The sequence below is a fragment of the Ruegeria sp. BH8 genome, assembly GCF_056538065.1.
The window spans coordinates 1-56,330 of the sequence record NZ_JBQFSP010000007.1 but is presented as its reverse complement, the minus strand read 5'-3'; the positions used below and the strand labels follow the sequence as shown (position 1 = coordinate 56,330).

Sequence of the window (56,330 nt, the reverse complement as noted above, 5' to 3'; positions counted from 1 at the left end):
GGGAATCCATGAGCCCCGGCGAATATGCCCGCAGAGGCGCGGGTCTGACGATCTATTGGGGCTGGTTCGAATGCCCCTTTGGCCCCGCGCTGGTCATGGGCACCGACAAGGGCATCTGCGGCATCGCCTTCGGGGCCGAAACCGGAGAGAAGGCGGCGATGGAGGATATGGTCTCGCGCTGGCCTAACGCGGATTATGTCGAAGATCCGATGCGCCTGCGCCCCTGGGTTCTCAGCGCATTCGGCACGGCCAGCGACCGGTCAGAGCCGACACCGCTCTACCTGATCGGCTCACCCTTGCAGATCAAGGTATGGGAAGCACTGATGCACATCCCGTCGGGGCAGGTGACGACCTATTCCGAAATCGCGCAGCGCGTGGGTTCGCCACAGGCCGTGCGCGCCGTGGGCACGGCGGTCGGGCGCAACCCGGTCAGCTGGCTGATCCCGTGTCACCGTGCCCTGCGCAAATCCGGGGGGTTGGGCGGCTATCACTGGGGTCTGCCGGTCAAACGGGCCATGCTGGCCTATGAGGCGGCACAGGCCGACGCCTGATTGACAGCAGACCCGACCGCTGCCAAAAAGCACCGCAGGTTCGGGTCCCCTGCCGTTCGCGGCCATAGGCTTTGGTGAAACCCGGTTGAACAAACATCTGTTGCCCTTTCCCGGCGCGCGGATGGTAATGCGAACCCCGTCCTAAACTCGCGCCCGTTCAAGGAAACGAGGCAAAACATGACACTGTCACAACACATCGCTCCGCTGGAGGAGCTGAAAGAGCAGGCCAAACGCCTGCGACGGAAACTGCGCGACACCGGCGTTCAGCTGTCGCACGGTCAGGCCCTGGAACTGGTGGCGCATCAACATGGGGTGCGCGACTGGAACACATTGCACGCGATGGCGGGCAACCGGATGCGTTTGCGTGTGGGGGACCGGGTCGAAGGTCACTACCTGGGCCAGCCGTTCACGGCGGAAATTCGTGGTCTGAACATGCTGGCGGACGGTGCGCACCGTCGGGTGACCCTGCAGTTCGACACGCCTGTCGATGTGGTCCGGTTCGACAGTTTCTCGGCCTATCGCCAACGCGTGACCGGCGAGATTGGTTGGGACGGTCGTTCCCGTCGCCATACGTCCGACGGGGAACCCCAGCTAGTGGTGCGGCCTGTCTGACATAACACGGGCGAGGCAACCGCGTTGCCTCGCCCTCTCATCTCGCATTGCGCTGGGTGTATTATTCAGCCGCCCAGCCGCCGACGGATTTGACTTCCAGAAAGTCCTCCAGCCCCCAAACGCCACCTTCGCGCCCGTTGCCGGATTGCTTCATCCCACCAAACGGAGAGCCCGCGCTGCGCGACTGGCCGTTCATCTCGACCATGCCCGACCGCAGAACCCGCGCCATGCGGTTGGCGCGCGCCTTGTCCTGCGTCTGCACATAATTGGTCAGGCCATAAGGTGTGTCATTGGCGATCTCGACAGCCTCTTCCTCGGTGTCGAAGGGGATCATGGTCAGAACCGGGCCAAAGATTTCCTCGCGCGCGATGGTCATCTGGTTGTTGGCATCGGCAAAGACCGTCGGGCGGACATAATAGCCCTTGTTCAGCCCCTCGGGGCGTCCGGTGCCGCCCGCGACCAGCCGCGCCCCTTCGTCGATACCTTTCTGGATCAGGTCCTGAATCTTGGTCCACTGAACCTCATTCACGACGGGTCCGATATGGCGGCCCTCTTCTGCGGCGCTGCCCACGGTGACCTTGCTGGCGACCTCGGCGGCGATCTCAACAGCCTGATCATAGATCGGTCGCTGCACCAGCATCCGGCTGGGGGCGTTACAGCTTTGGCCGGTGTTGTTCATCATATGCAGCACGCCGCGTTTGACAGCCTTTTCATCGGCATCGGCAAAGACCACATTGGCGCCTTTGCCGCCCAGTTCCAGATGCACTTTCTTGAGCGTTTCCGCCGCGTTCTTCGAAATCGCCGTACCCGCACGGGTCGAGCCGGTAAAGCTGACCATATCCACGTCGGGATGACCCGACAGCTGCGAGCCAACGCCCGCGCCATCGCCGTTTACCAGATTGAAGACACCGGGCGGGAACCCTGCCTCGTCCATCATCTCGGCAAAGATCATCGCGTTCAGCGGGCTTTGCTCGGAGGGTTTCAGAACCATCGTGCAGCCCGCAATCGCCGCTGCACCGACCTTGAGCGTGACCTGGTTCATCGGCCAGTTCCAGGGCGTGATCAATGCGGCCACGCCAACCGCCTCATAGATGATCCGGTCATTCGGGGCGTGATCCCCCAGAGGGCGTTCAAACTGAAACGCCTTGGCCGCGCGGATGAAGTTTTGCAAATGCCATGTGCCTGCACCAACCTGCTGGCTGCGCGACATGTCAATCGGCGCGCCCATTTCCAGCGACATGGCCTGCGCCAGATCTTCCGCGCGGGTCTGGTAGATGTCGATCAGCTTCTCGACCAGCGCGATGCGGGCCTCTACCGGCGTTGCCATCCAGCCCGGCAGGGCGGCCTTGGCGGCGGCAACTGCCGCATCCGTGTCGGCCTGCCCACCCAGTGAGATCACCGCGCACGGCTCCTCGGTCGAGGGGTTGATGACCTCGAAATCATTGGGTTGCGACGGCGCGACCCATTGACCATTGATATAGAAATTCCGCTTTTCGATCATCCTGAGCCCTCCTGTCGGTCCAGCTAGAATCCGGCTGTTCGCCGACACTCTGTCACCCAAGCGAACAGGGGGCAATAGATAATTTGATCAAATTATTTTTCCAGTGAAACCGGTGAATTTCCGGGCCGCGACCACGATGCAAGTTTTAACCCGTGGGCAAAGTGATTAGGTTGCGGGCAATCGACTCAGGTTAATACTGGAAAGGAGATACCCCATGGGTTTGCGCATCAACGATACGGTCCCGAACTTCACCGCAGAAACAGATCAGGGCACCATTCAGTTTCACGACTGGATTGGCGACAGCTGGGCCATTCTGTTCTCGCACCCCAAGGATTTCACACCTGTCTGCACCACCGAATTCTCGGCCGTCGCGCAGCTGAGTGACGAATGGGCCGCGCGCAACACCAAGGTGATCGGCGTTTCGGTTGACGGTGTCGAAGACCACAAGAAGTGGAAGAAGGATATCGAGGAATACGGTAAGGCCAATCCCGGGTTCCCGATCATCGCTGATGAGGGTCTGGCGGTGTCGAAAGCCTTCGACATGCTGCCTGCCGAAGCCTACCTGCCCGATGGCCGCACCCCGGCTGACAGCGCCACCGTGCGGTCGGTCTTTATCATCGGCCCGGACAAGCAGCTGAAACTGTCGATGACCTATCCGATGACCGTGGGCCGCAACTTTGCCGAAATCCTGCGCGCGCTGGACGGGTTGCAGATGTCGTCTAAAGGTGTCGCAACGCCTGCCAACTGGATGCCGGGTGAAGACGTGATCATCCCGCCCTCAGTGTCGAACGAAGACGCCAAGGCCAAATTCGGCGCGTTCGAGACGATCTTTCCCTATCTGCGCAAGACCAAAGCGCCGTCCTAAGGCGGGTGCCGGGTCAGGGGGGCTGTCTGCTCCCCATCGTGCCTGCCGGCACGATTTCCCCCCGAGGATATTTGGGGCCAGATGAAGCAGGCGGGGGCAGGGTAACCGAAGGGAGACCTGCCCCTGGACCTCAGAACTTGTACCGAAGCCCGAAATTGACACTGAACGTATCCAGATCGTCTTCGACGGTGCCGGTCAACGCGCCGTTCGGGGCCAGCCGCCGCGACGAGACGTCAAAGGCGCGGGCATAGCGGGCATCGACGGTAAAGGCGGTTGACGGGTTGATCTCGTAAGCCACACCGACGATCAGCTGCGCGGCAAAGGCGGTGTCGCTGTCATCCAGCGCCACACCCGGCCCATAGGCAAAATCCAGATCCGAATAGGTGGCCCCCAGACCAAACCCGGCATAGGGCGTCAGCGCACCCGCCTGTTTGAAATCGAACAGCACATTGGCAAACAATGAGGTCTGCGTGACATCGCCCGAGATATTGCCCTCGGCCCCCGGCCCGTTGCCCGAGAAGTTCACACCATCCACGTCGCTGTCGCGGTAAGACAGCTCCAGCTCAACCCGTGTTCCGAACCTGTCATTGGACCATTGCGGGATCTCCTTGCCGATGGCCACGCCCAGACCGAACCCTGCGTCGAACTCCGTGTCGACCGACTGCGGCGCGCCGCCGATCGTGCCTGCGAAATCGCTGTCCTGCAACTGGCTGTACCCGACAAAGCCCTGAACATAGGTGCCGTCGCCCAGGCTTTGCGCGGCAAGCGCCGTCGCGCTGGCGGCGAGGGCCGTTGAGGTAAGAAAAATACGCTTGAACATGATTGTCTCCGTAGCTCCAAAACTCTGCTTGGCCTCGATGTGGGCGGGCTTGACGGAAAGGAAAGGCGCGGGGCTATCACTTCGTTTCACAGGTTTTTGGACGCGCGTGAATGAATAGATCCGGGGCTGGGCAGGACCGTTCATCTGCCGTCTCATGGCCCTCAGGTTCTGGTTCCGGGCAATTTGTGATAGGGTGCGCGGGGGGCAAAACTCAGGCATACGACCAATCACCTCGGGCTTTCGGACTGTACCTAGCGGGAGAAGACCATGGCTTTTACAGATTGGTATGTTGAAGGAGAGAGTTTCGGGAACTGCAACTGCGGCTATGCCTGCCCCTGCCAGTTCGAAGAGTTGCCGACCCATGGCGATTGCCGGGGGTTCGAAGTGCTGGAGGTGACCAAAGGGCATTTCGGTGACACCGACCTCAGCGGGACCAAAGCCGCGCTGATCTATGCCTGGCCGGGGCCGATCTTTGAGGGCGGCGGCGAGATGCAGGTGATCGTTGATCCCGCAGCAACCCCGGCACAGCGCGACGCGCTGGAAAAGGTCTTTCACGGTGAAGAAACCGAAGAGATGGCGACGCATTGGTATGTGTTCAGGGCAATGTGCGAGACGGTTCATGACACGCTTTACCTGCCGATCGAATTCGAGATGGACCTCGAAGAACGCACGGCCAGCGTTACCGTTGGTGATGTTCTGAAATCCACCGGACAGCCGATTCAGGCCCCGCATGGCGGCGGCGCGCATCGGGTGCGCATCGATATCCCCGGCGGGATCGAGTTTTCCATTGCCGAGATTGGCAGCGCCTCGACCCGCTCTGATGCCGCGATAAAGCTGGACCTGAAGGACAGCTATGGCCAGTGGCATCTTCTGAAACATGGGCCCGGCGGGGTTGCTCACTGATCGGCACCCCTGTCAGGCGGCGTGCGCAGATGTGTTCGGGACCGATGACCAGCAGGGCAGCGTCAGATCCGCCTTCAGCACCCGAACCTCAAAGGGTTTCAGCACCGGCAACGCGGTTGACCCATAGCCACCGGCACCGCAGGCCAGATCCGGGAACAGGGTGAACAGCTCGCGCCTTGTGGCGGGAGCCATCGCGCCCAGTGTCGTGTCGCCGGGATAGAAGGATTCGGACCAGACCCCTTCGACATTCACCAACTCATGCCGGTCAAAAAGGATATGGACATACTCGACCCCTTGCGCGGGCAGCTCCTGAACGATTGTCCGCCCGTTGATCAGCCCCTTGGCCGGGGCCAGCATCGCGGTCTCGCAATGCATCAGCTCCATCATCGCCGAGGTGACGGCGATCCGGTGCTGTGGTGAGACGACCAGATCACGGTTTGGGCTGTTCGGCCCGAAACATCCCGCCATGATCCGAACCGGACAGAGATGAGGGTCCTGTTGGAACTCCTGCGCTGACAAGCGACGCCTGCCGACCCAGCGCACCGGGCGGATATGGCCCTTGGCAGTGACAACCGGGTCGCCGGGGTTCAGGGTTTCGACCCGGCGCAGCCCGGCGGGTGTCCGGATCAGGGACCCGGCGGTAAAGCACACGAAAGACGGCAGGGTCTGATAAGTAGTTGGCGCTGCCGTCCCGCCAAAGCTGGTCCCCGTGATCGTATCGTTCAGCTGCGCCTGACCCGAGGTAACGATGATGTAGCGCGGGTTCGAGAACTGAACCAGAATGAAGGTGACAGGCGCCCCGTTCACCGTCCCCGAATAGCTTTCGAAAGTGCTGAAATTCTGGCTTGTCCCGGAAAAACCGGGCAGGGCCGACAGATCAAGCTGCGCGCTGTCAGGGTCGGGATCCTGCAACAGGGCGTCATTGTCGGTGATATCAACGGAATAAGCGGCAGTAATATCGACGCTTTTATTGCTGTAGGGGTCTGCGCTGATTTCGAAAACGGTTATCGAGGCCACGGTCGAAAAGCATCCCTGAATGCAACATGATCATCCTTATGGTTGAGTAAATACACGCATGAAGTGTTAATAATTGATTTACCAAGCCACGGGACGCCCGACACTCCTGACCGCGCGGACAAAAATAGCCCCGGTCGAAACCGGGGCCTTTCGCATTCAATCAGAGGGTGGGCAGATTACTCTGCGCTTTCCTCTTTAAGAAAAACCAACCTAGCCCCGGCATTTCACATATGCGGATATGTGGGTGGTAGAAGCGGAGGTTAGTGGAAGGTAGCGGAGGTTAGCGGAAGGTAGCGGAGGTTAGTGGAAGGTAGCGGAGGTTAGTGGAAGGTAGCGGAGGTTAGCGGAAGGTAGCGGAGGTTAGCGGAAGGTAGCGGAGGTTAGTGGAAGGTAGCGGAGGTTAGTGGACGGTAGTGAAACATTATTGCAAAACATTTTCAGAATGAGTGCTGGAAACGACAGTTATCCAAGTTGCAAAAGACCTTGTAGGTAACCGATAAAACCCTTTGCGCGCTTCATCAGCTAAGATAATCTCGCGCTTTTTTAAAGCCGCAAGAGCATTATCCACATTAGAAGCGGATACTTCACAGCCTTCAATAATTGACTTGCGTGCAACCCAACCGTCGCCGTGTTCAGCCATAAAATCCAAAACTCGTCTATAATCGTCAGACCAAATCTTTGAATAGTACATCTCGCTGAAGTACTTCGCACCGAGTTGATCTATCGCGCCGTTCTCTGCCGAAGCACCATGAAGTACATCTTTCAAATCAATCGCGTCATCCGTGTCGGTGTCAAAAGCACAGTAACAAAACTGCTGAAGGAAGTGTGGGTATCCTTCAGAAAGATCGCTCAACAGGTCAGTTGCTTCTTCATCAATTTTTGTTTTGCGTTCGTTTTCTTCATTTGCTCTAGCGATGCCTACACGGACTACATTCTTTCTCTCTTTCGGTTCAAGTGGTTGCATGGTCAAAACCTGAAAAACTCTAAGAGATGACTCGTGAGAATCCCGAAGCTTTTGAACAAGAATCGACTGACCAGCGAGCAAGAACAATACGTCGTTGCAACCTCGCTTCGCCAAGCGTTCCGTTACAATTTTTAAAAATTCTCCCAGGCCAGCTTCCACCGGAGGTGTGTCTGCCTCGTCCAGAAGCACTGCGATTCCGTCAAAGTTGCGTGTCTCCGAGATGTCGACGAAGAGGGAAACCAGATCATCAAGTGCTTCGTCGGGGTCGATCTCTTCCTCTTTTCCTCTATAGGCGACGCCCAATATTTCCCAATTGGAAAGAAACTCCCAAACCAGCTTTGCTTTTTCTTTAAGGTTCTCGTGCGAACGGAGCTTGGATTTTAGTTCACGTCCAATTTGCTTAACGATTCCACCCTGCGTTTGAACGCCTGCTAAGTCGGTAGAAACAGTCAAGAAATTGAATTCTAAAGCTTCGACGTTGATCTCTCCGCGGGCTATTAGATCTGCATAATTCAATAATGATTATTTTCCTATGCCACGCTCGCCGGAAATGAGGAGGTGCTGAGGGTTGTTATTCTTTGTCTGAAAAAGAGCCTGTTCAATCGCCTCAATCTCATCGAACCGTCCAATGAACATTCCAGGAAAAGCGATCCCGAACGGTACAAACGGATTAAACTTCATGTTCACCTCAGAATTTGCTCTCAGAATACACAAAGGCTCCGGTAATTCCACCGGAGCCCCATAAAAATATCAAGTAAGAAGCAGATTACTCTGCGCTTTCCTCTTTCTTTTCTTTCTTCTCGGGAACGATCTCTTCCCCGGTTTCCTGATCGACCACTTTCATCGACAGGCGAACCTTGCCGCGATCGTCAAAGCCCAGCAGCTTGACCTTCACTTCCTGACCTTCCTTCAGAACATCCGACGGATGGTTCAGGCGGCGGTTTTCGATTTGGGACACGTGGACCAGACCGTCGCGCTTGCCAAAGAAGTTCACGAAGGCACCGAAATCGACGATCTTGACCACCTTGCCGGTATAGACCTGACCTTCTTCCGGCTCGGCCACGATCGACCAGATCATGTCATAGGCCTTCTTGATCGATTCCCCATCGGGCGATGCGATCTTGATGACGCCATCGTCGTTGATGTCGACCTTGGCACCCGAAACCTCGACGATCTCGCGGATGACCTTGCCGCCCGAACCGATCACTTCACGGATCTTGTCGGTCGGGATGTTCATGGTCTCGATGCGCGGCGCGTGGACCGAGAACTCGTTGGTCTCGGACAGGGCTTTGCCCATCTCGCCCAGGATGTGCATCCGGCCGTCCTTGGCCTGTGCCAGGGCGGTTTCCATGATCTGAGGCGTGATGCCCGCGACCTTGATGTCCATCTGAAGCGAGGTGATGCCGTTTGCAGTACCCGCAACCTTGAAGTCCATATCGCCCAGATGGTCTTCGTCACCCAGAATGTCGGTCAGAACTGCGTAAGACCCGTCATCTTCCAGGATCAGGCCCATGGCCACACCGGCAACCGGGGCTTTCAGCGGAACACCCGCATCCATCATCGACAGCGACCCGCCGCAGACAGACGCCATCGAGCTGGAGCCGTTGGATTCGGTGATCTCGGACACCACGCGGATGGTATAGGGGAAGTCGGTTGGCGCAGGCAGAACCGCCTGAAGCGCGCGCCATGCCAGCTTGCCGTGACCGATTTCGCGACGGCCGGGCGAACCCACGCGGCCCACTTCACCAACCGAATAGGGGGGGAAGTTGTAATGCAGCAGGAAGTTCGATTTGAAGTTGCCGTGCAGCGCATCGATGAACTGCTCATCGTCGCCGGTGCCCAGCGTGGTCACGGCCAGCGCCTGGGTTTCACCGCGGGTGAACAGGGCAGAGCCGTGTGTGCGCGGCAGCAACGAGGTTTCGGCTTCGATGGCACGCACATCGGTGGTCGAACGACCGTCGATGCGCTTGCCGCCCTTGACGACGTCACCGCGCAGAATACCGGCTTCCAGCTTTTTCATCGCCGAGCCAAGGTTGGCGTCTTCCAGCTGTTCCTCGCTCAGCGCTTCCTTGATCGCTTCACGGGCAGCGGCAACAGCGGCGGTGCGCTCCTGCTTGTCGGTGATCGCGAACGCGGCGCGCATCTGCTCTTCACCGGCAGCCGAAACAGCGGCATAAAGCTCCGAGTAATCGGGTGCGACGAATTCAAACGGCTCTTTCGCGGCGTCTTCGGCCAGCGAAATGATCAGGTCGATGACCGGCTGGATCTGTGCATGCGCAAAGGTCACGGCACCCAGCATTTCGGCCTCGGACAGCTCATAGGCTTCCGATTCCACCATCATCACGGCGTCTTTGGTGCCGGCAACAACCAGATCCAGACGCTGTTCAGGGTTCAGGCGCAGGTCCTGCATGTCATCCACGGTCGGGTTCAGGACGTATTCGCCATCCACGAATCCAACGCGGGCACCGGCGATCGGGCCCATGAACGGCGCGCCGGAAATGGTCAGCGCAGCCGACGCGGCGATCATTGCAACGATGTCGGGATCATTGACCAGATCGTGGCTCAGCACGGTGCACATCACCAGCACTTCGTTTTTGAAACCGTCAACGAACAGCGGGCGGATCGGACGGTCGATCAGACGCGCGGTCAGCGTCTCTTTCTCGGTCGGGCGCGCTTCGCGCTTGAAGAAGCCACCCGGAACCTTACCGGCGGCGTAATATTTCTCTTGGTAATGTACGGTCAGCGGGAAAAAGTCCTGACCAGGTTTTTGGCTCTTGGCAAAGGTCACGTTGGCCATGACGCTGGTTTCGCCCAGCGTGGCAATCACGGTGCCGTCGGCCTGACGGGCAACCTTGCCGGTTTCCAGTGTCAGCGTTTCCTCGCCCCACTGCATCGATTTCTTCGTTACATCAAACATATGCGTATCCTAGAACGGAGCACTCCCGCCCCTGCGGGTCTCCGGTTTTGCATGGCGGCCCCATTGCCGCCGACCCCATTTATCTTCCGTTCGAGTGCCGGGGTCAGGGCACAACGTCTCAGATACCGCGCGCATACATGAGAATGCGTTGGAAGGAAAGCGAAACCGAAAAAGCTGGCCGGATCATGCTGAGGCAGGTCCTGACCCCTCGCAGCGCGACACAAGGCACAGGGGCCGCATGATGGCGCGCTGCGTGCCTTTGCCCCCGTCCGGGAAATGGCCTGACAGAACCGGATCACTGCGCTAACCTCACTTTCATCGGGGGTGCGAATGAAAAGACGGCTTACGACAGTGCTGGCGGCTGACGTTGTCGGGTACTCGGCGCTTATGGATCAGGACCGGCAGGGTACACTTGCAGCGCTGAAATCGTTCCGTGACGACACGCTCACCGCCCTGCTGAAATCCCACAACGGCACATTGATCAAAAGCATGGGGGATGGCTGGATCGCTGAATTCCAGTCAACGTCCGACGCGTCGGATTTTGCGATTGCCCTGCAATCCTGCGACAAGCCCGAAGGGCTGCGGCTGCGCATCGGTATTCACACGGGCGAGGTCATTGCGGAAGGCGAAGACATCTTCGGTGATGGCATCAATGTCGCTGCCCGGCTCGAGGCTCTGGCCAAACCCGACCAGATCCTGATCTCGGACACGGCGCATCACAGCCTTGACCGGGGTGATGCGGGTCTGTTCGGCGGCGGCGGGCAGGCCGAGCTAAAGAACATCACGCGCCGCGTTGGTGTCTGGTGCTGGCCAAAGGGCTCAACCGCCAATCTTGCAACACCCGCCGACACCCGCCCGGGGATCGCCGTCCTGCCCTTCGACAACATGTCCGGCGACCCCGAGCAAGAGTTCTTTGCCGACGGTATAACCGAGGACATCATCACGGAACTGTCGCGCTTTCGCTGGCTGATGGTCGTGGCCCGCAACTCGTCCTTCATCTTCAAGGGAAAAACGACGGATATCCGCCAGGTCGGCCTGACGCTCGGGGTTCGGTATGTGCTGGAAGGATCCGTCCGCCGCGCGGGACAGCGTGTCCGGATCACCGGGCAGTTGATTGATGCGGAAAATGGCAGCCACCTGTGGGCCGATCGCTTTGACGGAGTGCTGGACGATATCTTCGACCTTCAGGACAAGGTCACGCAAGAGGTCGTCACAGCGATCGAGCCATCGCTGCGCCACGCCGAAACGAACCGGTCCCGCGCCAAGCCGACAGAAAATCTCGAAGCCTATGAACTCTACCTTCAGGCGCTGTCGCATTTTCATCTGCTGACAGATGACGCCAATCGCGAAGCCATCCGGCTGACAACGCTGGCGCTGGACCGCGACCCGGATTACGCCGCTGCCGCAGGGCTGCTGGCCTGGCTGCATATTCAGCGGCTTGTGCAGGGGCTTGATCCCATCGGCGAAGGGCCCAAGGCCGCCATCAGCGCGGCTGAACGCGTTCTCATGAGCGACCGCTCCGACGGCATTGCCATGGCTTATGCGGCGCATTCAATCTCGATGCTGGCCCGCGACCTGCCGCGTGCGCGTGCGGCGTTCAAACAGGCGCTGGCCGAAAACCCCAATGCTGCAAGTGTTCACATGCTCGCCTCCATCAACCTGTGCATGTTGAACCGACCGGATGAGGCTTTGGACCACGCAACACATGCCATTGAACTCAGCCCGAAAGACCCGATGCGTCATGCGGCACATATCGCCCGGGCAAGTGCACTGTTTCAGCTGTGCCGGTATGACGAGGCCGCCGCCGCAGCGCGTGACGCTCTGGCCGTTCGGTCCGGATTTGTCATGAGCCACCTGATGCTTATTGCCGCCTTGGGTCAAATGTCGGATGCCGCAGCGGCGCAGGCGGCGATAAGCGACCTGCAAGCATTGCGCCCCGATATCACCGCTTCCTCGGATCAGACCAGCCTGCCGGTCTTTACCGTTCCGGCCTGTGCGGAATGCTGGCGCGAAGGGTGGAAAAAGGCCGGTCTTCCCGAATAACGGCTGATCTACAGATACGCGTTCAGCTGCTGTCACGAAACTCCGCGCGCGCGCCGGCTGGCGGCGTCCGGATGTTCAAGTGTGATGTTCACCACAGAGAGAATTCAAAACTCGTCTATTGTGCAGGCTTATTGTGTCAAAGTTAATGAAAGTAGGTTTACCCATGAAGCTCCATTCCGCCTCTGGCATTTCATTTAACCCTGATGTGTTCGACGAGTCATTCATCGAAATGCTCGACAAGCTCCCCGAGGACGCGGTCGAGGACATCGACCTTGATGCAGGCCCGAAGATGCCGCTGATGACAACCCCCGCCGCCGAACCAAGTGCGGCGGACGTGGCCGCGATCATGGAAAGCGCATGGCAAGAGCTTTATGCCTCAGACGAAGGGGCCGATATCCGGGCGCTACCGGCCGACCAGCAGGCGCAGATCAAGGCACGGTTCCTGTCCCCCGACCCGATACCCGAGGCCGAAGCCGCCACGGTTCCCGTCGATGCCGCGCCATTTTCGGTGCAGGAAACCGCGGACAGCCTGATCCTGATGCAGGGGGACACGCCGCTTTTGGGGGCACCGCTGGGCACCAGCAGGAAAAAGCGCAAGAAGGCCGCGCTGAACACCTTTATCGGGGCCGCCGCCAAGGCCTTTGCCGATATCATCACGATGGCCATGGCGGCACTGGGGGTTTATCAGGCGCTCGGAACCAAGACGGTCACGCGGGCCGGAGCCGGGATTGCCGTCAAATGCAGCGGACCGATCAGCCGCCACGCCGGCGCAATCGCTAAGGCCGGAACGGCGGGCAGCGATCTGGCCATGATGAAGGCCATGCTGGGCGTCGCCAAGGCGTCTGTCGGGTTCACCAAACTTGCCGGCATCGTTCTGACCGACATGAGCGGCCTGGAAAAAGCCGCCGCGATTGCCACCTGCGTCGGCGGCATGACGCTGGCCGTCGCCTCGGCAAGCGGGTCGTTCTGGGTGTCGATGCTGGCGATGGTAACCGCAGTTGCGATGTTCGTGATCGACACCGCCTTGGCGGTCGACACCTACAAAAAGTGGCAGGCGATCTGACCCGGAATCAAAGACGCCCGCCATTTGGGCGGGCGTACAAATCTTACAGACCGGGGTTCAGAACCGGTACAAAACGTAACAAATACGTTTAGCGGCGGATGCCCAGCTTTTTAATCAGGTCCTGGTAACGCGCCTCTTCCTTGCCCTTCAGGTAGTCCAGCAGCTTACGGCGCTGAGCAACCATTTTCAGCAGACCACGACGACCGTGGTTGTCTTTCTTGTGGGTCTTGAAGTGCTCGGTCAGGGTGTTGATACGCGAGGTCAGAATAGCAACCTGTACTTCAGGCGAACCGGTGTCGCCTTCTTTGGTTGCGAATTCTTGCATGACGCGTGCTTTTTCAGCGGCAGTGATCGACATCGGGGTCTCCTTTAAAAGGTTAGAGTTGATGGCGCAGGCCGGGATGTCGTCCAGCACAGGCCCATGGAGAAAACCGCACCGATTCCGATGCGGATGGGCGCGTATAAGCGCGTTTGACCCAAATGGCAAAGGGTTTCTGCGGGCTCAGACCATCTGGCCGTATTGTGCCAGCTGGGCTTCGGTGATCAGCTGAATATCGGCCGCAGTCATCCCTTCGGCACCATATACCTGCGCAACCTCCTGACCATCGATGAAAACCCTTGTCAGGTTGGCGTTTTCGGCGTCGGCCTCAACCTCGATTGCCGGGTCGGTTTCATCCTCCCACGTCACCAGCAGCTTATCTTCGCCGGGTTGAAACCCCATCACGGTCACCTGATCGTCGCCGGGGTTCAGCACGATATCATCGGCCCCGGCTCCGCCCGTCACCACGTCTTTGCCGCCTGCCAGAATGGTATCGTCACCCGCACCGCCGTTCAGGAAATCCCTTTCGGCGGCACCTTCTTCGATCCCGAAAACAAAGTCGTTTCCGTCCCCGCCAAAGACAGTATCCTCACCTTCGCCACCGTTCAGAACATCATCCCCGAACCCGCCCTGCAACGCATCATCCCCTGCGCCGCCGTCCAGCCTGTCGTCGCCCTGACCGCCAAACAGTTCGTCCTCACCCGCACCGCCATCCAGAGTGTCGTCACCAAAGTGACCGTAAAGGGCGTCATCCCCGTCCTCACCGAACAAAAGGTCGTCATCCGCCTCACCGTGCAGGACGTCATTTCCCTGCCCGCCCGATATCTCATCCGCGCCGTCGCCCCCGTGCAGAACGTCGTTGCCCTTGGCACCGTTTATCGTGTCGTCCCCGCCGTAGCCGTTGATCTGATCGACACCGTCCTGCCCGGTAATCACGTCCGAACCATCGCCGCCAGCAATCACGAGATCGCCTTCAAATTCCGAGATCACAGTTCCGGTGAAGGGCGCCTCGCTACTGTCCGGCGAGGGTTCGGTGTTAGCGTTTTCCGGGTCTTCGACACCCTCGCCGATGACCAGAAATTCACCGGTACCAACCTCGGCCGAAGGTTCACCTTCCGGGTTTTCATCCGGCGTGTCGTCCTCTTCGATCAGAAAATCGCTCATCGCGTAAGCAGCGCCGCCGATGGCGGCCAGTCCAAGCAATCCGGCCAGAAACATTGAACCCCTCCGAAAGCATGATGTTCCGAGGGTGGAATATCCCATGTCGGCCGTCACCGGGTCAAAGGTAAACCTTTGAAATGGTTAATCCTTTGTCACCAGAGTTCTGGCTGCTGAGTATAGGCGATATAAAGCGGATGTTTGGGGTGGCCGTCCTTGGTCAGGCCCAGATGGAACAGCGATTGGCCGGTGCCGCGCAACAGGGTTTCCACCGCAGGGCCACGCTCCAGATGCGCGCCATGCGTGCCCCAGGCCGCGATGACCTGATCGGCCCATTGCACGCCGTCCAGAATGGCCGCGTCATTCTCGGGCCCGACCGGATCGGCGGCAGCCCGCATCTTGCGCGGGTCGGTATCGCGCCACGCAAAGATGTTCGTGACCTGAAACGCGCCGAACCCAAGCGCGCGTGCGCGCCGTTCACAGCGTTCCACCGTCGGGTCGTTCTGCACCTCGGTCGCGGTTGACGGGTTCAGCATCACAAACAGCGCCTTGCGACCTTCAGGGTCCCAGATGCGGGTCAGGCTATAGCGGTATTTCTCGCAATCGGAATAGATGGCGGTCGAGGGCGCGTCGCCCTTGGTATGGGAACGGGTGATCATGCCCTTCGCCTAACACGGCTCTCAGTCGACGAACACCCGGCTGGGGTGCAATTCACCGGATTTATAGATGCCAACGGCCACGGCCTTGCCGTCGAATGATGCCCAGGCCTCGTCGCCGTATTCAATGTCTGAGGCCAGCACCATGCCCGGATTGCCATTGCGCAGACGGGTTGCCCCCTCGGCGGTGCATTTCAGCTCGGGCAGGTCGGACAGGCCGGTTTCCAGCGGGTGCAGATATTCGTCCAACGCGGTTGTTTTCGCCATCTCGTCAATCTGCTCGATGCTCAACCCGTCCTCGGCCTCGAACGGGCCGGACCAGATGCGGCGCAGTTCCTTGACGTGGCCGTGGCACCCCAGCGCCTCGCCCAGATCGCGGGCGATAGACCGCACATAGCCGCCTTTGCCGCAGGTCATCTCCAGCACCACGTGATCTTCGTCGGGGCGGTCGACAAGGATCAGTTCCTCGACCCAGAGGGGGCGAGCGTTCAGCTCCACATCCTCCCCATCACGGGCCAGTTTATAGGCGCGCTGGCCGTCGATCTTAACCGCCGAGAATTTGGGCGGTACCTGCATGATATCGCCCAGAAACGGGGTCAGCGCCTGTTTGATATCGTCATCCGAGGGGCGCGCGTCGCTTTGCGCGATCACTTCGCCCTCGGCATCGTCCGTGTTGGTGGCCTGCCCCAGTCGCACGGTAAAGGTATAGGCTTTTAAGGCATCGGTGATATAGGGAACGGTCTTGGTCGCCTCGCCCAAGGCAATTGCCAGAACGCCGGTCGCCTCGGGATCCAGCGTGCCCGCATGGCCCGCCTTTTTGGCATCCATCGCCCAACGCACCTTGTTGACCACGGCGGTCGAGGTCATGCCCGCAGGCTTGTCCACCACCAGCCAACCGGAAATGTCGCGGCCCTTGCGTTTGCGTCCCATCATGCACCTTGAATCTTGCTGAGGCGCGCGAGTTAGCGGATCACTCTGCCGCTGTCAATTTGCGGGCGTTTCTTCGACCACACCGACAATCGGCCCCAGCGAGAATCCCAAATCCGAGCGGTTGCTGGCACGCTCATACATCCGCGAGATATTGCCGTCGAAAAACAGCGCGTTTGGCGTGCCAAGCACATCGCGGAACAAACGTCCGAACTCGTGGAAGGTGACGTAATCTTCCGAGATCGCAAACACCGCCCGTGTACCATCGGAACTGGTGCCGACCCCATTTCGAACATAAAGCGAGGTCGAATCAGGCAGGAAGCGCGGGTGCAGTTCTCCGTCGATCACCAGCATGGGACCGGATTGGGTGGCAAAGCGGCAGGTGGGCGCCTGATCCACGTATTCAAGCGTTTCAAACACATCCGCCCGGCCTTCGCGGATGCAGAACACGCCATTGGGCAGCAAACCGAAGTTGCCGGGGCCGGGGTTGGTGATCACACGCATCTGCTCCTGGCCGTCCTCGACATAATGGCCAACGGGTGAACGGTCGTCGTGGTACATGCCCGCGTTCATCGCAAAGGTCAGCCGTTCGCCTTCCGGGGCCAGCACTTCGTTGACCGCCGAAAAATGCCCCAATACCTGACCGTCTTCACCGTTCAGAAACAGCCGCAGATCTTCATTGGCGGCATCGACGTTGCAAACCGTATAACGTTTGTCCTCATGGGTCAGCTTTTCACAAGTGACCGCGCCTGCCTGCGCGGCCCAAAGAAGCGTCGCCAATGTGACAAACGTGCGGATCACTCGTCCAGATCGCGGCGCACCGCGTCCTGTTCGAACATGCGGCGGGTGTCGTCCAGACGGTCAAACGTGTCATCCAGCCGAAAGCGCAGATCGGGCGCGAATTTCAGGCCGACTTTCTTGCCGACCATGCGCCGCAGCTCACCCTTGTTGCGGGCCAGAAGTTCGATCACGTCCTCCTGCCCTCTGCCGCCAAGGGGCAGCACATAGGCGGTGGCGATCTTCAGATCGGGCGAGGTACGCACCTCACCCACGGTGATCGACATGCGATTCAGGTCGGGGTCGTGGACATCTCCGCGCGCCAGAACTTCGGACAGGGTGCGGCGGATCAGTTCGCCGACACGCAGCTGCCGTTGGGACGGGCCGGGGCCATCGTGGAATTTGTTCTTTGCCATAATCCCCGATCTAAGCGCAAAGCGGGGCTTTGCCAAGCGGGCGCGAACCGGGTAGGAGGCTTTGAGCCGACTTAACGAAAAGGACCAGCGCAATGACCCATATTCCGGGGATCGTCATCACAGGGGCTTCGGGCCGTATGGGGCAGATGCTGATCAAGACCGTGACGGACAGCGATCAGGCGCGTCTGGTCGGCGTGGTCGAACGCAAGGGCCATGACTGGATCGGTCAGGATGTGGGCACGGTCATGGGCGGGCAGGCGCTGGGCGTTACCGTCACCGACGACCCGCTGGAGGCCTTTGCGCAGGCGCAGGCAGTGATCGACTTCACCGCGCCCGAAGCGACACTGGAATTCGCTGCGCTGGCGGCGCAGGCGCGCTGTGTGCATGTGATCGGCACCACCGGCATGTCCGACGAACAGATCGCAGCACTGGAACCCGCGTCGCGCCATGCGGTGATCGTACGAGCCGGAAACATGAGCCTTGGCGTCAACCTTCTGGTGCAATTGACCAAAAAGGTCGCAGCTGCGCTGGATGAGGATTTCGATATCGAGATCATCGAAGGTCACCACCATCACAAGGTAGATGCACCTTCGGGCACCGCCTTGATGCTGGGAGAGGCCGCAGCCGAGGGGCGCGGCGTTGCGTTGTCGGACGTGTCCGACCGGGGCCGGGACGGCATCACCGGTGCGCGCAAGCGTGGAGATATCGGTTTTCACGCTATTCGCGGCGGCGACATCGTGGGGGAACATGATGTCCTGTTCGCCGCCCCCGGAGAACGCATCGTCCTGCGCCATCTGGCCACCGACCGCGCCATCTTTGCCCGCGGCGCGTTGAAAGCGGCGCTGTGGGGGCAGGGCAAATCCCCCGGTCAATATGACATGGTGGATGTGCTTGGGCTGTAAGCCATAGACGGGCCGCTCGACGGCGTTACACTCGGGCGTATGCGGAACCTGACATCACGTGTGATGACCGGATTGGTGCTGGTCCTGTTCTATCTGACCCTGCTGCCCTTCGTCGCGCAGGGGTTTGACATGATCGGCGTCGGGCTGTCTGAGAGCGCGGCACAAAAAAGCTACTTGTTTGCCTATGACCAGAGTGTCGCTAATGCGGCGATGATGTTGCATATCCTTGCCGGAACGGTGTTGGTGGCTCTTGTGCCGCTGCAGCTGCTGAAAGGGCTTCGGCTGAAATACAATCGGTTTCACCGCGGCTTGGGTGTGGCTCTGATTGCGTCGGCTTTGATCACCGGGCTGGCAGGAATGACCTATATCCCCCTGCGGGGAACGATCGGTGGACCGATGATGTCTGCAGCGTTTTTCTTGTATGGGCTCTGCCTGTTCACTGCAGCTCTGATGGTGGCGCGCATGGCTGTAATCCCGGATCGTGCTGGCCATTGGGCATGGGGTCTGCGGCTGTTCTGGCTGGCGCTGGGGTCGTGGCTCTACCGTGTGCATTATACGGTTTGGTATCTGTTGACCGGCGGGTTGGGGTCAGAGCCTGATTTCTCGGGCCCTTTCGATCAGGTTCAGAACTTCGCGTTCTTCGTACCATACCTGCTGGCTACGCAGATTTGGATCGCGCGTTGCCGATCTGCTCATCGGGGGGCTCTGATCACAAATCCCTGATCTTGTCGGCGCGCAGCGGGCAGGCGAGGTAGACGCCAAATTCCTGACCGATATCAGCGCTGACGCGGGCGTGCACCGCACCCTGCCGATCGAGGAACCGCTGGTTGTCTTCAACCGGGAATATCCCCTCGTGCCAGATACCGGGATGGATATACAGCCCGCGCGAACCGTCGCACCAGAACGCCACCACCTTTTCTGGTGTCAGGTTGTCGCCGGGCAATGCAGCAGGAATGATGAAGGGCTTGTTGTCGAGCGGCCAGAACATCTGCCCGCCATCCGGGTGGTAGTTCATGTGCCACAGCAGCACCTGATCGCGGGGCGCTGTTTGGCGGCTTGTCTGTGCCTGCTGCGGATCGGTGGACCAGCCGAGGACATAGTGGCCATTGACCGCTTCGTTCTCGCCATAAAGTACGTCGCCCTTCCACTCACCACGAAAGGTGCCTTCGACCCAGCCGCCTTCGTCGCCGGTGCCTTCATCGATCGGCCGCCACCCCTGTTGTGGCCAGCGGGTGATCTCGATCTCGAACCCTTCGGGATCATCGACCAGACACCCATAGCCTTTGACCGAGGCGTCCGTCGCGCGGATCAGGGGAACCTCGTGCCAGGGCAACGACGGTTTGGTGCTGGCTTCAAAGATATATTCCGGGGCGTTCATGCGGCCTCCATGTGCTTGTCGACCATACGCTGCACCATCGGCGCAAAATGTGCAAAGTCAGGGGTTTCCATATCCGCGCGTTTTCCGGCCTCATCCAGATAGCGGACCTGAATGATCTCTTTCAGGTTCGGGTTGGCTTCGAATGCGGCAACTTCTTCGGCGCTCATCGGACCACCTTGCAGTTCCAACGTGTGAACCGATGCGGCGGACAGGCGATTGAAATACTCGGGTTTGGTGGCACAAAGATACCGCTTGGCCGCCACGTGATAGCGGCAGCAATCGGTGATGACCGAAGGGAAGAACTGCTCCAGTACCTCGGCGCCCGCGTCCTCATGATGACGGTCTTCGGTGTCATCCGGGTGGTAGGTGCCGAACTCGGATGTGAAATGGCCGATGTCGTGCAGCAAGGCGCCCACGATAATTTCCTCGGGCATCCCGTTCTGCTCGGCAATGGTGGCGCCTTGCAGCATGTGCTGGGCCATGGTGACAGGCTCGCCCAGATATTCTTCACCGCCGCGGCGCGCAAAGATGTCACCGATGAAGGCAACGATATTGTCCCGGTTCAGTGTCGAGAAATCGGGTTTCATTCCGCCGCCTCCGGATGCGCCATCTCCATCGCCGCCAGTGTGGACAGCAACCCGTCCTTGTCGGCGTAACATCCCTGCAACCAGCGCGATCCGGCCCCGGAATAGCCAAGCCGCGCGTGCAGGACGCGGGTGTTGTCGACGATAAAGCTTTCCCCCGGTTCCAGTTTGAACGACACGCCCATCGCCGGATCGTCGATGATATCTCCCAGTTGGCGATAGGCGGCGTAATAAGCCTCCATCTTGTCAAACGGCACATCCACAAAGGGGGCGGAAGAGCGGTTGTTGAAGCGGATGCCGATCAACTCACCATCCGGCGACAACTCGATCATCGGGCGGCGCGACCGCAGGCAGACCCCGTCCGAGCCCTTGTATTCGAACCGCGCCGGATATCCGGTCAGCAGGGCAAAGCCTTCGGGGTTTGCGTCACGCAGTTTTTCGATGGCGCGGAAGCCATCAACAACAATGGACTCCCCGCCTTCAGCCGAGTTTTCCAGACAATAGAGGATTTGCAAGGTCGGCACCGGGTCGCGATAGGGGTTGTCGGTATGCGCCTGAAGGCCAAGCCCGGTATAGGCAAGGTTGGTCGGGTTCACCTCGGTCCGCACCTCGAAATAGGGGCCATAATTGGTTTCGCGGACATAGCCGAACAGGTCAGCGACCTTCAGCAACGATTCAGGCTCGGTCGGGCCGCCGGTCAGCTTGGCAAAGCCGAACTCGGCCACAGCGGCCAGCCAATTGCGCTTGGCCGCCGGGCTGGCATGGACCTCGTTCCAATCGCCGCTGGGCGCGGCGATGCCACTTTCCCAGGTCGTGATGCCGGGGGCGATGCGACCCAGCGCAATGTCATGATCGCGGTCGTAGCTGTTTTCGGCCAACCAGTCCGCCGGGAAGGTAACGATTTTGCCCTCAGGCTGGAACGTGACTTGCAGGTCGCCCGCGACCACCTCGGCTGAACTGACCGAGATGTCGGCAGGAATATCGCCGATGGTTATCAGGCGCTGACCGTTGCCCGGCGCGCGGGTATCAGCGTCCAGCGCGTTGTCGCGCAGCCAGATGGCGTGGAAACGGGCCTTGGCCCCGGTGTCGAACGCGACTGTAACAATCGAGGTGTCGTGGGTGGCGGTGCGCAGCATTGGGGGTCTCCTGTTCGGCGCGAGCTTTGGTTGAGCAGATACGCCGTTCGTGGCATTACGACAATTAATCCTTATTTCGGCTGAGGCTTGGAAAAACTAATGGCTAAAAATAAGACCGGATTACCGCCGCTGGATTGGTTGCGTGTGTTCGAAGCCGCTGGGCGGCTTGGCGGGTTTTCGGCGGCTGCGAAAGAGTTCGGGTTGACGCAGGCCGCCGTCAGCCAAAGGATCGGCAATCTTGAGGCTTGGCTGGGCCGGTCCCTGTTTGTGCGCGAGGCGCGCGGCGTGTCACTGACGGTCGAAGGCGAAAGCTATCTGCCGCTGGTGCAGGACAGCCTGCTGGCGTTGGAACGCAACACTGAGGATCTGTTTGGAAAATCGCCACGCGAACTCAGGGTCGCCGGGTTGTCATCAAACATCCACGCCCTTGTTGTACCAGCCCTGCCTGTGTTCCGAAATCTGCGCCCCGAGGTGCGGGTGATGACCGACTCGGTTGCGCGCCGGTCGTCGCTGGATGAGGAACGCACCTGGCTGCAAATCCGCTATGGTCGCGGCGTGTGGACCGGGCGCGACGCGGCATTGATCGCGCGCGAGGTGCTGGTGCCGATGGCCGCACCGGGCGTTGAATGGGGTGCCCCCCTGATCGATCTGCGCGGCGAGCGTCCGGGCTGGCGCGAGTGGGTCCGGAAATGCGGGCATGGCGACGTCGCGCTATCACATGTCAGTTTCGATTCGATGGAACATGCCGTTTCGGCGGCAAGGCGCGGGATGGGGGTTGTGCTGGGCTCGGTTCCGCTGGCGTCCGGTGATCTAAGGGATGGCCGGTTGCGCAGGTTAGAGCTGCCAGAGCTGCAAACCAAGGACGGGTATTGGCTGACATGGCCCGAAGATCGGGTGCAGTCCAGAAAACAGCGCGCCCTGATCGATGATTTTCTGAAGGCCCTGCGCGGCTGAGGGCCTAGAAATCGATGGCGATGCCTTTCTTTTCCCAATCGCCGTAACGGGCGGGGTCCAGCCCATCGCGCCCTCCCAGTTCCTTGGGCATTTCCCTGGCCTCGGCCTGGGCTTTTTGGCGGCGTTCTTCCGCTTCGGCCAGCGCGCGTTGGGCGGCGGGGGGCAGGTCTTTGCGGTCGTCACTCATGACATCGGGTTCCTTTCCGTGCATAGCCTTGATATACGCCCGCGTCCGCCAATGGCAATGCGGGCACAGGTCACATGAAGGCAGTACCATGACAAACAGCGCGACAGCAGCACGGCGCAGCGCAATCTATCTATTGGATCAGGTTCTGGGTGAAGGCCGCCTGTTGTCTGAATGCCTGGCCGCGGGTGCTTTGGATCGGTTGGGGCCAGAGGATCGCGCGCGTGCCCAGCGGCTGGCATCCGAAACCCTGCGTGGGCTGGAACGGGCCGACCGTCTGCTGGACAACCACCTGAACCGAACGCCCGCCCTGACCGTACACAACGCGCTGAGGCTGGGCGCGGTCGAACTGTGCAACGGGGAAGCCGCGCATGGGGTGGTGAACTCCATGGTTGAAATCATCAGCCGCTCGCGCAAGCACGGGCGTCTGAAAGGGCTGGTGAATGCCGTTTTGCGCAAGGTGGCGTCCGAGGGTCCCGAGGCATGGCCGAAAATGCGTGTCCCGCGCCTGCCGGAGTGGCTGCGGGACCCCCTGATCGCGGCGTGGGGTGCCGAAGCGGTTGCCGGAATGGAACAGGCGCATTTCGCGGGCGCACCACTGGACCTTACCCTGAAGCCAGGGGCAGAAGGCCCTCCGGGCGAAAAGCTGCCCACCGGGTCTGTGCGTATTCTGGATGCGGGTCAGGTCTCGGCCTTGCCGGGATACAAGGATGGGGGTTGGTGGGTGCAGGACGCGGCAGCCGCGCTGCCGGTGCGTGTTCTGGCACCGAAGGCGGGCGAAAAGGTGTTGGACCTTTGCGCGGCACCGGGCGGTAAAACCATGCAACTGGCTGCGGCGGGCGCGGATGTGACGGCGCTGGATGTATCCGCGGCGCGCACCGAACGCGTGCGCGAAAACCTCGCCCGGACCGGGTTGCAGGCAGAAGTCATCGTGGGTGACGCGCTGGACCATCAGGGTCAGTACGACGCGATTTTGCTGGACGCGCCCTGCTCGGCCACGGGTACGATCCGCAGGCATCCTGACTTGCCCTTTGCCAAGGATGGCTCGGAATTTGGCGGATTGATCGAATTGCAGGCGCAGATGCTGGCCCACGCATGGACGCTGCTGAAACCTGGCGGGCGGCTGGTCTATTGCACCTGCTCGCTTTTGCCGGATGAGGGCGAGGTTCAGATCGAAGACGCGCTGGGCATGTATCCGGACATGCGTGTTGATCGCGAGGCACTGAAGCTCTCCGGCATCGAAGACAATTGGATCACCGAGGAAGGCGGCCTGCGTCTGCGGCCCGACTACTGGCCCGATCGAGGGGGTATGGACGGGTTCTATATCGCCTGCCTGAACAAATCCGCCTGAGCGCACGCTTTTCGATGACTTGACGATCGGCGCGGTCTATCGTTGGGTCTCAAGCGCCAGCAGAGCGCAAGGGGCAGAGTAACACGCGCATGTCAAATTCGGACACCATGGCCAGTCGGTGGATGCGGTTTCAAAACCGTTTCTACGCGCGTCTCAGCCAACGGCAAAAGGCCGCCACGGGGTTTGTTGCGCAACCTCAGCCGCGCACCGTTGGTTCGTTTGCGCGCGGGCGGCAGCTGGTTGCGGGGAATCTCTTGTTCGCCGGCTATCTGGTCGAGGCAGACGATACAGCGTTGTGGGATGTTGTTGCCCCCAGCGCCGGCTTTGACGAGGAACGCCATGGTTTTGCATGGCTGGATGATCTGGCCGCTGTCGGTGATATGCGCGCACGAGAAAAAGCGCAGCGCTGGGTCTGGGGCTGGATCGAGGCGCATGGCCGCGGGCAGGGCCCGGGCTGGGTACCTGACCTGACCGGGCGGCGGGTGATGCGCTGGATCAACCATGCACTCTTTCTGCTGCGCGGGGCAGATGAAAAGCAAAGCAAACTGTTCTTTCGATCTTTGGCGCAGCAAACATGGTTCCTGTCCAAACGCTGGCAGGCCGCGACGCCCGGGTTGCCGCGTTTCGAGGCGCTGGCCGGTCTTGTGCAAGCCGGATTGGCGCTGGAGGGGTTGGAGCAGATGGCCGATCCGGCCCTGCGGGCTTTGGCTGGCGAGTGTGACCGGCAGGTGGACGCACAGGGCGGTATTCCAACACGCAACCCGGAAGAGCTGCTTGAAGTGTTCATGCTGCTCAGCTGGACGTCGGCGGCGCTCAGCGACCTTGGCCGCGGCACACCCGTTGCGCAGGCCAATGCGATCAAGCGGATCGCACCGACCTTGCGCAGTCTGCGCCATGCGGATGGCGCGCTGGCGCGGTTTCACGGCGGTGGGCGCGGGGTCGAAGGGCGGCTGGAACAGGCGCTTGCGCAAAGTGGCGTCAAGCACAAGGCGGCGACCGAATTGCCAATGGGCTATGCCTGCCTGTCCGCAGCGCGCACCACGGTGATCGTGGATGCCAGCGCGCCGCCGTCCGGAGCGGCTTCATTCAACGCGCACGCATCCACGCTGGCGTTCGAGCTGACCTCGGGGCGCCGCCCTTTGATCGTGAATTGTGGATCGGGGGCTAGTTTTGGGCTGGATTGGCGCCGCGCCGGGCGTGCGACCCCATCTCACTCAACCCTGTGTCTGGACGGGTTCTCGAGCGCGCGGTTGGCCAACCCGTTGCCGGGTCGCGAAAGTCAGGCGCTGGTCGACGCGCCGCGGGACGTTCCGGTCGATTTTGAAGATGCGTTCGAAGGCATCCGTTTCATGGCCGGGCATGACGGATATGTTAAAGTCTTCGGGCTGACCCACGCGCGCACATTCGAATTGCGCTTTGACGGGCGTGAGCTGACGGTCGAGGATATTCTGCTGACCGCAACCGACAAGGCCAAGCGTCAGTTCGACAGGGCGATGGACGCCTCGGGCCTCAAGGGCATTGGCTATGACATCCGTTTTCATCTGCATCCTGACGTTGATGCTGCGCTGGATCTGGGCGGGGCGGCAGTGTCGATGGCGCTCAAAAGCGGCGAGATCTGGGTTTTCCGCCATGATGGTGTGGGAAAATTATCCGTCGAACCAAGTGTTTACCTTGAAAAAGGCCGTTTAAAGCCACGCGCGACAAAACAGATCGTTCTATCTGGCCGCGCAATGGAGTATGCGACGCGCATCCGGTGGACGCTGAGCAAGGCGCAGGATACAGCCTATGCCGTGCGCGATACGCACCGGGACGAGCCCAAGTTTGACTGACGCCAAAAGGACCTTTGGACCCATGACCGACCTTCACCCCGTGCGCCGCGCGTTGCTTTCCGTTTCCGACAAGACCGGGCTGATCGAGCTGGGCAAGGCGCTGTCCGAGCGCGGGATCGAATTGCTGTCGACTGGCGGCACTGCCAAGGCGCTGCGCGATGCAGGGCTTGAGGTGCGCGATGTCAGCGAAATTACCGGGTTCCCCGAGATGATGGATGGCCGGGTCAAGACGCTGCACCCGATGGTGCATGGCGGGTTGCTGGCGCTGCGCGACAATGACACCCACGTCGCGGCGATGGAGGAACATGGCATCGGTGCCATCGACCTGCTGGTCGTGAACCTCTACCCGTTCGAGGCAACCGTCGCTAAGGGCGCGGGTTATGACGAATGTATCGAGAATATCGACATCGGTGGCCCGGCGATGATCCGCGCGGCCTCAAAAAACCATGCCTTCGTGAACGTGGTGGTGGATGTCGAGGATTATTCCTCCCTGCTGGATCAGCTGGAAGAAAACTACGGCAAGACATCCTATGGCTTCCGCCAGTGGCTGGCGCAAAAGGCCTATGCACGAACAGCGGCTTATGACACCGCCGTGTCGAACTGGATGGCCGATGCGCTGCAACTGGACGCCCCAAAGCGCCGCGCATTTGCCGGTGAGTTGAAGCAGACCCTGCGGTATGGCGAAAACAGCCACCAGCAGGCAGCGTTCTATACGGACGGCACCAACCGCCCCGGCGTCGCCACCGCCGTTCAGCATCAGGGCAAGGAACTGAGCTATAACAACATCAACGACACAGATGCGGCTTTTGAGCTGGTGGCCGAGTTTGATCCGGCGAAAGGCGCGGCTTGCGCCATCATCAAGCACGCCAACCCTTGCGGTGTAGCCACAGGTGCAACCCTTCTTGAGGCGTACAAGGCGGCATTTGACTGCGACCGCACCTCGGCTTTTGGTGGCATTGTTGCGCTGAACCAGCCGCTGGATGAAGAAACAGCGCAAGAGATTACGGGCATCTTCACCGAGGTTGTAATCGCCCCCGGTGCCTCGGACGAGGCCAAGGCGATTTTTGCCGCCAAGAAAAACCTGCGCCTGCTTACGACCGAGGCGCTGCCGGATGTAACCGAAGGTGGCAAAACCGTCCGTCAGGTGGCCGGCGGGCTGTTGGTGCAGGACAAGGATAACGGCTTTGTCGGCATGGACGACCTCAAGGTCGTGACCAAGAAAGCCCCGACCGACGCGCAGATGCGTGACCTGTTGTTCGCGTGGAAAGTGGCCAAGCACGTCAAATCCAACGCCATCGTCTACGTCAAGGATGGCGCGACCGTGGGTGTTGGCGCGGGGCAGATGAGCCGAGTGGATTCGGCCCTGATCGCGGCCAAGAAAGCCGAACGTATGGCCGAAACGCTGGGCTTGCCGCAACCGCTGACCATCGGTTCCGCCGTGGCATCGGATGCGTTTTTCCCCTTCCCCGACGGGTTGATGGAAGCCGCCGAAGCGGGCGCGACCTGCGTCATTCAGCCGGGAGGGTCCATGCGCGACGATGAAGTGATCGCCGCAGCGGATGAGGCTGGTCTGGCGATGGTCTTCACCGGTATGCGTCATTTCCGTCACTGATGCGGTCACGCCTGCTTCTCTGGGCGGCCTTGGCCGCCTTCGCGATCGACCAGATCAGCAAATATCTGGTCGTTCACGTCCTGCGCGTGGCTGAACGGCCCGACGGTATCGATGTTCTGCCACCGCTGCTGGTGTTCAAATACGGCGAGAATCGGGGCATCAATTTCGGCCTGTTTCAGGGCGACTCTGAGGCTGCGCGCTGGTTTTTGATCGGTGTGTCCGTGGTGATCTGCATCGGTGTGCTTGTCTGGCTTGGTCGTTCGACGCGTTCGAAATTCATGTTGTTCTGTGGCGGCATGCTGATCGGCGGAGCGCTTGGGAATGTGGTCGACCGGCTTCTTTATGGGTTTGTTCTGGATTTCCTGAACATGTCCTGCTGTGGCATCAACAACCCGTTTGTGTTCAACTTGGCGGATGTGTTCATATTCGCCGGAGCGCTGGGGCTGGTTTTGTTTGACGGCAAAAAGCCCTCGTGACGCGCGGAATGATATGCGATAAAAGCGCCTGAAACAGGCTGGAGACACCAATGCGGATGCCGCGCGCCATATTTGTTCTGACAGTTGCCGCTGCGGTTGCGGCATGTTCGAATCCCGGACTGCGGGATCTGGCGCCTCCGGGACAGGGTCCGGATGAGTTTTCGGTATTGCCGGTCAAGCCGCTGACCCAGCCTCAGGATTACGCGTTCCTGCCGGCACCGACGCCGGGTGGTGGAAATCTGACAGACCCGACCCCTCAGGCCGATGCGGTGATCGCGCTGGGCGGTAATGCCGCCGCCCTGAACCCCAATGCCGGTGTGCCGTCGTCGGATGCAGCGCTTGTGACGGCGTCCAGCCGTTATGGCGTGCCAGCCGATGCACGGCAAGTGGTCGAAGCCGAGGATGCCGCGTTCCGCAAACGCCGGGGCCGCTGGACCGGTCTGCGCCTGTTCCCCGTCGACCGCTATAATCAGGTCTACGAACGCCAGTCGATCGATCCGTATTCGGAAACCGATGCCGCCCGCCGGGCCGGGGTCGAAACCCCGACCTCGCCCCCGAATGAATAATTCTTAACTTTCCGTCATCGGGCTTGAACCCGGGCCGCACCACCGTAGTTTGAATACTATAAAACGAAACGGAGGATGCCCCATGGTTCGGGCCCTGGCCTTGTCGGCTGCCCTGATCGCCACCACCCCGGCTTTTGCCGGGGGCGGGAAAGAAGCGGTCACCACATTCACTTTGGACAACGGCATGAATGTCGTCGTGGTCGAAGACCATCGCGCGCCTGTCGTGCAGCACATGGTCTGGTACCGCGCCGGATCGGCGGATGAGCCGATCGGATCGTCGGGTGTCGCGCATTTTCTTGAACACCTGTTGTTCAAGGGCACAGATACTTTGGCGCCAGGTGAGTTCTCGGCTACCGTCGCGGCCAATGGCGGCAACGATAACGCGTTCACCTCGTATGATTACACTGCCTATTTCCAGCGCGTCGCCGCCGACCGGCTTGAGTTGATGATGCGCATGGAATCGGACCGTATGCGGAACATACGCCTGAGCGATGAGGATATCGTGACCGAGCGCGATGTGATCCTTGAGGAACGCAACCAGCGCACCGAAAACAACCCGCGCGCCCTGTTCGGCGAACAGATGAGCGCGGCACAATACCTCAATCACCGTTATGGCGTGCCGATCATCGGCTGGAAGCACGAGATGGAAGAACTGGAACTGGAAGACGCGCTGTCTTTCTACCAGACCCACTACGCGCCCAATAACGCCATTCTGGTTGTCACCGGAGACGTTGATCCCGCCGAGGTTCGCACTCTGGCCGATCAGTATTACGGTGTGATTCCCGCCAATGCGGATTTGCCGGAACGGGTCCGGTCGCAGGAACCCCCGCAAACCGCCGAACGTCGTCTGACTTTCAAGGACCCTCGCGTGGCGCAGCCCTACATCCAGCGCAGTTACCTGGCGCCGGAACGCGATCCGGGCGATCAGGAAAAGGCGGCAGCCCTGTTTCTGTTGGCGGAACTTCTAGGGGGCAGCACGACCTCTTACCTGAACGAAAAGCTGCAATTTGATCAGAAAATGGCTGTTTATACCGGGGCGTTCTACCGTGACGTGTCGCTGGATGACACAACATTCGATCTGCTGGTCGTTCCCGCCGAAGGGGTTTCCCTGCAAGAGGCCGAAGATGCCATGGACCAGGCCGTGGCCGATTTCATTGCCGAAGGTGTCGACGAGGACGATCTGAACCGCATCAAGATGCAGTTGCGGGCCGCGCAGACCTATGCGCGCGACAATGTGGACGGGATCGGCAACCGCTATGGGCGCGCCCTGACCAGCGGCCTGACAATACAGGACGTGCAGGCATGGCCTGATATTCTTCAGGCTGTGACCGGCGACGAAATCATCGCCGCCGCCCGCGATGTTCTGCAACCCGAGGCGTCGGTCACCGGCTGGCTGATGCGCGATGATGAGGTAACGCAATGAAACGGTTTCTCGCAACGCTGATTGCCTGTCTGGTTGCTCTGCCTGCCTTGGCCGAGATCGAGATTGAAGAAGTGACCTCACCCGGCGGGATCACCGCATGGCTGGTCGAGGATCACTCGATCCCTTTCACCGCGCTCGAGCTGCGCTTTCGTGGCGGTACGTCGCTGGACGACCCGGACAAGCGCGGCGCCGTCTATCTGATGAGCGGGCTGATCGAGGAAGGGTCCGGTGAAATGGACGCGCGGACCTATGCGCGCGAGCTTGAGGCGCTGGCCGCATCGTTCCGCTATAACGCCGGTGACGACACGGTTTCGATTTCCGCACGTTTTCTGACCGAAAACCGGGATGAGGTTGCCGACCTGCTGCGTGAGACGATTCACGAACCACGCTTTGATCAGGACGCGGTTGACCGTGTGCGCGCACAAATCCTGTCCGGGCTGCGATCAGATCAGACCGACCCGAACGAGATTGCAGGCCGCAGCTTTGCCCAGATGGCCTATGGCGATCACCCTTATGGTTCCGAAGGCAAGGGCACGATCGAAAGCGTCTCGGCGCTGACACGGGATGATGTGGTAACGGCGTATGAAAGCGTTTTTGCCAAGGATCGTCTTTATGTGGGGGCCGTCGGCGATATCACGGCCGAAGAACTGGGCGCATTGCTGGACACATTGCTCGCCGACCTGCCGGAAACGGGCAAGCCCATCCCGGGCAAGGCCAACGTGACCATCTCCGGCGGGATCAGTGTTGTCGAGTTTGACACCCCGCAATCCGTGGCGCTGTTTGGCCATGCCGGAATAGATCGGGACGATCCTGATTTCTTTGCCGCCTATATCCTGAACCACATCCTGGGCGGTGGCGGGTTCGAAAGCCGTCTGATGCAGGAGGTGCGCGAAAAGCGTGGCCTGACCTATGGGGTTGGAACCTATCTTGTGCCCAAGGATCTGGCCTCGGTTTACCTGGGGTCGGTGTCATCGGCCAATGACCGCATTGCCGAGGCGATAGAGGTTATTCGCAACGAATGGGCGCATGCTGCCACCGAAGGGGTGACGCAGAAGGAACTGGACGATGCCAAGACCAATCTGACTGGCGCTTATCCGCTGCGCTTTGATGGCAACGGGCAGATTGCCGGGATCATGGTGGGGATGCAGATGGAAGGATTGCCCATCGATTATATCGCCACCCGCAATGACAAGGTGAACGCGGTCACACTGGAAGACGTGAACCGCGTTGCATCCGAACTGTTGGACCCGGACGGCCTGCATTTCACTGTTGTTGGAAAGCCGGTTGGGCTGGAAACTACCAACTGAACTGCAAGGGGTGAGTTGCGGCTCACCCCTTTTTCATACTCCGCAGCATATCGCCCATCATCTGGCCGAACTTGCCCGATCCGCGCTGATAAAGTGCCCCATCCACGGCCAGAACCGTGCCGCTGATATAGCTGGCCAGATCCGAGCTGAGGAACAGGCAGGCATTGGCCACGTCCTGCGGCTGGCCCCAGCGGCCCAACGGCACGTCGCGGCGCAGTTCTTCGTGGGCGTTTTTGGTGGGCGCTAGGCGTTTCGCACCTTCGGTGCCTTCGATGAACCCCGGCACAACCGAGTTCACCCTGATCCCTTCGACACCCCATTCCATCGACAGCGTGCGAGTGATCTGATCCACCCCCGCCTTAGCGGCGCAGACATGGGCTTGACCCTCATAAGGCAGATAAGATTGCGGGGCCGAGATATTGATGATGCTGGCACCGGGGCGTTTGAGGAACGGATACGCCCCTTTCATCACGTGGATCGTGCCCATCAGGTCGATATCGATCACGGTCTTGAACGCGTTGACCGACATCTCGGACGCCAGCGCCGGGAAGTTGCCCGCCGCGCCCGAGATCAGCACATCGAAATCCCCAAAGGCGTCATGGAATTGCTTCAGCCCCGCCGCCACAGCGTCGGCATCACGCACATCAAACGCAGCCCCAATCGCATCCTGTGCGCCTGCGGCTTTCAGCGCGGCGATGGTGTCATCGACCTTTTCCCGCGACCGGCTGGCCACGGCCAGTTTGGCACCCGAGGCCGCAAAAGCCTCGGCAATGCCGCGATTGATACCGCTGGTTCCGCCAATCACGATGACGGTTTGTCCTGAAAAATCCATGTAACGCCCTTTATCTTTGATCTACTGGGTGAGCGCCATTCTCTTGACTGAGTTCGTTGCGCATCTCCTCAATCATCGGAAGCACAAGAGTTTCGCGATTTGCGAGTAAGAATACCAAGCACGCAAATGCGCCGACCAAAGAAAAAATCACCAAACGAGCGATAGAAGTCCGATTGGTTTTCTCAGTCGGTAGTACCAAAGTAAACGCTCCCTTGGCGGGAGCCCTACTCGCCGTAGGGCACCCAGATGTTTTTCACTTCTGTTGCAGCCTGAAGGAAGCGGCGGGAATGGTCCATGCTCCAGTCAAATGCCGTCGCGTTATTGACCCAGGTCCGCTTCAGGTTCCCGGCTGAAACGACCTCGATCTCTTTCGACAGGTCGGTGGACGAAAACGACCAGACCGCGTCGACATTCAGATGCGAGGCCAGCGGTTTCGCCAGTTCCGCATGGCTGCCCGTCAGGATGTTGACCACACCGGCAGGGACGTCCGAAGTCTCAAGGATCTGGTAGAAATCCGTCGCCGCCAGCGGGTAGGGCTCAGAAGCCACCAGAACCGTCCGGTTGCCCATCGCAATCGCAGGCGCCATGGCCGAGACCAGACCCAGCAGCGGTGCCTCATCCGCGCAAAGCGCACCGATCACGCCAACGGGTTCCTTCATGGCGATGGCCACGCCCCGGATCGGAACACCATGGACCTGGCCGTCATACTTATCGGCCCAGGCGGCGGCAGTGAACAGGCGTTGGATCGAAGCCTCGACTTCTTTCGCGCCGTCTTTCCTGCCGGTCATGGCGTCGATCCGCGCCGCGAATTCACCGGCGCGGGCCGAGAGGTTTTCGCCGATGTAATACAGGATCTGGGCCCGCAGATGGCCGGTGGTTCTGGACCAGCTTTTGGCACCTGCCGCAGCCTCGACCGCGTTGCGCACGTCCTTGCGGTTGGCAAGACCCACATGGCCCAGCAGGCCGGACTTGCCCCAAACCGGTTTCGAATAACCACCATCGGGTCGCGCCTGCTTGCCGCCGACATACAACTTGGCAGTGCGGTCAATCGGGTCGACCGGTGCCCCTTCGCCCATGGCTGCCTCGACCTTTGCCAGCGGCTTGGCCTTACCCTTGGGTCTGGTATAGGCGGTCAGCCCTTCCCAACCACCTTCGCGGCCAAAGCCGCTTTCGCGGACCCCGCCGAACCCGGCAGCAGCGTCAAACAGATTGGTGGCATTCACCCAGACGACGCCCGCAACCAGCTTGGGCGCGATATCCAGCGCAAGGTTCACATTCTCGGTCCAGACGGTCGCCGCCAGACCATACCGGGTGTTGTTGGCCAGCTCGACGGCCTCTTCCGGTGTGCGGAAAGTCGAAGACACCAGCACCGGACCAAAGATCTCTTCCTGCATCAACGGGTCCGAGGTCTCGAGCCCCGAGATCAGTGTCGGCGGGTAGTAGCAGCCGTGTGCGGGAAGATCGCAGGCAGCTTGATGCACATGGCCCGCTGTGTTGCTTTCGACCATTCCTTTGATGGTCTGCAACTGAACCGGGTCCACAACCGCGCCCACGTCGATACATTTGTCCAGCGGATTGCCGACGCGCAGCGTGTCCATCCGGGCGCGCAGCTTGTCGTGGAAACGGTCGGCGATGCCTTCCTGCACCAGCAGGCGCGAACCTGCACAGCAGACCTGACCCTGATTGAACCAGATCGCATCCACCAGCCCTTCGATGGCCGAGTCGATATCGGCGTCATCAAACACGATGTACGCGGATTTGCCACCCAGCTCCAATGTCAGTTCCTTGCCAGATCCGGCAGTGGCCTCACGGATGCGGCGGCCCACAACAGTCGAGCCGGTAAAGGCAATCTTGTCCACGTCCGAGGCCACGATCATCTCGCCCACGGCACCGTCTCCGGTGACGATGTTGACGACACCTTTCGGCAGACCGGCCTGTGTGCAGATATCGGCAAATAACAGCGCCGTCAGCGAGGTATATTCAGCGGGTTTCAGAACCACCGTATTTCCCATTGCCAGCGCAGGCGCGATCTTCCACGCCAACATCAGCAGGGGGAAGTTCCACGGGATGATCTGGCCGCACACACCCAGCGCTTCGGCGTCGGGCAGCTCGCTTTCCATCAGCTGCGCCATGCCGGCGTGATAATAGAAATGCCGCTGCGCCAGCGGAATATCGATGTCACGCGATTCCCGGATCGGTTTGCCGTTGTCGAGGCTTTCCAGCACCGCAAACAGACGCGAATGCTTTTGCAGCAGTCGCGCAATTGCATAGAGATACCGCGCACGGCCCGCGCCGCCCAGTTTCTCCCATTTCGGCTGAGCCTTGCGCGCGGCGGCAACAGCGGCGTCCACGTCGGCCTGCTTGGCCTGCGTCAGCTTGGCCAGAACCTCCCCGGTCGCCGGGTTGCGGCTGTCAAACCCTTTGCCCGGCTTAGTGAAAGCACCGTCGATATAGTGTCCGAACTTGTCGCCCTGATCGACCAGCCAGGCCAGTGCCTCGGCGGCGCTTTCAGGGGCGGGGCCGTATTCCATGGTCTCAAAAATCTCTTTGACTGTCATGACTTCATCTTTTCCCAAATACTCACTGTCCAGACATACCCACGGGCTCAGCCCATCGAGTGTCTGTAACCAGCCGAGTAAGCCCCGGTGACATAGTGTTCCAACTGCCGCTCGATATCGCCCAGCAACGATGAGGCGCCAAAGCGGAACAGATCCGGTTCCAGCCAGCGGTCGCCCAGCTCGTCCTTGATCAGCGACAGATAAACCAGCGCGTCCTTGGCTTTCGAAATACCACCTGCAGGCTTGTAGCCGACCCGATATCCGGTGCGGTCATAGTAATCGCGGATCGCGCGGATCATCACCAGCGACACGGGCAGGGTGGCGTTGACGCTTTCCTTGCCGGTCGAGGTCTTGATGAAATCCGCCCCGGCCATCATGCACACCAGCGAGGCGCGCGCGACATTGCGCAGGCTACCCAATTCTCCGGTCGCAAGAATGGCTTTGACATGGGCATCGCCACAAGCCACGCGGAACGCCTTCATCTCATCATACAGGGCCTGCCAGTCCCCCGACAGCACGTGACGGCGCGAGATTACGATGTCGATTTCCTCGGCCCCGGCCTTCACGCTTTCCTCGATCTCGGCCACGCGCAGATGGAACGGGGACAGGCCTGCGGGAAAGCCGGTGGACACGGCAGCGACCGGAATGCCAGTGCCTTTCAGGGCGTCCACGGCGGTTTCGATCATGTCGTGATAGACACAAACCGCCCCGGTCGTAATCGGCGGCATGTCCAGCGCCTGAAGGACCGAAGGCGCAACCGGCTGACGGGCCTTTGCACACAGGCGGCGCACACGGCCCACCGTATCATCGCCCGACAGCGTGGTCAGGTCGATCATCGTGACGGCTTTCAGCAGCCACGCAGCCTGATATTCCTTCTTGACCGAACGGCGGCCCGGCAATGTGGCCGCACGGCGTTCAATCGCGGAAGTATTGGCCTGAACGGCGCGCACCCAGTCCAGATCCAGTTCCATTCCGGGGTTCCGGGGTTCGGTCACTTGCGGCAGATGCGCGGTGCGCACGGGGCTTTCTGAGCTCTGCGTATCCATGGTTACGTCCTTTGGGAGGTTTGCGACAAAATCGCACGGGTGGCCCGGGAATGGAAGGTGTTCCAGCGCAATGATCGAATATTTTTGACCATTTGGACAAATAACAGAGGTTTTCTTGCGAATAATTCTCATTAGCGTTGACTTAGTTGCGAATGGTTCTCATATTTGATCCAACACGTATCTAAATCGAGGTTGGAAATGATTCGTCGGCATTGCCTTGCATTTTTGGCTCTGGCCCTTTCGGTGCCAGCCATGGCTTTTGCCGGGGCACCGCTGAAAGTGGTGGCCACGACGGGCATGATTGCAGATGCGGCCCGTCAGGTCGGCGGTGATCTGGTTGAGGTCAGAGGGCTTATGGGCCCCGGCGTTGATCCCCATGCCTATCGCCAGACGCGCAGCGATATTGTTGCGATGACACGGGCAGACCTGGTTCTGTGGCACGGCCTGTATCTCGAAGCGCAAATGGAAGACTTCTTTCATGACCTCGTGCGGAAACGGACCGTCATTGCGGTTGCAGAAGGCGTAGATCAGTCCATGCTGCGTGCGCATGATGATTATGCCGACAAGTATGATCCGCATGTCTGGATGACACCCGCGCTGTGGCGCGAGGTTGTTCTGGAAGTGCAGCGCGCGCTGACGGAGGCACGCCCCGAAGCAGCTGAGGTTTTTGCCGCCAATGCACAAGCCCATCTGGCGGACATAGATCGTCTGACGGCCTATGCCGAGGAAACCCTGTCTTCGGTACCGGATCACAACAAGGTTCTGGTCACCGCCCACGACGCCTTTGGCTATTTCGGTGAAAGTTTCGGGTTCGAGGTTCTGGGCATTCAGGGCATCTCGACCCAATCCGAGGCGGGCCTGAACCGGATCGGAGAGTTGGTTGACCTGTTGGTTGATCGCCGGATCACGGCGGTCTTCGTCGAAAGCTCGGTTTCTGACCGGTCGATCCGCGCGCTGATCGAAGGGGCCGCCGCCAAAGGGCACGAGGTGAAGGTCGGGGGCGAGTTGTTCTCGGACGCCATGGGCGAGGATGGCACCTACGAAGGCACTTACATCGGGATGCTGGATCACAATATCACCGTCATCGCAGGCGCATTGGGCGGAGAAGTTCCCGATCGCGGCATGAACGGCAAACTGTCAGCAGGGTTCTGAGAGATGCTGGGGCTGATCAGCAACGAAGGTGTGACGATCCAGGAACAAAACCTGGATAACAGCCCTCTGGCTGTGCGGGGCCTGACGGTTTCCTACGGGCAGAAGCCAGCGGTCTTTTCGGTTGATATGACGGTTGAGCCCGGCGCGATGACCGCCATTATCGGGCCAAACGGCGCTGGAAAGTCAACGCTGCTCAAGGCGGCGCTTGGCATCGTTACGCCTTTGTCGGGGCAGGTGACCGTATTTGGTCAGCCGCTGAATTCGCAACGCGCACGTGTTGCCTATGTTCCCCAGCGTGCCAGTGTGGACTGGGATTTCCCGACACGTGTGATCGACGTGGTTCTGATGGGTCTGTCGCGTGAACTGGGCCTGTTGGGCCGCTTGCGCGCGCGCCACAAGGCCCGTGCGATGGATTGCCTGAACCGTGTGGGAATGCGCGATTTCGCGGATCGCCAGATTGGCCAGCTGTCCGGTGGCCAGCAACAGCGTGTGTTTCTGGCGCGTGCTCTGGCTCAGGATGCTGATCTGTACCTGCTGGACGAGCCGTTTGCCGGTGTCGACGCCGCCACCGAAAAAGCCATCATCGCGGTGCTGAAATCCCTGAAAGAGGCCGGTAAGACAGTTGTTGTCGTGCATCACGATCTGGCCACCGTGACCGACTATTTCGACTACGTTTTCCTGATCAATACCCGCAAGGTGGCCGAAGGGCCGGTGGCCGAGGCGTTCACGGCGGAATCGCTGCAATCGGCCTATGGTGGCAGGTTGGCAACGGCGCAGATCGATCAGATTTCACGCGCGCTGGGATAGTTCATGCTTTGGGATGCTCTGACCCTTCAGCTTGGCTATAACGCCACGCTGGTTGCCATCGGTGCGACATTGCTGGGCGTGTCGGCGGGCGTGACGGGGACATTCCTGTTTCTGCGCAAGCGCGCCCTTGTCAGCGACGCAATCAGCCATGCAACCCTGCCGGGCGTCTGTATCGCTTACATGGTGCTGGTCGCGCTGGGCGGGGACGGGCGCAACCTGCCGGGCCTTTTGGTGGGGTCCGCTATTTCCGCCTGGGTTGGTCTGTTGTGCATGAATTGGCTGACACGGCGCACCCGCCTGGCCGAGGACGCCGCGATCGGTGCGGTTCTGTCCGTGTTCTTCGGCTTTGGGATCGTGCTGCTGACGGTCATCCAGACCATGGGGGTTGGCCGTCAGGCCGGGCTGGAAGGTTTCCTGTTGGGTTCAACCGCCGGAATGCTGTGGGCCGATGCGGTGATCATCGCACTTGGTGGCGCCTTGACCTTGGCTCTGGTGCTGATCATCCGCCGTCCGATGACCCTTGTCGCATTCGATCCCGAATACGCAGCGGCGCGCGGGTTGCCAGTGCATCGTATCGACCTGGCCATGATGGGGCTGGTCATGGCCGTGACCGTGGTCGGTCTGAAAATCGTCGGCCTGATCCTGATCGTGGCGTTGCTGATCATTCCGGCGGTGACCGCCCGGTTCTGGTCTGACCGCTCGGAACGCGTTGTTCTGCTGGCCGGGTTGGCAGGTGGACTAGCCGGATTTATCGGCGCTGCCATATCCGCATCTGCGCCCAATCTTCCAACCGGCCCGATCATCGTACTGGTCAGCTTTGCCTTTTTCCTCGCCTCCCTCTTCTTCGCCCCGATGCGTGGCGTTCTGGCGGCGGTGCTGCGGCATCTGCGGTTTCAGCGCCGGGTGCATATTCGTCAGGGACTTCTGGCGCTGGCACAAGGGCAGAAGATCTATGAACCCCTGACCCTGCGTTTGCTGCGGCGTGCCGGGCTGGTCCGGGCGGATGGCGTGGCGACGGACACCGGCAAGGCCCGCGCGGCCAAGGCCCTGCGGGATGAAAAGCGATGGGAAATCGTGCGCGCCGATCAGGCGCACGAGGCGACAGCTGCGCTTTATGACGGGTTGCGTGATATCGAGACCGTTCTGACACGCGACCAGATTGATGAGATCGACCGCCAGATTGGCGGACCGCAGGGGATACCGGCATGAGTGGTGAAGAATTCGTCCCGCTGTCTCTGACACCGCTGCTGATCGGAACATTTGCGGCCATCGCCTGTGCCTTGCCCGGCAACTTTCTTGTGTTGCGAAAACAGGCGCTGATCGGCGATGCGATCAGCCATGTAGTGCTGCCGGGTATCGTTGTTGCGTTTCTGCTGACAGGTGCCATATCCACCTGGCCGATGATGTTGGGTGCGGCTGGGGCCGCGGTTCTGGCTGTTGTCCTGATCGAGGCCATTCGCCGACTGGGGCAGATCGAACCCGGGGCCGCCATGGGCGTGGTCTTTACCACCATGTTCGCAGCAGGCGTCCTGCTGCTTGAGCAGACGGATACGTCAACCGTGCATCTGGATGTGGAACATGCGCTTTACGGCAATCTCGAAAGCCTGATCTGGCTGGACGCGACCGGGTGGTCCTCGTTGCTGGACGCTCATGCCCTTGCCGGATTGCCCCCGGAACTGCCCCGTATTGCGCTGACACTGGTGGGTGTGATGCTGTTTACATGGCTGTTCTGGCGGCCGCTGAAAATATCCACCTTTGACGAAGGTTTCGCCCGCACGATTGGTATTCGCACGGGACTTCTGGGCATGGCGCTCGTCATCACTGCGGCCATCGCGGCGGTCGCCGCCTTCGACGCGGTAGGCTCGATCATCGTGATTGCGATGTTTATCTGCCCGCCGGCATCTGCGCGGATGCTGACCAACCGGCTTGAGGCGCAGATTGGCTGGAGTGTCGTGATCGCTATAACCTCTGCCGTGACAGGGTATGTGCTGGCAGGCTACGGACCCCTGTGGCTGGGTGCAGCGGATGCGGTCAGTGCGGCGGGGATGATCGCAACGATGTCCGGGCTGATCCTGGCACTGGCGGCCATGTTTGGCCCATGCCGCACACGAGTTGGTGTTCAGACATCAGCCTGAGACGGCATTTTCCTGCCGCAGATGCCTATGCGTCATCGGCCAAACTCTGCCCAGATGCCGTTAAGGTTAATCTTAAGCAGATTTTTGGGAAGTCTCGTGCTAGAGGCTGCCCATTGATTAGCTGAACACACCACTCACTCTGGTAGGCCCGGATGGTACGGAATGGGGATTCATTCACGGCCATCCGGGCGCCCCTTTCCGATCAGAAGACATGCTCAAACCGGTGGCAGAATCGTGCGCGGTTGTGCTAGGTCTAGGGGTATGGCGCAAACAAACCCCAATATCAGCGAAAATCGCCCCGTGATCAGACAGCTTGACGATGCTGCCATCAACCGTATTGCGGCGGGTGAAGTGGTGGAACGCCCGGCCTCGGCGGTCAAGGAACTGGTCGAGAATGCACTTGATGCCGGGGCCGCGCGTGTAGCCGTCGAAATCGCCGACGGGGGAAAGACACTGATCCGCGTGACCGACGATGGCTGCGGTATCCCGGCCCAAGATTTGCTGCTTGCCCTGTCGCGCCACGCCACATCAAAGATCGACGGATCGGACCTGCTGAATATCCACACCTTCGGGTTTCGAGGCGAAGCCTTGCCCTCGTTGGGGGCTGTCGGACGCCTGACCATAACCAGTCGCGTGCCCGGTGCGGACGCGGCGCAGATCCATGTTGCAGGTGGCAAGACGGGTTCGGTCAAGCCTGCAGCCCTGCGCGCGGGCACGGTGGTCGAGCTGCGCGATCTGTTCTTCGCCACCCCCGCCCGGCTGAAATTCATGCGCACCGACCGGGCCGAGGCGCAGGCGATCACGGACATGGTGAAACGGCTGGCGATGGCCGAACCATCCGTCACATTTACCCTGCGCGATGTCTCGGGCGGTGGCGAAGGCCGTGTGATCTTCCGCGCGGATCGCGAGAATGGCGACCTGTTTGACGCCCTGCACGCCCGTCTTGCCCGTGTGATCGGGCGCGAGTTTGCCGAGAATGCGCTGCGGATCGATGCCACGCGCGACGGTCTCAGGCTTTTTGGCTATGCGGCCCTGCCGACCTATTCCCGTGGCGCTGCGGTGGCGCAGTACCTTTTTGTCAACGGGCGTCCCGTGCGGGACAAGATGCTGACCGGTGCTTTGCGGGCGGCTTATTTCGATTTCCTCAGCCGGGACCGTCACCCGGCGGCGGCATTGTTCATCGACTGCGACCCGACATTGGTTGACGTGAACGTTCATCCCGCCAAGTCCGAGGTCCGGTTCCGCGATCCCGGCGTTGCACGCGGGCTTATCGTATCCAGCCTGCGCCACGCTTTGGCCGAGGCAGGGCATCGTGCGTCATCGACCGTGGCCAATGCGACCCTGGGTGCAATGAGACCGGAGCCTGCGCAGTCTGCACCAGCGCGGGTCTATCAGATGGATCGCCCGTCGCCCGCAGCGCGCCAGGCCGCGTACCGGGCGCAGGCTCCGGGTTTTGCGGAACTGGCGCATGATTACAGCGGCAGCATTGTCGATCCGACCCCGGTTGCACCCGTATCACAGGGTCAGGAGCCCGGTGCGCAGAATCTTCCGCTGGGTGCTGCGCGCGGGCAGGTGCATGAAAACTACATCATCGCCCAGACTGCCGATGGAATGGTGATCGTTGATCAGCACGCCGCGCATGAACGGCTGGTCTATGAGAAGCTGAAAACACAGATGGCCGAGACGGGCGTCGCGGCGCAGGCACTTTTGATCCCTGAGATTGTTGAGTTGTCCGAAGGCGACTGCGCCCGTCTGATGGCGGTCTGTGATGATCTGTCCCGTTTGGGGCTGACCATCGAACCCTTTGGCGGAGGCGCCATTGCCGTGCGCGAAACCCCGGCCGTTCTGGGCGAGGTCGATGCGCGCGCGATGATCCTGGATATCCTCGACGAACTGGCCGATCAGGGCGAAACCCAGATGGTGCAGGCAAGGATCGAGGCGATCCTCAGCCGGGTTGCCTGCCACGGCTCGGTCCGGTCCGGCCGCCGGATGCGGGCCGAGGAAATGAACGCCCTGCTGCGCGAGATGGAGGCGACGCCGCATTCCGGCCAGTGCAATCACGGGCGACCCACATATGTGGAACTGAAGCTAAGCGATATCGAACGCCTGTTCGGGCGCAGTTGATTTGGTGTCAAACAGGCCTTAAGAAGACAGAAACAAAACGAGAACATACTGAACCCCATGATCCAGATTGCAGGTATTGAAATAGCGCTGAATGATCCCGTGATTCTGGTTGCGGGCGGAGCAGTCGCGCTGATCCTGCTGCTGCTGTTCCTGTCGTTGCGCGCAGCCAATCGCTCGGCCCGGATGGCGGAACCGCTGGCGCGGCAGATGGCGCTTCTGGGTCAGCATGTGCAGCAGCTGGGGCAGGGGCAGGAACAGTTGCGCGGCGGCTTGCAGCATGTCTCGGACACGCAGGCCAACGCGCAGGTGCAGGTGATCCAGACGGTCGAGGCGCGCTTGTCCTCGGTCCAGCAGCAGATGAATGACCGGCTGGCGGACAACGCGATGAAATCGGCGCGCGCGCTGGCCGAAATGCAGGAACGGATGAAGGAAACCCTGCACGGTTCGTCAAAGCAGACGGCGACATCACTGACGCAGTTGCAGGAGCGTCTGGCCGCCATCGACAAGGCGCAGGACAATATCACGAAACTGTCGGGCGATGTTCTCAGCCTTCAGGATATCCTGTCAAACAAGCAGCGGCGCGGGATGTTTGGTGAGATTCAGCTGAACGATATCGTGTCCAAGGCACTGCCCGCAGACAGCTATTCGCTGCAGGCCACCTTGTCGAACGGCAGGCGTGCAGATTGCCTCGTGCATCTGCCGAACCCGCCCGGCCCGATCGTGATTGACGCGAAATTCCCGCTTGAGGATTTCGAAGCACTTGCCGCCGCGCAGAGCAAGGCAGATGTTGAAAGATGCCTGCGGGCTTTTGGCGCTGCCGTGAAAGTGCATATCAAGGCGATTTCCGAGAAATACATCCTCGACGGGGAAACCGCTGACGGTGCCCTGATGTTCGTCCCGTCCGAAGCGATCTATGCCGAGCTGCACGCCCGCCTGCCCGATGTGGTGCGCGAAGGGTTTGCCGCAAGGGTCTGGATCGTCTCGCCCACCACCTGTATGGCCACGCTGAACACGATGCGGGCGATCCTGAAAGATGCGCGCATGCGTGAACAGGCCGGTGCGATCCGCAAAGAACTGGGATTGCTGCACAAGGATGTGGACCGTCTGGGCGACCGCGTTTCAAACCTCGACCGTCACTTCGGGCAGGCGGCCAAGGATATCTCGGAAATCAAGATCAGTGCCGAAAAGGCTGGCCGCCGGGCGCAGCGGCTGGATAATTTCGACTTCGAAGAAATCGCGCCCGATACTGAAACAGAGGTTGTACCTCTGGCGCGTCACGAAGGCTGAACATCCTGTTGAAGAACTGAACCGGCACCGGGCCGGTTCTGATGGGCCAGCGCCTGCAAGGGTTCAGATACGCAAAAAGGGCTGGAACAGGCGCGGCATCAGCTTGTTGAATTTCAGCGGCGCATCCGTAACCGCCAGGCATATGCAGTCTTCCGAGATATCCGCGACAGGTGTGTGTTCCAGATCCTCGTCGGCGATTTCAACATCGCCACGGGCAAAATGGTCAACCTCGTCCGAGAAAGCCCCTTGCAGAACCATTGTCAGCTCCATGCCGTTGTGGCCATGATCCGGCACGGCAGCACCGGCCGGAATGAAAAGCAAGCGGGCGGTGGCGTCTTTGGTGGTCGGCAGGATCGCCTGTTTGACGCCCATACCTATCGACCTCCAGCGGATGTCCTTGACTGTTCCGCCCACGTAATCCTGCAACGGGGCCGGCAGAACTGCACATCCCGGGCGAACGGGCTTGGGCGCCGGAGCACCTTGGGAGATCAAAGCCATCGTGGCCGCCAGTGAAGTTTCACTCATGCTGACACCCTCACTCTGCTCGTCCAGAACTTGTCCGCCAACGGCGTCATAACTTTCAGCGCGCGCGCGGCAGTGGTCGCACAGGGACAGATGCGTGGCGACCATCAGATCGAAGGCTTCGGGCAGACCGCCTGCGGCATAGGCCATCAGCAGGTCATCCGTCAGGTGATGTTTGATCAACTTGCTCATCTTACTCATCTCAGTTCATCGCGTGGCGCAGGCGGTCCAGCGCCAGCCGTATGCGTGATTTGATCGTTCCCAGCGGCAACCCGGTCTGCGATGCGATTTCCCGGTGACTCAGGTCGCCGAAATATGCCTTCTCGATCAGGTCCCGCTGTGCATCCGGCAACGCCTTCAAGGCGGTGCGCAGTTGCGCGGTTTCCTGTTGCAGCGCGATGACGTCATCCTGATCGGGCTCAGCCTCGGGACCCCAACCCAGATCTTCGGGTTCAGGGCGGCGTTGCTTGCGCAGCACGTCAATGCGCTTGTTCCGAGCGATGGTGAACACCCATGTGGCCACGGTGGCACGCGTCGGGTCGAACAGGTGGGCCTTGTGCCACAAGGTCGCCATCACTTCCTGCGCGCATTCTTCTGCCATGGTGGCATCAGCCCCTGACTTCATCAGGAACGCCTTGATACGCGGCGCGAAGTGCTGGAACAGCTCGGCAAATGCCGCCTGATCCTGCGCATCCCGGATGCGTCTGACGTGGTCCACCCATTCGGCCCTGGTCTCGCGCTTGCTGTTTATTTCGTTCACCCGCCTACCCTTGATGCGTTTGTGGACGCGCCAAGGTTGAGGGGCGGGTGTTTCAACCGCTGGTCCGTCCAAGGTCGCTGTATTGGTCTCGGTAAACATAACCATAATACGGCGCATGTCCCAAGCCGGATCACTTTATCGGAACATTTTGATCCGCTCCCGGCCAAGTCTCGTAATATGAACACCAGCGGCAAAAAAGAAATCGCGACTGCTCTGGCGGTTATGCAAGGACCAGAAGATATCGGATGGCAAAAACGATAGATCATGTTGCAGGCCACACCTATCACGGCCGCAAGGGGGCAATCGACAACGCCTTCCGGTATTCTGTCGATTACATCCTGTTTGATCCCGAAGCCCGGTTGACCACGCCTTTTCTGTTTTCAATGGACCGGACAAATGTCACCAACTGGCGAACCCGCGATCACGGAGGAGAGCCAGGTCAAGGCCATGGTGCCGCCTGGCTGCGCGCGCGATTTGCCGAGATGGACATTCCGCAACCCGCGCAGGTCATGCTGCTGACCCAGCCAAGGGTGCTGGGCCACGTTTTTAATCCCGTCAGTTTTTGGTTTTGCTTTGACCGCTATGATCAGCTTTACGCCGTGGTGGCCGAGGTGACGAACACCTTTGGAACGCGCCACAGTTATCTGTGCCATAAGCCGGATTTTTCAACCATCGAACCAACCGACCGATTGGCGGCCGAAAAGGTGATGCATGTCTCGCCCTTCCAGAAGATTGAAGGCAGCTATACGTTCCGCTTCGACTACAGCCCGGATCGGGTTGGTGTGTGGATCGACTACACGCGCGCGGGTGGCGGGTTGATCGCGACACTGACCGGACCGCGCCAGCCATTGACCAGCCGGGTGATCCTTTGGTCTTTTCTGCGTCGCCCTTTCGGTTCGCGTCGCACTTTTGCGCTGATCCTCTGGCAGGCCTTCAGGTTGTGGCTGAAAAAAGCCGCCTTCCGCCCGTTTCGCAGGGAACCGGTGCCTGATCACCCAGTAACGCGTGTGGGGCAGTGACCAGCCTGTTTGTTCAAGATCAAAGACGCGGGCCCCTGTCGGTGGTTGTGATGGCGTAACAACCGCGAACACGAGGAGTCGAAGAGATGATGGAAATCTCGGCAAGAAAAGTCGCCCAGGTCGCCATGATGGGCCGCGAACTGAACCGGGCCGAGGGCGAATTGCGGGCGTTCATCGACCGCATGAGCGAAGACGAGCAGGCCGAACTGGTTGCCATCATGTGGATCGGGCGCGAGAGCTTTTTTGCGGAAGATCTGGCCGAGGCCATCGCCACCGCCAAGTCCGAGGCATCGACCCCTTGTGCAGATTACCTGATCGGAACACCGCATATGTCTGACCACCTTGAGAATGGTCTGGACGCATTGGGAATATCTGCAGAAGACGTGGAAAACGATCTGATGTAGGCCCCTCGTCGGCATCGCTGCCCGGTGCCTGCGTCTGGCGGCACCGGATATTGCCCGCCAAGGCAGACTAACAGCGACGGGGGTGTCAAGCTTTCGAGCGAGGTTGGTGAAAGTCTGTATTCGGTTTCTCTTTGCCTTCGAAGCCGCTGCGAATAGGTTTCTATGTGATCTTCTTGAAAAGCCGCCACTTTCCCAAAGGTGCGGCTTTGTAAGCCGTGTATTTCTACTGAGGTAGACAGTTTTCTGTCGCGGCCTTGAGGAAATCATTGCTGAACGGGGATTGCGCGTGGACCATGCTACATAGAACATGTGGGTCAAGCGGTTTTCGCCGATGATCGCTGCGCGCGCAATCGATGAAGCGTCCTACACTGAATTCTTGGCGCATGGACGCCACATAGGTCCGTGTGCATGTCCATGGAAAGTGGATGTATCTCTACCGCGCTTTAGACAAAGCGGGAAATACTCTTCATCTCATTCACCAAAACGAAAGTTCTGCCTAACGTTCTCAAGAATTTGCGGAACAACCGCCACGGTTGTGGCTGGACTGTGGATCCGTTTCAGTTGCTGGATGTCAGCCTGATCGAAAATGCTGCGCCAGAAAATCAATCAACGCGCGCACCCGGGTCGTCAGGTGACGATTGGGTGGATAGAGCGCATAAAGGCCGAAATTTTCCGTTTCATAGTCCTGAAACAGGCGCTCCAGGGTACCCTCTTCCAGACTGCGGGCAATCACATAGTGCGGGCAACGCGCAATACCCAGCCCGGCGATCGCCATGTTGGCAATCGCCGCCGGGGCATTGGCATGAAACATTCCCGCCACCTTGACCACAATATCCCTTGTCCCGGCTCGAAACCTCCATGCTGTTGCGTCGGCCGGATTTTCGTCAATCAGGCAGTTATGTGTGGCCAGTGCCATCGGATCACCCGGACGCCCCCTTTCCGCTAGATAATCAGGCGACGCGCAGACGATCAGCGGCATATCGGACAGCTTCCGCGCAATCAGGGTCGAATCCCGCAACACCCCGATCCGTATGGCAAGATCGAACCCCTCTTCAACAAGCGCCACGCGCGAGTCCGACAGTTTAAGGTCGATATCGACCTTCGGATGCGCCCGCAGAAACGAAGCCAAAGCCTGAGTCAGGTTGATGCTGCCGAACCCGGTTGGTGCGGTTATTCGGATTGGCCCGGCCAGTGCCGATTGCCGCTCCTGAACAAGGTCTTCCAGCTCGTCGATTTGTTCCACGATCGGGCGGCAGCGTTCAAGGTACGCGATGCCGACGTCCGTCAACGAAACGCTTCTGGTTGTCCGGTTGAACAGTTGCGTCGATAGCTTGGCCTCCAACTGGGCAACATACTTGCTGACCAGTTTGGTAGACAGGCCCAGCCGCCGCCCCGCGGCAGTGAACGAGCCCTCATGAGCAACCGCCATAAATGCCCGCATCGTGTCAATTGTATCCAACGCAGCGCTCCTTCGTCAGGTTGGTGTTTGGTCAATTATACCCAATTTGTTCATAGTTACTGAATAAAACGCAGGATTATAACTAAGAAAGGTTTTGCCATGTTCTAGCCAGTGACCGCTGACGAACATCGCCAGCTCGCTCCCAAGAAACTCCTCCGAAAGGAAACAGACATGCCAAACGCAATCCGTATCCACCGTCATCCCTTGTCCGGGCATTCACACCGGGTGGAACTATTCGCCAAGCTTGGTGGCATCAATCACGAGCTGATCGATGTCGACCTGCTGTCTGGCGAACACAAGAAAGAGCCGTTTCTTTCCCTGAACCCTGCCGGGCAGGTGCCGGTGATTGAGGACGGTGAAATCGCGATCGCCGACTCCAACTCTATCCTCGTGTACCTTGCGCGGAAATACGCGCCTGATTGGCTGCCGACTGATCCGGTGCGCGAGGCGGAAGTTCAGAAGTTCTTGTCGCTGGCCGCCGGCGACATCGCCCACGGCCCTGCGGCAGCACGATTGATCACCGTTTTTGGCGCTCAACTGGATGCAGAACGTGCCAAGGCCATCGCCAAATCCGCCTTTGACCGGCTTGAGGCGCATTTGAACGGACGCGACTGGCTGGTCGGAACCAGCCCATCCATCGCTGATGTCGCGATCTACAGCTATTCGGCCCATGCGCCTGAGGGAAACGTTTCACTGGATGATTATCCCAATATCCGTGCCCTGCTGGCCCGGGTTGAGGCGTTGCCCGGCTTTGTGGCCATGCAAAGCACCAAGGTCGGCCTCGCCGCCTGACACCAGAGCGCGCCCGGCCGTCAGGACCGGGCGTATGCCTCCAAACCGTGCCGCCCCAGGAGAGACCCCATGATTTCCATCGAACCCAGCGACAGCAGCACTTCCCCTTTTCATCGGGGTGAACACATGGCGCAGGCGCGGCTGGGTGTTCGCGACATTGAACACTGGGCACGGAAAGTTGTCCGCGACCACATGCCCGAACAGCATCGGGATCTTCATACCGCCCTGCCGTTTCTTGTGATGGCCGCGCGCGATGCGCAAGGTCGGCCCTGGGTTACGTTATTGGAAGGGCCAGACGGGTTCGTCTCTGCACCAGATAACAAAACGCTTTCCATTACTGCCTTGCCAACCCAAGGCGATGCGTTGCACGGTGCCCTTCACCCCAAAAGCGATGTTGGCATCCTTGGTATTGAACTGGCCACGCGTCGGCGCAACCGCATCAATGGCCGCGCCGGACGCGTCACTCCGACCGGTTTTGATTTTCACGTTGACCAGACCTTTGGCAACTGCCCGCAGTATATCCGTGAACGCGCATGGCGCCGGGTTGAAGATTCGAGGCCCGGACCAATGACACGCGGCCAGTATTTGACGTCGGATCAGACCCGGTGGATCGAAACAGCCGATACTTTCTTTATCGCCAGCGGCTATCGCGAAGAGGGCGAAAGCCCGACTTACGGGATGGATGCGTCCCATCGCGGTGGCGACCGTGGTTTCGTGCAGGTTCTGGACAACCGGCGGCTGCGGTTTCCCGACTATGCCGGCAATAACCACTTCAACACTATCGGCAACCTGTTGCTCGACCCAAGGGCGGGATTTCTGTTCATCGATTTCGAAAGCGGCAGCTTGCTGCAACTGACCGGCGTCGCCTCGATCGACTGGGCCAGCGATGAGATCACAAATTTCCCCGGGGCGCGGCGGCTGGTGACACTGGAGATTGACGAGGTCGTGGAAATCCGCGCGGCAGTCAGCCTTAGATGGACTTCGGATGCAGATTCTGTCCGGTCGCTCCTCCTGATCGAAAAGATCCGTGAAAGCGTCGATGTCACCTCGTTTGTTTTCGAAGCCCGCGACGGTGGCCACTTGGCTGGGTTCGAGCCCGGGCAATACCTGCCAATCGAGCTTGAAATTCCAGGGATCGCCGAACCGGTGCGCCGGACCTATTCGCTCAGCAACGGACCGAACAATCATCGCTATCGGATTACAGTCAAGCGTGAGCCAAAAGGGATCGCATCGCAGTTTCTGCACAATCATTTGGAGCCAGGCGCAATCATCAACAGCCGTCGGCCTGCGGGTGATTTCACAATGACTTGCGACCGGTGCCCATTGGTTCTGGTCAGCGCTGGTGTTGGTATCACACCAATGTTGAGCATTCTGAATAAGGTCGCAGACGAGCGCGGCAACCGCCCTGTCTGGTTCATCCATGGCGCTCGGGACGGTCAGCACCATCCAATGGCCGGTGAAGTTCACGATCTGGCCTCCGGACGGCCTGGGATCACGACGCATGTGGCCTATAGCCAACCAACGTCAGAGGATGAGTTCGGAGTGGACTATGACTCGCATGGCCGTGTCGATGGGGCGCTTCTGGCGCAACTGGTCAACGATGCCAGCGCGCATTACTTTCTGTGCGGCCCTGTCGGTTTCATGGCCGAGATCCAGGCCGATCTGGAACGCCGGGGCATCTCTCAGGAACATATTCACACCGAAAGTTTTGGCCCCACTGGGTGATTTGACGTGATCCTTCGTGGGCAAATGAAACTCAAACCACCAGAGCAAGGACATACGCGCCTTTGGTTCGTTTCGTTCGCATTGTGTTGTTGGGATAGCGTTCACCGGCCGGAATGATTTCGCCATTCCAGCTTTCAATCGAAACTCACCGGCTTGTATTTGAGTAGTTCGAGTTTTTAGGCGTCAGACACCAACTCCTCAGTTCCTCTCGCTGTTATTCCTAAGTCGTTCCTACGATTGCATATACGCCTTAAGAAAAGTGTGACGCCTTCGGCCGCCTGCCGACACAGAAACCTCCCCAAGCTGCGGTAAAAGTGGCAGGTCGAAGTTCGACGCTTCAGTATTCCAGTGCTGCCTCACGTTTCAGGCGGCTTGCGGCAAAATCGACAAATGCGCGAATCTTTGCGGACACCATCCGCCCTTCGTGGTGCACGATGTGAACCGGTGCAGGAGCCGGTTCAAAATCAGATAACACTGCCTTTAGCCGTCCGTCCGCCAGATATGGTGCGACTTGATAGGACAAAAGCCGGGCCAGACCCTGACCGCGAAGTGCCATTTCGATTACAGCATCGTTGGTATTCATGCTGATCCGTGGATGAACACGCACAAGCTTCGGGTTGCCCAGGTGGTCAAACTGCCACTGGCCTGACGGCGACAGGGCTAGGGAATTGATCAGGACATGTCTGTTCAGGTCATCCGGGCTTTCGGGTTCGCCTGCTTGTTCAAGGTATTCGGGTGCTGCAAAAACAACCTGTCTGACAGAACCGCAACGCACCGCCATAAGGCTGGAATCCGCAAGCGGACCTATCCTGACGCCAACATCCACACCTTCGTCTATTAAATTCACGATCCGGTCCACGTACAGCGTTCGCGCCTCGATTTTGGGATAGTGCTCCAGAAAATCAGCAAGAATTGGTGTGATGAACAATCTGCCAAACAACACAGACGAAGTGAGGTTGAGCAATCCTTTAGGTTCCGCATAGGTCCCGACCGCAGCGTTTTCTGCCTGTTCCAGATCAACGAGAATGCGCTTGGCATCTTCCAGAAATCTGCGCCCGCTTTCGGTCAACATGACAGATCGTGTCGTTCTTACGAATAAACGGACGCCCAACTCGCCCTCCAGTACCGAAATGGTGCGCGTCACAGCCGGTGGCGACATGTTCAGGTTGCGCGCAGCAGCAGCAAAGCCACCCAGGTCGGCCACCTTCGAAAAGACCAGAAGCGCGCGAAACTTGTCCATGTAATTATTCCAAAATAGTGAATAATAAATTCAAGCTTAATATCATTCTGCCAACAATTGAAACACACTATGTCTCAGGCGAAGACACAATCACTCCGCTAAGGCAAAAGCGCCCGCAGGAAATGGGAGAAATGCCATGAATGTAAGCCAAGCCATCGGCCAAAACGTGACTGTTCAGATCGTGCACGGTTTTGTGGACAACGGGCTAGGGGGCAACCCTGCTGGGGTTGTTCTGGATGCCGACGGGTTAACCGAGGCGCAGATGCTGAAGGTCGCGTCACAGGTTGGCCTGTCCGAAACCGCTTTTGTCTCGCAATCCGCGACCGAAGGTTTCAAACTGGACTTCTTCACCCCGAACCGCAGGATCGCGCATTGCGGCCATGCGACCATTGCCGCTTTTTCCCATCTGGAAGCACTTGGCCGTATTCCTGATCCTGTAACCTCAAAAGAAACTGTGGACGGCCCGCGCCGGATTCTGATCAAGGATGGTGCCGCGTTTATGGAACAGTTGGCCCCTAGATATGAAACGCCAGAAGATTGGACCTCTCAGGGTGTCAGTTTGCAGGACGTTTTGGGCTCTTTGGGGTTGTCCCCGAGCAATCTGGATCACGAAATGCCGCCCGTTCTGGTCAATACCGGCAACAGTTTTGTCGTGATCGGAGTAGCTGACAGGGAAACTCTGGCTTCGATCAAACCCGATTTCGAGCAGATCAAAACGATCAGCGACCGTCTGGACCTGATAGGATATTATGTGTTCACAACGGCCCAATGCTCGGACGGGCGCGACGCTACTGCACGCATGTTCGCCCCCCGATATGCCATTGATGAAGAGGCCGCGACGGGAATGGCCGCAGGGCCGCTGGCCTGTGTCCTGCACGACCTGGGTCACCGCCGTCAGCACGGGTTTCTGATTGAACAGGGCATGTTCATGGAAACCCCTTCGCCCAGTTTGATTCAGGTTGAACTGGAAGTTCGTGACGGCGCAATCGCCAGTCTAATGGCAGGCGGGCAAGGCAAAGTCATGCGGTCCTTTCAATTGTCGGTGTGACTAAAACAGCGTTTGGGGCGGCGTGTAACATTGCGCGCAGCTTTGTCGAGCAAGTTGAAGAGCGGTTTCACGCAAATCTTGCCGCGACCCTTCAAAACAACGAACTCTCTCCGAGCGCGGATATCGCAGCTTTTGCTGGGGCGCTCGTTCAGATTGTGACGTTCACGTTGAATAGTCGGGCAACCCAATCAGATCACATGATCAGAGCGCTAGGTATCCAGAATCTCCAAGGTCTTGTCTGAAAACTCGACATCGTTGATATGGCTGTCAATTTCCACAAGTGTTACGTTTTCCGGACAGTTTTTTCTCAGCTCTTCGATGAATCCTGCAAGTCCCTCTGCATCTTCCAAAATCGCCCCGGCCCTGTCCCATTCGTTACCGCCTCTGAGCGGCACAAGCAGAACAGTCGGGCCGGTTGCTTCAGAAAGTTTTGCGCACATGGTGCGTGCCATCTCGCGCCTTTGCTCGGCGCTCATGCTGACCGCAGTAATTAGTCGGTTGTGGTCATGAAGGTCATGATCCGCCAACGCTGGAGGAACGGGATGCCAGCCTACCAAATCGACTAGATCATAACACCCAATCGAAACAATCTGCGGCACACCAGCCTTGCCCGCATTGGTCATGCGATCTTCGCCGGCGCTGATGGCTGATCCCAACATGTGGTTGCCGACTTCTTGCGGTGCAAAGTCCAAAACGGCGGCGAATTCACCTTTTGAAGCAAGGCTTTCAAATGCGCGCCCTCCCATGCCCGTAGCATGGAAAACGGCCAGTTCAAACCCGCGCGCCTCAAGGGCGGGCTTCAGGTGCACCATATAGCGCAAGACTGTTTTGCCGAAGGATGTCATCCCGATTAGAGGGCGGTCTTTCTTCATCGGACGGGCAGCGCGTGCGGCCCCCAGAACCGCGCCAGCAGCTTGCCGGAGAGAGGCTTCGCAGACCGAGTTAAGCCCGTAAAGACCACCAGCCCAAAGGATCATCTGAACGTCTGCCGGCAGCCGCTCGGGCGGGATCATCGGCGAGAAAGAGACAGTTGAGACGATGTATTTAGGCACACCAATGGGCAAGGCACAGCACAGATCAAGGGCCAGATCGGTCCCCATTGAACCGCCCAAAACCAAAACGCCATCGAACACGCCCTCATGGTGCAGCCGTGCAACCAGCAGGGCTGCACCTTTGGCCATGATCTGCATCGCAAGGTTTTCGTCACCGCCATCAATGGCTTCCTGTATTGTGTGGCCACCCTCCTCTGCCACCTGATGCTTGGAGTAATCAGTGGGGTGACTGGGGTCGCCAAGCACACTGATGTCCATGGTTTTCACCAATCCACCCTGTTCACGGATCACGTCAGAGATGAAGTTCAGTTCATCATCTTTGGTGTCATAGGTCCCAACGACAAGAATAGTTCGATTGGTCATAGGCCGCCTTTCAGGTTCAAAGTTTGATCCAAGCTGTTTTCAGCTCGAAATACTTGTCAAAGGCGTGCAGCGATTTGTCATGACCGTTGCCAGACTGCTTGACGCCACCCAATGGAACCGTTGTGTTGGCCCCTCCATAGGTGTTTACATGGACAACCCCTGCCTGAATGGCCCGGATCATGCGGTGGGCGCGCGACAAGTTCGACGTCCATACTGCGGATGCCAGACCGTAATCGGTTCCATTGGCAATTTTGATTGCCTCTTCTTCGGTGTCAAAGGGAATGACCGCAAGAACCGGGCCAAACACTTCATCCGTTGCCAGCCGATCGGTGGGGTGAACCCCCGTTACAACCGTCGGGGCCATGAAATAGCCACCCGTTTCTTCCAGAATACGGCTCCCGCCGGTGCGGATGCCCCGCCCCAGACCACGTGCTTCTTCCACAAAACCAAGGTTCTGGTTCAATTGACTTAATGAGTTTACCGCACCTGCAGTCGAAGCGATATTCAGTGGGTCACCGGGCCGGAGAGTTTCGACAAAGGTTGCCAGTTTTTCTACAAACTCGTCATGGATTGATCGTTCCACCAACAGACGGGATCCCGCGATACAGACTTGACCGGAGTTGCGGAAAATACCATTGGCCGATACCTTGACAGCTTCGTCCAGATCCGGGGCATCCGCGAAGACGATATTGGGGGATTTTCCACCAAGCTCCAGATAACAGCGCTTCAGATTAGAGCGTGCGGAGTATTCCAGCAGTTTTCGGCCAATAAATCCTGAGCCGGTGAAGACCATGACATCTACGTCCATCGACAGCCCGATGGCCTCTCCAACCACCGAACCTTTGCCGGTAACCACACTGAACACCCCCGGAGGCATGCCAGCTTCCAGCGCCAGTTCAGCCAGTCGCACCAGCGTCAATGACGCGGTTTCTGCGGGTTTCAGCACAACGGTGTTCCCGGCTGCAAGTGCCGGTGCAAACTTCCACGAGCCGATCATCAGCGGGAAGTTCCAAGGGACGATCGTGCCGACAACACCCACCGGTTCACGATGAACCAACGCCAGAACGGAAGGATCAGTCGGAGCAACCTCTCCATAGATTTTGTCAATCGCCTCGGCGTAGTAACGAATTGTGTGTGCCGCCGACATAGGCTCAGCTTTGATGGCCATACTGATTTCGGTGCCATTGTTTCGGACGCCCAGAACCGCAATTTCCAATGCGTGTTCCTCGATCAGCTCCGCCCATTTCAGCAACACTTTCTTTCGCGCCGCCGGGGCCATGTCGGACCAACGGCCATCATCGAAGGCGCGGCGTGCAGCGGCGATGGCGAGATTGGCATCTTCGACTGTTCCACGCGCCATAGTGGTCAGGACTTGACCATTCAGGGGTGAAATCACCTCCAGCATTTCTCCGTCAGAGGCGTCGCGTTTTTCGCCATCAATAATGTGTTGAAACGGAGGAACCGGTGCGTGGCGCAGTTCGTCTATGCGGGATTGATCTAGCATGGGGGAACCTCTCTAAAGGCTTGTTACTTGTCAGCAAAAGCGATTGTGGGAACATCGACAATGGTCGCCCCGCCATCAATGGTCAGCACCGCACCCGAGATAAGGGCAGCCTCGTCAGAACACAGGAACGCAGCGGCATGGGCGATATCTTCCGGCATCGCCGGTTTGCCCAGTGGTACATCACGGGTCACCAGGGCATAGGCTTCGTCAATCGATGAAAGACCCCTGCGTTCAACAAGCTCCTCCATCTCACTATCAGCCATCTCGGTGCGTACCCATCCAGGACAGATTGTGTTGCAACGCACTTCCTTTCGTCCGTAGTCGCGGGTGATGGATTTCGCCAGACCAATTAAGGCATGTTTCATGGTGACATAACCGCAAGCCTCTGGACCTGCGGCCAGACCTGCAATTGAAGCCATCATCAGGATGTTGCCATTTTGCGAGATAAGATCTGGCATCGCAGCGCGGGCAGTCACCATCGCCGTATTCAGATTGGCTTGAACAGATTTGTTCCAATCATCGTTTGTATTGTCAGTCAGCGTTCCAAAGCTGAACCCGCCTGCATTGCAGACAAGCACATCCAGTGCGCCAAAGCGGGCGTTGATCGTTTCCAACGCGGCCTTCACCTGATCGGCATTTGCTGCATCAGCCTGTACAACCAACCCGTTGATTGGTCCGGCGACCGCTTCCAACGGCTCTGCCCGTCGCCCCATAACGGCTACATTGGCTCCTTCTGCGCTTAGCCTGCGTGCAATCGCTGACCCGATACCTGTACCGGCCCCGGTAATCAGAACGGTTTTTCCGTCAAATCGTGCCATTTTGCGCTCCTTTTCCGAGTGCGGATCAGCTTTGCTGACTGTCGTGGATGTCGTGGTCATGTTCCATTTCCGGCTGGGCGACGCGACGTTCGCGAATAACACCCCAGAAATGGAAACCGATCAGCAGGACGATGGCCAAGGCCAGACCTGCCGCGATTGGCCGGTCAACAAAGTCCAGCGGATCACGAACCCGAGCCATGGCCGAGCGCAGCTTCACTTCCATAATTCCACCAAGAACCATGCCCAGAATGATCGGGACAATCGGAAGGTTCTGTCGTTTCAAGATCAGACCCATCACACCAAAAACAGCTGCAATGGCACAATCGGTGGCGGAGTTCCGCAGCGAGTAGATACCGACGAACGACAGAACCAGGATCACCATGTCCGTCATCGAATGATTTGGAACACGAGCGTTTGATTGGCTTAGGAGGATCAGGCTCGCCGCAGTTTCAATCTACGCCGCGTTCTGATG

53 protein-coding genes and 1 pseudogene (1 of these 54 running past the window's edge) are annotated in these 56,330 nt (G+C 59.4%); 28 read left to right on the top strand and 26 right to left on the bottom strand.

Features of this window, described 5'->3' with window-relative positions; translation table 11 throughout:
- Window positions 1-551 carry the 3' portion of a bifunctional helix-turn-helix domain-containing protein/methylated-DNA--[protein]-cysteine S-methyltransferase gene (locus ACR0AD_RS13200; RefSeq protein ID WP_480487807.1) on the top strand. The gene continues 301 nt to the left of window position 1, outside the view, so the window shows 551 of its 852 coding nt (coding positions 302-852); its start codon lies off the left edge, out of view; its stop codon occupies window positions 549-551.
- A gap of 177 nt (window positions 552-728) precedes the next feature.
- A complete protein-coding gene (locus tag ACR0AD_RS13195; protein WP_480487805.1) occupies window positions 729-1,163 on the top strand; it encodes a glyoxalase superfamily protein in 435 nt (144 codons plus the stop codon).
- A gap of 61 nt (window positions 1,164-1,224) precedes the next feature.
- Here the strand turns inward: ACR0AD_RS13195 and ACR0AD_RS13190 are convergent, their stop codons facing one another.
- Window positions 1,225-2,664 (bottom strand): aldehyde dehydrogenase family protein, encoded by a 1,440-nt coding sequence (locus ACR0AD_RS13190; protein WP_209505102.1) that lies wholly within the window; start codon window positions 2,662-2,664, stop codon window positions 1,225-1,227.
- Window positions 2,665-2,878: 214 nt separating this feature from the next.
- Between ACR0AD_RS13190 and ACR0AD_RS13185 the strand changes: the two genes are divergently transcribed.
- Window positions 2,879-3,529 (top strand): peroxiredoxin, encoded by a 651-nt coding sequence (locus ACR0AD_RS13185; protein ID WP_480487803.1) that lies wholly within the window; start codon window positions 2,879-2,881, stop codon window positions 3,527-3,529.
- A 130-nt stretch (window positions 3,530-3,659) separates the two neighbouring features.
- On the opposite strand, the gene ACR0AD_RS13180 is transcribed toward ACR0AD_RS13185, so the two are convergent.
- Window positions 3,660-4,349, bottom strand: coding sequence for an outer membrane protein (locus tag ACR0AD_RS13180; RefSeq protein ID WP_480487801.1), 690 nt, complete (start codon window positions 4,347-4,349; stop codon window positions 3,660-3,662).
- Between the two features lie 267 nt (window positions 4,350-4,616).
- Here ACR0AD_RS13180 and ACR0AD_RS13175 point away from each other — a divergent pair, with 267 nt between their 5' ends.
- Complete coding sequence (locus ACR0AD_RS13175; protein WP_480482813.1) at window positions 4,617-5,252, top strand: DUF1326 domain-containing protein; 636 nt, start codon at window positions 4,617-4,619, stop codon at window positions 5,250-5,252.
- Window positions 5,253-5,264: 12 nt separating this feature from the next.
- Here the strand turns inward: ACR0AD_RS13175 and ACR0AD_RS13170 are convergent, their stop codons facing one another.
- The 3 genes from ACR0AD_RS13170 to pnp form a co-directional block, all read right to left on the bottom strand.
- Window positions 5,265-6,269, bottom strand: a complete 1,005-nt coding sequence (locus tag ACR0AD_RS13170; protein WP_480487799.1) for a Hint domain-containing protein — start codon at window positions 6,267-6,269, stop codon at window positions 5,265-5,267.
- Window positions 6,270-6,690: 421 nt separating this feature from the next.
- Window positions 6,691-7,749, bottom strand: coding sequence for a hypothetical protein (locus tag ACR0AD_RS13165; RefSeq protein WP_480482818.1), 1,059 nt, complete (start codon window positions 7,747-7,749; stop codon window positions 6,691-6,693).
- A 250-nt stretch (window positions 7,750-7,999) separates the two neighbouring features.
- Window positions 8,000-10,150 carry a polyribonucleotide nucleotidyltransferase gene (gene pnp / locus ACR0AD_RS13160; protein WP_480487797.1) on the bottom strand — a complete coding sequence of 717 codons (2,151 nt, stop codon included), beginning with the start codon at window positions 10,148-10,150 and terminating at the stop codon, window positions 8,000-8,002.
- 330 nt (window positions 10,151-10,480) lie between these two features.
- Between pnp and ACR0AD_RS13155 the strand changes: the two genes are divergently transcribed.
- Complete coding sequence (locus ACR0AD_RS13155) at window positions 10,481-12,193, top strand: adenylate/guanylate cyclase domain-containing protein (RefSeq protein ID WP_480487795.1); 1,713 nt, start codon at window positions 10,481-10,483, stop codon at window positions 12,191-12,193.
- A 163-nt stretch (window positions 12,194-12,356) separates the two neighbouring features.
- Window positions 12,357-13,256 carry a hypothetical protein gene (locus ACR0AD_RS13150; protein ID WP_480487794.1) on the top strand — a complete coding sequence of 300 codons (900 nt, stop codon included), beginning with the start codon at window positions 12,357-12,359 and terminating at the stop codon, window positions 13,254-13,256.
- Window positions 13,257-13,344: 88 nt separating this feature from the next.
- On the opposite strand, the gene rpsO is transcribed toward ACR0AD_RS13150, so the two are convergent.
- The 6 genes from rpsO to rbfA form a co-directional block, all read right to left on the bottom strand.
- The gene (gene rpsO / locus ACR0AD_RS13145; RefSeq protein ID WP_170329634.1) at window positions 13,345-13,614 is read right to left on the bottom strand and encodes a 30S ribosomal protein S15; all 270 of its coding nucleotides are present in this window, start codon (window positions 13,612-13,614) and stop codon (window positions 13,345-13,347) included.
- A 144-nt stretch (window positions 13,615-13,758) separates the two neighbouring features.
- A complete protein-coding gene (locus tag ACR0AD_RS13140; RefSeq protein WP_480487792.1) occupies window positions 13,759-14,793 on the bottom strand; it encodes a calcium-binding protein in 1,035 nt (344 codons plus the stop codon).
- 95 nt (window positions 14,794-14,888) lie between these two features.
- Entirely contained in the window at window positions 14,889-15,392 is a 504-nt protein-coding gene (locus ACR0AD_RS13135; RefSeq protein ID WP_209598417.1) for a DUF1643 domain-containing protein, read from the bottom strand.
- 21 nt (window positions 15,393-15,413) lie between these two features.
- Window positions 15,414-16,319, bottom strand: a complete 906-nt coding sequence (truB, locus tag ACR0AD_RS13130) for a tRNA pseudouridine(55) synthase TruB (RefSeq protein WP_480487926.1) — start codon at window positions 16,317-16,319, stop codon at window positions 15,414-15,416.
- A gap of 54 nt (window positions 16,320-16,373) precedes the next feature.
- Window positions 16,374-17,117, bottom strand: coding sequence for a phosphodiester glycosidase family protein (locus tag ACR0AD_RS13125; RefSeq protein ID WP_480482831.1), 744 nt, complete (start codon window positions 17,115-17,117; stop codon window positions 16,374-16,376).
- A complete protein-coding gene (gene rbfA, locus ACR0AD_RS13120; protein WP_209505090.1) occupies window positions 17,114-17,509 on the bottom strand; it encodes a 30S ribosome-binding factor RbfA in 396 nt (131 codons plus the stop codon). The genes ACR0AD_RS13125 and rbfA overlap by 4 nt, the downstream gene beginning before the upstream one ends.
- A gap of 92 nt (window positions 17,510-17,601) precedes the next feature.
- Between rbfA and dapB the strand changes: the two genes are divergently transcribed.
- Both dapB and ACR0AD_RS13110 read left to right on the top strand, forming a co-directional pair.
- Window positions 17,602-18,411, top strand: coding sequence for a 4-hydroxy-tetrahydrodipicolinate reductase (gene dapB, locus ACR0AD_RS13115; protein WP_480487790.1), 810 nt, complete (start codon window positions 17,602-17,604; stop codon window positions 18,409-18,411).
- Between the two features lie 39 nt (window positions 18,412-18,450).
- Window positions 18,451-19,134, top strand: coding sequence for a DUF2306 domain-containing protein (locus ACR0AD_RS13110; RefSeq protein ID WP_480487788.1), 684 nt, complete (start codon window positions 18,451-18,453; stop codon window positions 19,132-19,134).
- Here the strand turns inward: ACR0AD_RS13110 and ACR0AD_RS13105 are convergent.
- The 3 genes from ACR0AD_RS13105 to tmpA are packed head-to-tail and all read right to left on the bottom strand — an operon-like array spanning window position 19,121 to window position 21,509.
- Window positions 19,121-19,789: an ureidoglycolate lyase gene (locus ACR0AD_RS13105; protein ID WP_267363508.1), complete on the bottom strand. Its 669-nt coding sequence runs from the start codon at window positions 19,787-19,789 to the stop codon at window positions 19,121-19,123. The genes ACR0AD_RS13110 and ACR0AD_RS13105 overlap by 14 nt on opposite strands.
- Window positions 19,786-20,376 (bottom strand): (R)-1-hydroxy-2-trimethylaminoethylphosphonate oxygenase, encoded by a 591-nt coding sequence (tmpB, locus tag ACR0AD_RS13100; protein ID WP_267363507.1) that lies wholly within the window; start codon window positions 20,374-20,376, stop codon window positions 19,786-19,788. Before tmpB ends, ACR0AD_RS13105 begins: the two co-directional genes overlap by 4 nt.
- Window positions 20,373-21,509, bottom strand: a complete 1,137-nt coding sequence (gene tmpA / locus ACR0AD_RS13095; protein WP_480487786.1) for a 2-trimethylaminoethylphosphonate dioxygenase — start codon at window positions 21,507-21,509, stop codon at window positions 20,373-20,375. Before tmpA ends, tmpB begins: the two co-directional genes overlap by 4 nt.
- A 99-nt stretch (window positions 21,510-21,608) precedes the next feature.
- Between tmpA and ACR0AD_RS13090 the strand changes: the two genes are divergently transcribed.
- Entirely contained in the window at window positions 21,609-22,463 is an 855-nt protein-coding gene (locus ACR0AD_RS13090) for a LysR family transcriptional regulator (RefSeq protein ID WP_480487784.1), read from the top strand.
- Window positions 22,464-22,467: 4 nt separating this feature from the next.
- Here the strand turns inward: ACR0AD_RS13090 and ACR0AD_RS13085 are convergent, their stop codons facing one another.
- Window positions 22,468-22,650, bottom strand: coding sequence for a DUF1674 domain-containing protein (locus ACR0AD_RS13085; RefSeq protein WP_209505084.1), 183 nt, complete (start codon window positions 22,648-22,650; stop codon window positions 22,468-22,470).
- A gap of 88 nt (window positions 22,651-22,738) precedes the next feature.
- Between ACR0AD_RS13085 and ACR0AD_RS13080 the strand changes: the two genes are divergently transcribed.
- From ACR0AD_RS13080 to ACR0AD_RS13050, 7 genes are all read left to right on the top strand, one after another.
- The gene (locus tag ACR0AD_RS13080) at window positions 22,739-23,998 is read left to right on the top strand and encodes an RsmB/NOP family class I SAM-dependent RNA methyltransferase (RefSeq protein WP_480487782.1); all 1,260 of its coding nucleotides are present in this window, start codon (window positions 22,739-22,741) and stop codon (window positions 23,996-23,998) included.
- A gap of 89 nt (window positions 23,999-24,087) precedes the next feature.
- Window positions 24,088-25,827 (top strand): heparinase II/III family protein, encoded by a 1,740-nt coding sequence (locus ACR0AD_RS13075; RefSeq protein ID WP_480487781.1) that lies wholly within the window; start codon window positions 24,088-24,090, stop codon window positions 25,825-25,827.
- A gap of 22 nt (window positions 25,828-25,849) precedes the next feature.
- Entirely contained in the window at window positions 25,850-27,439 is a 1,590-nt protein-coding gene (gene purH / locus ACR0AD_RS13070; RefSeq protein ID WP_480487779.1) for a bifunctional phosphoribosylaminoimidazolecarboxamide formyltransferase/IMP cyclohydrolase, read from the top strand.
- Window positions 27,439-27,915 (top strand): signal peptidase II, encoded by a 477-nt coding sequence (gene lspA, locus ACR0AD_RS13065; protein WP_480487777.1) that lies wholly within the window; start codon window positions 27,439-27,441, stop codon window positions 27,913-27,915. Before purH ends, lspA begins: the two co-directional genes overlap by 1 nt.
- 50 nt (window positions 27,916-27,965) lie before the next feature.
- A complete protein-coding gene (locus ACR0AD_RS13060) occupies window positions 27,966-28,481 on the top strand; it encodes a DUF3035 domain-containing protein (protein ID WP_480482853.1) in 516 nt (171 codons plus the stop codon).
- An 82-nt stretch (window positions 28,482-28,563) separates the two neighbouring features.
- A complete protein-coding gene (locus tag ACR0AD_RS13055; protein WP_480487775.1) occupies window positions 28,564-29,904 on the top strand; it encodes a M16 family metallopeptidase in 1,341 nt (446 codons plus the stop codon).
- Window positions 29,901-31,211 (top strand): M16 family metallopeptidase, encoded by a 1,311-nt coding sequence (locus tag ACR0AD_RS13050; protein WP_480487774.1) that lies wholly within the window; start codon window positions 29,901-29,903, stop codon window positions 31,209-31,211. Before ACR0AD_RS13055 ends, ACR0AD_RS13050 begins: the two co-directional genes overlap by 4 nt.
- A 22-nt stretch (window positions 31,212-31,233) precedes the next feature.
- Here the strand turns inward: ACR0AD_RS13050 and ACR0AD_RS13045 are convergent, their stop codons facing one another.
- The 3 genes from ACR0AD_RS13045 to deoC all read right to left on the bottom strand — a co-directional run bounded on the left by ACR0AD_RS13045 (window position 31,234) and on the right by deoC (window position 35,647).
- Window positions 31,234-32,043 carry an SDR family oxidoreductase gene (locus ACR0AD_RS13045; protein WP_480487772.1) on the bottom strand — a complete coding sequence of 270 codons (810 nt, stop codon included), beginning with the start codon at window positions 32,041-32,043 and terminating at the stop codon, window positions 31,234-31,236.
- Window positions 32,044-32,267: 224 nt separating this feature from the next.
- Window positions 32,268-34,601: an aldehyde dehydrogenase family protein gene (locus ACR0AD_RS13040; RefSeq protein WP_480487771.1), complete on the bottom strand. Its 2,334-nt coding sequence runs from the start codon at window positions 34,599-34,601 to the stop codon at window positions 32,268-32,270.
- 47 nt (window positions 34,602-34,648) lie between these two features.
- The gene (gene deoC, locus ACR0AD_RS13035) at window positions 34,649-35,647 is read right to left on the bottom strand and encodes a deoxyribose-phosphate aldolase (protein WP_480487769.1); all 999 of its coding nucleotides are present in this window, start codon (window positions 35,645-35,647) and stop codon (window positions 34,649-34,651) included.
- A 198-nt stretch (window positions 35,648-35,845) separates the two neighbouring features.
- Here deoC and ACR0AD_RS13030 point away from each other — a divergent pair, with 198 nt between their 5' ends.
- From ACR0AD_RS13030 to ACR0AD_RS13005, 6 genes are all read left to right on the top strand, one after another.
- A complete protein-coding gene (locus ACR0AD_RS13030; RefSeq protein ID WP_480487767.1) occupies window positions 35,846-36,799 on the top strand; it encodes a metal ABC transporter solute-binding protein, Zn/Mn family in 954 nt (317 codons plus the stop codon).
- Window positions 36,800-36,802: 3 nt separating this feature from the next.
- Window positions 36,803-37,606 (top strand): metal ABC transporter ATP-binding protein, encoded by an 804-nt coding sequence (locus ACR0AD_RS13025; protein ID WP_480487765.1) that lies wholly within the window; start codon window positions 36,803-36,805, stop codon window positions 37,604-37,606.
- Window positions 37,607-37,609: 3 nt separating this feature from the next.
- Window positions 37,610-38,815: a metal ABC transporter permease gene (locus tag ACR0AD_RS13020; RefSeq protein WP_480487763.1), complete on the top strand. Its 1,206-nt coding sequence runs from the start codon at window positions 37,610-37,612 to the stop codon at window positions 38,813-38,815.
- Window positions 38,812-39,741 (top strand): metal ABC transporter permease, encoded by a 930-nt coding sequence (locus tag ACR0AD_RS13015; protein ID WP_480487761.1) that lies wholly within the window; start codon window positions 38,812-38,814, stop codon window positions 39,739-39,741. The genes ACR0AD_RS13020 and ACR0AD_RS13015 overlap by 4 nt, the downstream gene beginning before the upstream one ends.
- A gap of 261 nt (window positions 39,742-40,002) precedes the next feature.
- A complete protein-coding gene (mutL, locus tag ACR0AD_RS13010; RefSeq protein ID WP_480487760.1) occupies window positions 40,003-41,865 on the top strand; it encodes a DNA mismatch repair endonuclease MutL in 1,863 nt (620 codons plus the stop codon).
- Between the two features lie 57 nt (window positions 41,866-41,922).
- On the top strand, window positions 41,923-43,152 hold the full coding sequence (locus tag ACR0AD_RS13005) for a DNA recombination protein RmuC (RefSeq protein ID WP_480487757.1): 1,230 nt from the start codon (window positions 41,923-41,925) through the stop codon (window positions 43,150-43,152).
- Window positions 43,153-43,215: 63 nt separating this feature from the next.
- On the opposite strand, the gene ACR0AD_RS13000 is transcribed toward ACR0AD_RS13005, so the two are convergent.
- Together ACR0AD_RS13000 and ACR0AD_RS12995 are read right to left on the bottom strand one after the other, a co-directional pair.
- A complete protein-coding gene (locus ACR0AD_RS13000) occupies window positions 43,216-43,866 on the bottom strand; it encodes a ChrR family anti-sigma-E factor (RefSeq protein ID WP_480487755.1) in 651 nt (216 codons plus the stop codon).
- Window positions 43,867-43,876: 10 nt separating this feature from the next.
- A complete protein-coding gene (locus tag ACR0AD_RS12995; protein ID WP_209598534.1) occupies window positions 43,877-44,533 on the bottom strand; it encodes a sigma-70 family RNA polymerase sigma factor in 657 nt (218 codons plus the stop codon).
- Window positions 44,534-44,679: 146 nt separating this feature from the next.
- Here ACR0AD_RS12995 and ACR0AD_RS12990 point away from each other — a divergent pair, with 146 nt between their 5' ends.
- The 3 genes from ACR0AD_RS12990 (at window position 44,680) to ACR0AD_RS12980 (ending at window position 46,357) form a co-directional block, all read left to right on the top strand.
- Window positions 44,680-45,453, top strand: a complete 774-nt coding sequence (locus ACR0AD_RS12990; RefSeq protein WP_480487753.1) for a DUF1365 domain-containing protein — start codon at window positions 44,680-44,682, stop codon at window positions 45,451-45,453.
- A gap of 86 nt (window positions 45,454-45,539) precedes the next feature.
- Window positions 45,540-45,857, top strand: coding sequence for a DUF3775 domain-containing protein (locus ACR0AD_RS12985; RefSeq protein WP_267363482.1), 318 nt, complete (start codon window positions 45,540-45,542; stop codon window positions 45,855-45,857).
- Between the two features lie 404 nt (window positions 45,858-46,261).
- Window positions 46,262-46,357, top strand: coding sequence for a hypothetical protein (locus tag ACR0AD_RS12980; protein WP_480487752.1), 96 nt, complete (start codon window positions 46,262-46,264; stop codon window positions 46,355-46,357).
- Between the two features lie 71 nt (window positions 46,358-46,428).
- Here ACR0AD_RS12980 and ACR0AD_RS12975 read toward each other — a convergent pair whose 3' ends face one another.
- Complete coding sequence (locus ACR0AD_RS12975; protein ID WP_480487751.1) at window positions 46,429-47,316, bottom strand: LysR family transcriptional regulator; 888 nt, start codon at window positions 47,314-47,316, stop codon at window positions 46,429-46,431.
- Between the two features lie 171 nt (window positions 47,317-47,487).
- On the opposite strand from ACR0AD_RS12975, the gene ACR0AD_RS12970 reads away from it, so the two are divergent.
- Together ACR0AD_RS12970 and ACR0AD_RS12965 are read left to right on the top strand one after the other, a co-directional pair.
- Window positions 47,488-48,108: a glutathione S-transferase family protein gene (locus tag ACR0AD_RS12970; protein WP_480487750.1), complete on the top strand. Its 621-nt coding sequence runs from the start codon at window positions 47,488-47,490 to the stop codon at window positions 48,106-48,108.
- A gap of 69 nt (window positions 48,109-48,177) precedes the next feature.
- Window positions 48,178-49,833, top strand: coding sequence for an FAD-binding oxidoreductase (locus ACR0AD_RS12965; RefSeq protein ID WP_480487748.1), 1,656 nt, complete (start codon window positions 48,178-48,180; stop codon window positions 49,831-49,833).
- Between the two features lie 337 nt (window positions 49,834-50,170).
- Here ACR0AD_RS12965 and ACR0AD_RS12960 read toward each other — a convergent pair whose 3' ends face one another.
- On the bottom strand, window positions 50,171-51,073 hold the full coding sequence (locus ACR0AD_RS12960; RefSeq protein WP_480487746.1) for a LysR family transcriptional regulator: 903 nt from the start codon (window positions 51,071-51,073) through the stop codon (window positions 50,171-50,173).
- Window positions 51,074-51,209: 136 nt separating this feature from the next.
- On the opposite strand from ACR0AD_RS12960, the gene ACR0AD_RS12955 reads away from it, so the two are divergent.
- Complete coding sequence (locus tag ACR0AD_RS12955; RefSeq protein ID WP_480482885.1) at window positions 51,210-52,121, top strand: PhzF family phenazine biosynthesis protein; 912 nt, start codon at window positions 51,210-51,212, stop codon at window positions 52,119-52,121.
- 209 nt (window positions 52,122-52,330) lie between these two features.
- Here the strand turns inward: ACR0AD_RS12955 and ACR0AD_RS12950 are convergent, their stop codons facing one another.
- The 4 genes and pseudogenes from ACR0AD_RS12950 to ACR0AD_RS12935 form a co-directional block, all read right to left on the bottom strand.
- Window positions 52,331-53,536: a Tm-1-like ATP-binding domain-containing protein gene (locus tag ACR0AD_RS12950; RefSeq protein ID WP_480487744.1), complete on the bottom strand. Its 1,206-nt coding sequence runs from the start codon at window positions 53,534-53,536 to the stop codon at window positions 52,331-52,333.
- Window positions 53,537-53,552: 16 nt separating this feature from the next.
- Window positions 53,553-55,040: an aldehyde dehydrogenase gene (locus ACR0AD_RS12945; protein ID WP_480487743.1), complete on the bottom strand. Its 1,488-nt coding sequence runs from the start codon at window positions 55,038-55,040 to the stop codon at window positions 53,553-53,555.
- 23 nt (window positions 55,041-55,063) lie between these two features.
- A complete protein-coding gene (locus ACR0AD_RS12940; protein WP_480487741.1) occupies window positions 55,064-55,918 on the bottom strand; it encodes an SDR family NAD(P)-dependent oxidoreductase in 855 nt (284 codons plus the stop codon).
- A pseudogene (locus ACR0AD_RS12935) lies at window positions 55,884-56,267 on the bottom strand (tripartite tricarboxylate transporter permease); the annotation flags it as partial. The gene ACR0AD_RS12940 and the pseudogene ACR0AD_RS12935, both read right to left, overlap by 35 nt.
- Between the last annotated feature and the right edge of the window lie 63 nt (window positions 56,268-56,330).

What these genes read in the sequence shown, in the direction of transcription:
- ACR0AD_RS13195 (WP_480487805.1), top strand. Translation starts at nt 729, where the DNA reads ATGACACTGTCACAACACATCGCTCCGCTGGAGGAGCTGAAAGAGCAG.
- ACR0AD_RS13190 (WP_209505102.1), bottom strand. Translation starts at nt 2,664, where the DNA reads ATGATCGAAAAGCGGAATTTCTATATCAATGGTCAATGGGTCGCGCCG.
- ACR0AD_RS13185 (WP_480487803.1), top strand. Translation starts at nt 2,879, where the DNA reads ATGGGTTTGCGCATCAACGATACGGTCCCGAACTTCACCGCAGAAACA.
- ACR0AD_RS13180 (WP_480487801.1), bottom strand. Translation starts at nt 4,349, where the DNA reads ATGTTCAAGCGTATTTTTCTTACCTCAACGGCCCTCGCCGCCAGCGCG.
- ACR0AD_RS13175 (WP_480482813.1), top strand. Translation starts at nt 4,617, where the DNA reads ATGGCTTTTACAGATTGGTATGTTGAAGGAGAGAGTTTCGGGAACTGC.
- pnp (WP_480487797.1), bottom strand. Translation starts at nt 10,150, where the DNA reads ATGTTTGATGTAACGAAGAAATCGATGCAGTGGGGCGAGGAAACGCTG.
- ACR0AD_RS13155 (WP_480487795.1), top strand. Translation starts at nt 10,481, where the DNA reads ATGAAAAGACGGCTTACGACAGTGCTGGCGGCTGACGTTGTCGGGTAC.
- ACR0AD_RS13150 (WP_480487794.1), top strand. Translation starts at nt 12,357, where the DNA reads ATGAAGCTCCATTCCGCCTCTGGCATTTCATTTAACCCTGATGTGTTC.
- rpsO (WP_170329634.1), bottom strand. Translation starts at nt 13,614, where the DNA reads ATGTCGATCACTGCCGCTGAAAAAGCACGCGTCATGCAAGAATTCGCA.
- ACR0AD_RS13140 (WP_480487792.1), bottom strand. Translation starts at nt 14,793, where the DNA reads ATGTTTCTGGCCGGATTGCTTGGACTGGCCGCCATCGGCGGCGCTGCT.
- ACR0AD_RS13135 (WP_209598417.1), bottom strand. Translation starts at nt 15,392, where the DNA reads ATGATCACCCGTTCCCATACCAAGGGCGACGCGCCCTCGACCGCCATC.
- truB (WP_480487926.1), bottom strand. Translation starts at nt 16,319, where the DNA reads ATGGGACGCAAACGCAAGGGCCGCGACATTTCCGGTTGGCTGGTGGTG.
- rbfA (WP_209505090.1), bottom strand. Translation starts at nt 17,509, where the DNA reads ATGGCAAAGAACAAATTCCACGATGGCCCCGGCCCGTCCCAACGGCAG.
- dapB (WP_480487790.1), top strand. Translation starts at nt 17,602, where the DNA reads ATGACCCATATTCCGGGGATCGTCATCACAGGGGCTTCGGGCCGTATG.
- ACR0AD_RS13110 (WP_480487788.1), top strand. Translation starts at nt 18,451, where the DNA reads ATGCGGAACCTGACATCACGTGTGATGACCGGATTGGTGCTGGTCCTG.
- ACR0AD_RS13105 (WP_267363508.1), bottom strand. Translation starts at nt 19,789, where the DNA reads ATGAACGCCCCGGAATATATCTTTGAAGCCAGCACCAAACCGTCGTTG.
- tmpB (WP_267363507.1), bottom strand. Translation starts at nt 20,376, where the DNA reads ATGAAACCCGATTTCTCGACACTGAACCGGGACAATATCGTTGCCTTC.
- tmpA (WP_480487786.1), bottom strand. Translation starts at nt 21,509, where the DNA reads ATGCTGCGCACCGCCACCCACGACACCTCGATTGTTACAGTCGCGTTC.
- ACR0AD_RS13090 (WP_480487784.1), top strand. Translation starts at nt 21,609, where the DNA reads ATGGCTAAAAATAAGACCGGATTACCGCCGCTGGATTGGTTGCGTGTG.
- ACR0AD_RS13085 (WP_209505084.1), bottom strand. Translation starts at nt 22,650, where the DNA reads ATGAGTGACGACCGCAAAGACCTGCCCCCCGCCGCCCAACGCGCGCTG.
- ACR0AD_RS13080 (WP_480487782.1), top strand. Translation starts at nt 22,739, where the DNA reads ATGACAAACAGCGCGACAGCAGCACGGCGCAGCGCAATCTATCTATTG.
- ACR0AD_RS13075 (WP_480487781.1), top strand. Translation starts at nt 24,088, where the DNA reads ATGTCAAATTCGGACACCATGGCCAGTCGGTGGATGCGGTTTCAAAAC.
- purH (WP_480487779.1), top strand. Translation starts at nt 25,850, where the DNA reads ATGACCGACCTTCACCCCGTGCGCCGCGCGTTGCTTTCCGTTTCCGAC.
- lspA (WP_480487777.1), top strand. Translation starts at nt 27,439, where the DNA reads ATGCGGTCACGCCTGCTTCTCTGGGCGGCCTTGGCCGCCTTCGCGATC.
- ACR0AD_RS13060 (WP_480482853.1), top strand. Translation starts at nt 27,966, where the DNA reads ATGCGGATGCCGCGCGCCATATTTGTTCTGACAGTTGCCGCTGCGGTT.
- ACR0AD_RS13055 (WP_480487775.1), top strand. Translation starts at nt 28,564, where the DNA reads ATGGTTCGGGCCCTGGCCTTGTCGGCTGCCCTGATCGCCACCACCCCG.
- ACR0AD_RS13050 (WP_480487774.1), top strand. Translation starts at nt 29,901, where the DNA reads ATGAAACGGTTTCTCGCAACGCTGATTGCCTGTCTGGTTGCTCTGCCT.
- ACR0AD_RS13045 (WP_480487772.1), bottom strand. Translation starts at nt 32,043, where the DNA reads ATGGATTTTTCAGGACAAACCGTCATCGTGATTGGCGGAACCAGCGGT.
- ACR0AD_RS13040 (WP_480487771.1), bottom strand. Translation starts at nt 34,601, where the DNA reads ATGACAGTCAAAGAGATTTTTGAGACCATGGAATACGGCCCCGCCCCT.
- deoC (WP_480487769.1), bottom strand. Translation starts at nt 35,647, where the DNA reads ATGGATACGCAGAGCTCAGAAAGCCCCGTGCGCACCGCGCATCTGCCG.
- ACR0AD_RS13030 (WP_480487767.1), top strand. Translation starts at nt 35,846, where the DNA reads ATGATTCGTCGGCATTGCCTTGCATTTTTGGCTCTGGCCCTTTCGGTG.
- ACR0AD_RS13025 (WP_480487765.1), top strand. Translation starts at nt 36,803, where the DNA reads ATGCTGGGGCTGATCAGCAACGAAGGTGTGACGATCCAGGAACAAAAC.
- ACR0AD_RS13020 (WP_480487763.1), top strand. Translation starts at nt 37,610, where the DNA reads ATGCTTTGGGATGCTCTGACCCTTCAGCTTGGCTATAACGCCACGCTG.
- ACR0AD_RS13015 (WP_480487761.1), top strand. Translation starts at nt 38,812, where the DNA reads ATGAGTGGTGAAGAATTCGTCCCGCTGTCTCTGACACCGCTGCTGATC.
- mutL (WP_480487760.1), top strand. Translation starts at nt 40,003, where the DNA reads ATGGCGCAAACAAACCCCAATATCAGCGAAAATCGCCCCGTGATCAGA.
- ACR0AD_RS13005 (WP_480487757.1), top strand. Translation starts at nt 41,923, where the DNA reads ATGATCCAGATTGCAGGTATTGAAATAGCGCTGAATGATCCCGTGATT.
- ACR0AD_RS13000 (WP_480487755.1), bottom strand. Translation starts at nt 43,866, where the DNA reads ATGAGCAAGTTGATCAAACATCACCTGACGGATGACCTGCTGATGGCC.
- ACR0AD_RS12995 (WP_209598534.1), bottom strand. Translation starts at nt 44,533, where the DNA reads ATGTTTACCGAGACCAATACAGCGACCTTGGACGGACCAGCGGTTGAA.
- ACR0AD_RS12990 (WP_480487753.1), top strand. Translation starts at nt 44,680, where the DNA reads ATGGCAAAAACGATAGATCATGTTGCAGGCCACACCTATCACGGCCGC.
- ACR0AD_RS12985 (WP_267363482.1), top strand. Translation starts at nt 45,540, where the DNA reads ATGATGGAAATCTCGGCAAGAAAAGTCGCCCAGGTCGCCATGATGGGC.
- ACR0AD_RS12970 (WP_480487750.1), top strand. Translation starts at nt 47,488, where the DNA reads ATGCCAAACGCAATCCGTATCCACCGTCATCCCTTGTCCGGGCATTCA.
- ACR0AD_RS12965 (WP_480487748.1), top strand. Translation starts at nt 48,178, where the DNA reads ATGATTTCCATCGAACCCAGCGACAGCAGCACTTCCCCTTTTCATCGG.
- ACR0AD_RS12960 (WP_480487746.1), bottom strand. Translation starts at nt 51,073, where the DNA reads ATGGACAAGTTTCGCGCGCTTCTGGTCTTTTCGAAGGTGGCCGACCTG.
- ACR0AD_RS12955 (WP_480482885.1), top strand. Translation starts at nt 51,210, where the DNA reads ATGAATGTAAGCCAAGCCATCGGCCAAAACGTGACTGTTCAGATCGTG.
- ACR0AD_RS12950 (WP_480487744.1), bottom strand. Translation starts at nt 53,536, where the DNA reads ATGACCAATCGAACTATTCTTGTCGTTGGGACCTATGACACCAAAGAT.
- ACR0AD_RS12945 (WP_480487743.1), bottom strand. Translation starts at nt 55,040, where the DNA reads ATGCTAGATCAATCCCGCATAGACGAACTGCGCCACGCACCGGTTCCT.
- ACR0AD_RS12940 (WP_480487741.1), bottom strand. Translation starts at nt 55,918, where the DNA reads ATGACCACGACATCCACGACAGTCAGCAAAGCTGATCCGCACTCGGAA.